Below are 57,251 nucleotides of genomic sequence, written 5' to 3' on the forward strand. Positions count from 1 at the left end.
AGCGCGCGCTGCGGGACTGGTCGATCACCAGGTTCCGCGCCACCGTGAACATCCACCCGCGGACCTCCTCCACCGGCTCGTCGAGAATCCGCGGGGAATTCCACGCCTTGAGCAGAGTCTCCTGGACAATGTCCTCCGACTGGTACGAGTCCCTGGTCAGCGAGAAGACGTAGCGCCACAGCGGCTGAGCGTACCGTTCATGCAGCAGCCGCAGGGTGGCATCGTCGCTGGTAGTCACGCGCCCCTTTCGCGGCCAGGATTTTCGGACCTGATTCTCACTCATGCAAGTTACACGAGCCAGCCGGGTTTTTTGTTCAACCAGGGCCAAAGATCTTCGCGCAGGGCCGGTGTGCGCTCGCAGGGACGCCCGACTCGCGGTGCCGGCCCTGGCTGTTCAGGCTTAGCTGTCCAGGGCCTGCTTGATGGCCTTGCCCAGCGAGGTGGGTGCGCGGCCGATCAGCCGGGCGAGGTCCGAGCCGTGCACCTCAAGGGCGCCGTTGCGGATGCGCAAGTCGGTGTCCACCAAGATCTCGGCATAAACCTGGGGAATTCCGGACTGTTCGTAGATGCCTGCCAGGGTCTGCGGGTCCATGTCCCGGTAGGTGACCTCTTGCCCGGCGGCGGCGCCGAGCGCTCCGGCCAGCTGGCTGAGCGTGAAGGGCTTGTCTCCGCCGAGCTCGTAGATGGTTCCCCCGGCAACCTGCTCGTCCAGCAGGACGGCCGCTGCAGCCTCGGCGAAGTCCGCTCGGGTGGCTGCGCTGATTTTTCCCTCGCCCGCCGCGCCGAGGATGACCCCGCTGTTGAGGTAGCCCATGAGCTGGTCCGTGTAGTTCTCGGTGTACCAGCCGTTGCGCAGCAGGACATAGGGGATCCCGGATGCTGCCAGCAGGTCTTCGGTGGCCACATGTTCGGCGGCCAGTTTCAGCTGGCCGGTGCGCGCATTGGCGATGGATGTGTAGGCGATCAGCGACACATCAACACGCCGGGCGGCATTGACGACGTTCTCATGCTGCGGGATCCGGTGTCCGACATCGCTGCCGGAAATCAGCAGCAGCCGGTCGACGCCTTCGAGGGCCGCGACGAGCGTGTGCGCCGCGTTGTAGTCGGCGGCGCGGGTCTCCACGCCCTTGGCTGCCAGGGCTTCGAGCTTCTGAGGGGATCTGCCGAGCGCGACCAAGCTGTCCGCTGGGGCGCCCCGGGATAACAGTGCATCGATGACGAGGGTGCCGAGTTTTCCGGTGGCTCCGGCGACTGCGATCTTCATGGGGTTCCTCCGTTGGCTTCCGTGGACCCCAGCCTATTCGCAGAGGCCCGGGATCGTAAGGATTCAGCGGGTGAAGCGTTGTCGGTGTGGACCGCAGGGCCGCCCGAATCATGAAGACCTGCAGCCAGGGCCTGAATACAAGGAATTCCTTTCGATTCGATGGGCGTCGCCGCCAGCTGATATTGGCGTCCGGTATGCAAAGGGCGCAGCTGGTACGGAAAATTCTCCACCTGCATCAGCACTCGTCGAGCCAGAAAAACACTGGGGAGAACCGAGCCACTTGTGGTGCCGTTGCAGCAGGAGCTAAAACGGGCTCCCTGAAAGCTGGACTGCGGAATCAGGAGCAGGAGCCCAACCAGCCGTCGTCAAGTGTGCGCTTTGATCGGCGTCACATAACGCCACAAGGCAATTTGTTACGTCAAATATGGCGTGAAACTCGCGGGGTACCACTTTTTCCATGACTTCATGACGTATTCCTTACGTCACGCTTGGTCACATGCGATTCCGTGTTCGACACTGAAATTGTTCAAGAAATTGGACGCCACACCATCCAGAGCGACTGAGAGACCTGGCTCGTTGACGTCGCAGCAACCACCCGATAGCGGGATCGGTGCTAAGGCCAGGACCGATGGAGATTGCTAGATTTCGCAACGGTTCTTCAAGGGGAGTGCTCTGCCTTCCCTCGAATTCGCAACAACCGGATCGTTGAATATCAGGCGTAATCCTCGGCTCAAATACCGAGAGGAACTTACGAATATGCGTACTGCGCACCTGAGTTTGAAAGCGGCGGCACTTGTTGCCGTCCTGGGCCTGACCCTGACCGCATGCGGCGGAAATTCGACTACCGCAGCTCCGGCTGAAGGTGCTCCCGCTGCCGCCGGCGATCCGGTTGAAGGCGGTACCTTTACCTTTGCCGAAGTTACCCCGATTAACAACTGGCAGACGCAGGCGGCGCGCTTCTATGAGAAGGCAAACGTCCTGAACTCGGTCCTGGACCGCCTGACCTACTTCGATGCGGAGTCCGGCAAGCTCGTTGGATGGATCGCTGAGGACTTCAAAGCAAACAACGACCAGACTGAATTCACGTTCACCATTCGTGACGGGGTGACGTTCTCCGATGGATCCGCGCTGGACGCGGAAGCGGTCAAGCTCAACCTTGACGCGCTGGGCCTGGGCATCAAGGACGCGCAGGTCGCTCCGAACGTGGACTTCGGCGCCTATAAGTCGGCGGAGGTCCTCGGCAAGAACCAGGTGAAGGTGACGCTCAAACGTCCAGACGCCAACTTCCTGCGTGCCACCTCGTCCGTCGCAGCAGGCTTGGTTTCCCCGAAGACCTTGAAGCTGGATAACGCAGGACAGTCCGCTATCGCGAAGATCGTGGGCTCTGGCCCGTTCGTCTTCGAATCGGAAAAGCCGGACGAGGAAGTTGTCTTCACCAGCCGAGACGACTACGCGTGGGCACCCGAAACCGCAGAAAACCAGGGCGATGCCTATCTGGACAAACTGGTGATCAAGTACCTACCTGAGGTAGCCAGCCGCGCTGGCGCTGCGCAGTCCGGTCAGGTTGACCTTGTCCGCGGACTGCAGCCGGTGGACGAACAGGTGCTGGCAGCCAACGGGGGCCAAGTCTTCGCCGCGCAGGGTGTCGACCTGACCACCAACCAAGCTGCCGTGCGCATCGGTTCCGGCAAGCTGGAAGACGTCAAGGTTCGCCAGGCTCTCCAGATCGGTATCGATCGCCAGGCAATCAAGGACACCGTGCTGTCCGAGAGCTACGTGGTGGCCGGTTCGGTCCTGAACCACAAGGCCCCGGGCTTCGTCGACTTGTCGTCCGAAATCGCCTATAACCCGGAGAAATCCAAGCAGCTTCTGGAGGAAGCAGGCTGGAAGGTCGGTGCTGACGGAATCCGCGAAAAAGACGGCGAAAAGCTGGAAATCACGGTAGCCACGTCGAACAACTCGGTCGTCATCAAGCCCGCATTCGAGCTGATCGAGCAGCAGTGGCGCGATCTTGGCGTGAAGCTGGTCAACCGCGCAGCGGACAATACCTTCCTGGTCAATGCGCTCGTCGATGACAAGGTCGAGTTCTTCGGTACCCGCCAGTTCGCGCTCGGCGGCCTCGGCCCGGTCTATGCCCCGGCCAATAACACCCAGACCCTGAACGCCGACGAGGAACTCAACAAGCTCTTCGCCAAGGAACAGGCCGCGACCAGCGAAGAAGAGCACCTGGGGCTTGTCGAAGAAGAACAGCGTGCACTGGTGCTGGACAAGGCACTGGCCCTCGTACTGTGGGATGAAGTCCAGGTTTACGGTGCCAGCCAGTCCGCCCACGTCGAGTTCACTTCCGGTACCGCCCCGATCTTCCAGGGTGCCTGGAAGAGCGAAGGCTAGGAGCGCAAACCATGGGCGGATACATTGCCAAACGCGTTGGCCAGGCTCTGCTGGTGATCTGGCTTGCCTACACCGTGGTATTCATCGCAGTGCAGTCGCTTCCCAACGATCCCGTGACGATCTTCCTCAATTCGGACTCTGCGGCAGATCCGGCGACGATCGCGCAGATGAAGGAGTACTACGGCTATGACCAACCGGTTATTGTCCAGTACTTTTCCCAGCTGGTCGGATTGTTGCGCGGGGACTTGGGATACTCACTGTCCAGCGGTTCGGAAGTATCCGCCCGGATCGGCGAGGTTGTCGGTTCAACACTCGTGCTGGCAGGCTCGGCATTCGTGGTCGCGGTGGTCTTCGCTGTGGCGCTCACAGCTGCAGCCAGCCTGGCCCGCGGCCCGAGACTGCGCAATCTCCTGCTGAATCTTCCTCCGCTCATGGTGTCCATTCCGGTCTTCTGGCTGGGCCTGGTGCTGTTGCAACTGCTTGCAGTACAGCTCGGAATCATGTCGTTGTTCCCGGATGACTCGTTCCTCTCACTGGCGGTGCCGATCTTCGTGCTGGCCGTGCATCTGAGTGCACCCATTGCACAGGTGCTCATCAAGAGCGTTCAGGAAGTCGGTACCCAACCATTTGTGGATGTTCTGCGTGCCAAGGGCGCCAGCGAATCCTGGATCTTCTACCGCCACATGCTGAAGAACGCGGCGCCCGCCGCACTGTCCATCGCTGGAATCACCATTGGAACGCTGTTGGCCGGATCGGTGATTACCGAAACAGTCTTCGCCCGCGCAGGACTTGGACAGCTGATCCTGCAATCGGTCACCGTCCAGGACATTCCGCTGGTTCAGGGACTGGTCCTGCTGACCGCAGTCGTGTTCACCTCAGCCAACCTGCTGGTTGACCTCATCCATCCGAAGCTCGATCCGCGCATCATCACCGCCAGCTCCGGTTCGCCCCGCGCGCTTGCGGCCTAGGGAAGGAATAGTCAATGAGTCTCCTGGCAGACAACGTCGATACGGCGGTTGCGACCCTGGCCGCTTCCGAACAGCCGAACTCGCGGATCGCGAGTGCTTCGGCGGCCCGGCGCCGGCTGGCGCAGTGGTGGGTGCTTGTTCCGTTGGCCATCATGCTGTCGTGGGCTTTCCTCCCGGCGCTTTTCACCGGCCATGATCCGATCACCGGCGTCCCTGCAGACAAACTCCTGGCTCCGAGCGCCGAACACCTTTTCGGCACCGACCACCTGGGACGCGACGTCTTCTCCCGAGTCGTGTATGGAACACGGCAGACGCTGCTCACCGCTGGGCTCGCCTGCCTGATCGGCAGCATTGTCGGATCGATTCTCGGGTTGCTCGCCGGAACTGCGGGCAGGTTTGCCGACAGCGTGGCCATGCGCCTGGTGGATGTCATCCTGGCCGTCCCTGCCTTCCTGATCGCACTGATCCTGGTGACTGCGACCGAACCCGGCCCGCTGTCCCTGGGGCTCGGTGTTGGCATCGCCTCCATCGCCGCCTTCGCGCGACTGGTGCGTACCGAGGTGCTCCGTGTTCGTTCACGGGATTTCGTGCAGGCTGCGCTGATGAGCGGTGGCAAGTACTTCACCGTGCTCCGCCGCCACATCATTCCCCACGTGATCGGTCCGGTCCTCTCGCTGCTTGCAGTTGACCTTGGCGCGGCAATCCTGGCCATCTCCGGACTCGGTTTTCTTGGCTTCGGTTCGCCGCCGCCAACCCCGGAATGGGGCCTGCTGATCTCCGAAGGGCGGCAGTACCTATCGGTTGCCTGGTGGCTCACGACCCTGCCTGGCCTGGTCATCGTTGCTGCAGTGATGTTGATGGCCACCCTTGGCCGAACCATCAATAAAGCCTTCCGCTTCTAGCGCCGTACCCGGTTGAAAGGAGAAATCCATGAACGCCCCACAGAATACCGCCAGTCCGGTGATCCGGATTGAAGACCTCACGGTTCAGTACGCGCAGGGAACCATTGCCGCGGACAACATCAATCTCCAGATCCCGCGGGGGCAGATCGTTGCCATCGTTGGAGAATCCGGCTCCGGCAAGTCGACGCTGACCAAAGCCTTGATCGGTTTGCTGCCCCAAGGAACCGAATGCACCGGCAGCATTCGCTTTGGCGGTACCGAAGTGACCACGCTGAACGTGCACGAATGGCGCAAGATCCGCGGGGCCGGAATCGGGCTGGTGCCGCAGGATCCGGGTGCCTCACTGGACCCGGTGAAGACCATCGGTTCCCAGGTGGTCGAGGTTTTCAGGCTGCACCCTAGCCGTTCGGTTCCCAAGAAGCAGTGGCGCTCCAAAGCCATTGAACTGCTGGAAAGCGTGGGCATCGACCGTGCCGAGAGTCGATTGTCGCAGTACCCGCACGAGCTGTCCGGTGGACTGAAACAGCGTGTGCTGATCGCCATCGCGTTCGCCTTGAACCCGCAGCTGCTGATCGCGGACGAGCCGACCAGCGCACTGGATGTCACCGTGCAGCGGACGGTGCTGGAGATCTTTGTGTCGCTGGCTCGCAAAAACGAGACGACCGTGGTGTTCGTGACCCACGATCTAGCCGTAGCCACGGATATCGCCGACCGGGTACTAGTCATGAACTCAGGACGCATCCTCGAAGACCGCAGCGTCGAGGAACTGGTCTCAAAGAGCACCGACCCGTATACCAATGCCCTGCTGGACCAGGCCTACGCCACTGCGAACCAGCAGGAAGCGCGGAGCACCGACGAGCTGGCAATTTCGGTCACGAACCTGGGCAAGGTTTTCGGCAAGGGAAACGCCACCCATGCAGCGGTGTCTTCCGTATCCTTCGACGTCGCACGAGGAACAACATTCTCCTTGGTGGGGGAGTCCGGTTCGGGCAAGTCCACGACCGCGAAAATCATCATGGGCCTGCTCGAAGCTAGTCAAGGCAGCGCACGCGTCAATGGCAACGAGGTCACTGGCCTCGGCGGAAAACAGCGATACGCGCTGTGGCGCGAAGCCCAGCTGGTCTACCAGAACCCGGACTCGGCGTTGGACCCGCGGCAGCAGGTCGGATCGATCATTGCCGAGCCAATGCTCAACTACCGCCTGGGGGACGCGGCCTGGCGGCAGGCTCGCGTTGCCCAGCTCATGGAACAGGTGAATCTGGCAGCGGAACTTGCTTCCAAGCGGCCCGGAGAACTGTCGGGCGGCCAGCGGCAGCGGGTAGCCATTGCCCGGGCGCTGGCCAGCGGCGCAAAGATCCTGGTCCTCGACGAAGCACTCAGCGCCCTTGACGTCCTGACCCAGGAACAAATCCTGGAACTGCTCGACAGGCTGCAGCGCGAGGAAGGTCTCACCTACCTGTTCATCTCCCACGATCTGCACGTGGTTGAACGCATCAGCCACCAGGTTGGCGTGATGCGCGGCGGTGAGCTGGTCGAAGTCGGGCCCGTGGCGCAGGTCTTCTCCGCCCCGCAGCACGAGTACACCCGAACCCTGCTGGCCGCGAACCCCGGCCATGTGCTGCGCGAACTCGCGGATACGCGCCGTTGCTGAATTTCCAAGAACCACATATTCCACTGAATTCCGAAAGAGATACTATGAGCACCGACGCCCTGGAATCGACCCAGATCATTACCGCACCCTACGGCAGCGAAGCCGCCTACCAGCAGCTCTCCGCGCGATTCGCCGACGTCTTCGCCCGCATCGCCGAAGGGGCCCGGGAGCGCGAGCAAAACCGCGTCCTGCCGTTCGAACAGGTCCAGTGGCTGAAGGACGCCGGTTTCACCACGTTGCGCGTACCGGCAAGCCACGGCGGCAGTCCGGTCAACCACGAGCATCTTTTCCGCCTGCTCATCGAGCTGTCGGCCGCCGACTCCAACGTGTCCCACCTGCTGCGCAGCCACTTCTCGTTCGTGGAGACCATTGCCCTGCAGCCGCAGGAATTCCAGGACCGCTGGTTCCCGCGTGTGCTCGCCGGCGAGATCTTCGGCAACGCCGCCACCGAGCGCGGCGGCAACGCGCTGGGCAGCACCAACACCAAACTCATCAAGACCGGGTCCGGGTGGGTGCTGCGCGGCGAGAAGTACTACACCACCGGCTCGATCTTCGCTGACTGGGTAGTTGTCATGGCGAGCACCGACGGTGTTGAGGGACGCCAATACGCGGTGATCGACCGCCATGCCCGGGGCGTTCAGATCCTCGACGACTGGGACGGCTTCGGCCAGCCGCTGACCGGCACCGGCACCGCGATCTTCACCGACGTCGAGGTGGACGAGCAGAACATCATCCAGCGCAAGGTGGCCTCCACCCTGGAGCCCGCGTTCTTCCAGCTGTGCCTGCTTTCGGTGCTGGTCGGCATCGGCAAGGCCGCGCGCAACGAAGCCGCCCACATTGTGGCCACCCGCACCCGCACCTTCAACACCGGCTCCGGCGCTTTGTTCAAGGACGACCCGCAGATCCAGGAACTGGTCGGACGCCTTGCATCCAACGTCTTCGCCGCAGAATCGATCGTGGTCGCTGCCGCCCGTGATCTGGACGCAGCAGTGGACCCGAGCCTCGGACTGGACGAGGAAGCCGCCTTCGTCCGCGCCGAGCTCGCGGTCCAGCAGGCGCACGTGGCCACCCCGAAGCTGATCCTGGACGCCACCAGCGAACTCTTCGACGTCACCGGGGCTTCCGCGGTGTCCACCTCCAAGTCGCTGGACCGCTTCTGGCGCAACGCCCGCACCGTCGCGACCCACAACCCCGTCGCCTTCAAGGCCCGCTCGGTCGGCGACTACTTCATCAACGGAACCATCCCGACGGGGCTTCACTCCATCGGCGAAGCCAAGGGAGCCAAGTAGCCATGGGAACCTTTGAATCACGGCCGCGCTTCCTGCTTTCGGCTTTCCTGATGAATACCTCCAGCCACATCCTCGGCGGCATGTGGCGCCACCCTCAGGCCGAACAGCACCAGTTCAACGAGCTGGGGCTGTGGGTGGACCTGGCCAAGAAGCTGGAGGACGCCAAGTTCGACAGCATGTTCTTCGCCGACGTGGTGGGCCTGTACGGCGACCACGAAGGTGGCTGGGCCTCGCTGGTGCGCAAGGGGCTGCAGGTGCCGAGCCAGGATCCGCTGGTGCTGCTCTCCGCGCTGTCAGCCACCACCAGCGACATCGGACTGGCCATGACCAGCTCGGTGGTGCAGGCGCACCCGTTCCAGTTCGCCCGCCAGGCCTCCACGCTCGACCACCTGTCCAACGGCCGCGTGGCCTGGAACATCGTGACCAGCGTGCTGGAGAACGCGCACCGCAACTTCGGCGGCGACAGCCTGGTTGCGCACGACGACCGCTACGCCTGGGCTGAGGAGTATGTGGAAGCGGCCTACAAGCTCTGGGAAGGCTCCTGGGAGGACGGGGCGCTGCTGGCCGACAAGGAGTCGGGCATCTATGCGGACCCGTCCAAGGTCAACAAGATCAACCACCGAGGCCAGCTGTACTCGATCGACGGACCGCACCTGGCCCTGCCCAGCGCCCAGAGGACCCCGTTCCTGTTCCAGGCTGGATCCTCGCCGCGCGGATCCCAGTTCGCCGCCACGCATGCGGAAGCGACATTCCTGTTCGCTCCGCACCCGGAATACGTCGCCAAGAAGAATGCCCAGTTGATCGGCAATCTCGAAGCCGCCGGCCGCACCCGCGATGACATCAAGGTTTTTGCGGGGCTTTCCTTCGTGGTCGGTTCCACCGAAGCGGAGGCCAAGGCCCTGGAAGCCGAATATGACGAGTACCTGGACCTTGACGCCATCGTTGCCCATATTGGGGGAGGCATCGGTGTCGACCTCGGTGGGCTGGACCTGGACACTCCGCTGGGCGAGGTGAAGACCGAAGGTGCGCAGGGAGTGCTGGAAGCAGTGCTGGCCTCGACCCCGGGCCGCAACCCAACCCTGCGCGACCTGGCGAACTACCGCGCCAAGGCCCAGCAGATCGTCGGCACTCCGGAGCAGATCGTTGACGAGCTGGAGCGATGGCAGGACGCCGGGATCGATGGGCTGAATATCATGAACCACGTGCTGCCCGGATCCTACGACAACTTCATCGAGGGCGTCCTTCCGGAGCTGCGCCGCCGCGGCCTGGCTCAGAGCGAGTACGCACCGGGAAGCCTGCGCCAGAAGGTCTTCAACCGCGGCGACAAGCTCCCGGCGAACCATCCGGCGGCCCGGTACCGCGGCGCCTTCTCCGAATTCTCGGCTGCAAATTCCGAGGCCAGCCTGCAATATCAGGGCTAGGAACAAAGCTTGGCAGGTAGATCCAACTGGGAGGGGATCTACCTGCCATTTCCTTTTCCAAAGACTTTCGCAGAACACGGCGGTATCGTTGCGCATATGGGAACCAACCATGTAAATGATCCGGCAGTCATCCGGCGCCTGCTGACGCATCCCGGGCGGTGGGCTGTTGTCGGGCTGACCAACAATCCGCGACGGGTCGCACCCTCCGTTGCACGCTTTCTCAAGGACGCGTTGGGCATGGAAATTATTCCGGTATCGCTCACGGGGGAGTCAGTTTTCGGCGAGACCGGTTACGAGAAGCTGGAGGAAATCCCGGGAAAAATCGATGTCGTGAACTGCTTTGTCAACTCGCAAAAAGTTGGTGAGATCGTCGACCAGGCAATCGCAGTGGGTGCCCGCGCACTCTGGCTCCAACTAGGGGTGATAGACCAGAGAGCGGCGCAACGAGCAGAGGAAGCCGGCTTGGACGTAGTGATGGATGCCTGTCCGATGATTGAATACCCGGCACTCTGAAATGTGACGTTTTATTACGCGATACTTGTTGATTCAAGTACGTTATTTTCCAAGTACGCCTGTAGGCTGGCGGCAGAATCATACATTCGGGTGGCTGGGGAGCCGAAGAATACTTGGGGATTCGTCTTGACTTGGGGTTTGGACGATCAATTTGATGCGATCTGCGTGCATCATCGATGGTATTTGACGCGTTCCAGCGTCCCATCGAAATTGGGGAAATTCATTGATTGGCCAGCCTGTGGGGGATGGGTCTGCGCGTGCGAAAAAAGCGCGCCGGTCTGAAAAACGGGGGTCGCGCTGGGGTGCGATCCGCCAGAATCAAGCGATGCGAAGTATATGTTCCGCATCGTTGAGCGTTTTACTCGTTGCGTCTTCATTTGCCTTTTCCGCGCCCGCAATCGCTGCTTCCAGCGATTCTGCGACAGCCGGACCCACCGATGCGCAAGAAGCTCCGATGACAGCTGCCTCTGTCGAGGGGTTGCTACCTTCGGCGACTTCTGAGTCGGATGAACCATCTGAAAACGTGCTTGAGCAGGCTGAAGAAAATCCTGAACCCACCGAATCGCCAAGTCCGTCTGCAACCGCGACGGTTCCTGCAGCAAAGCCAACGCCTGAGGCTGAAGCTGATCGCACCAGTTCACCTTCACCCGTCGAGCAGAGCGAGAAAACCGAGACGGCAGACCAGCCAGCGTTGATAGCTTCGGGGCCGGACAGGGTTCCAGGCTCGTACGTCCATTGGGAAGTTGTTGACGAAAAAGGTAAGCCGGTTACGGGCACCACTTTTACCTTCGAACGCCTGGCAAACCGCAAATGGACTGGATCGAGAAACGTCAAGGATTGCGTATCCAGCAGCTGTTCTGTCATCGATCGGGATAGCGAAGCAGGTGAGTACCTCGTCAAATGGATCGACTCCGATGCTCCGGGTTTTAATCCATCCGGAAACACTGTCACCGCAGGCAGCCGTTACCGGGTTAAGCCAACGAACCCGCCCATGGGGTACGAATGGGTTTCCAGCACCGCCGCAGTGGACTCGAATTCGCTGACTTGGACGGGACAGGGCGAAAACCGGACGCTGGATTTCGGTACGTTCGTCGTCAGGAAGTCGTCGTTCGCGCCGGTCTGCGAGGCCGGTTATGTCTATGGTCTCAGCGGCACCGGGCAGATGCAGAGCGTGAGCCCGGAAGGGGTTGTCGGTAACCTTGGCAAACCTGCTGCATCCGTCAGCGATTTCAATGGTTTGGGCATTGGACCGGGCGGTTCGCCTGCTTTCGCCTACGAACGTTCAAATGGGGCGAAATCTGCGGCGGTATACCGCTTCGACTCCATTACGGGAACCTGGGCATCTACCGGTGCCAGCATCAATTCTCAGACGTCAAACCGTGATGTTCAGTTCGTCGCGGGAGCGGTCAACCTTGATACCGGACGCTACCTGATCGGAGGATACACTCCCGCGAACACCAGTCCACGGGTTTTCCGTATCTGGGAATACGATCCTGCGAAGAACACGGTGTCCTACAAGGGGCACATCGCCACCAACTCCGGGCTCACCGATGCCGCAAACGGCGACATGGCTTTCGACGCGAACGGCAACTTGTTTGTCGTCCGCGGTAGCGGAACCACCACCACCATCTACTCCGTCACCGCTGAAAACCTGGCCAATGCCACGACCGGGGGATTGATTCCATCCTCCGTGAGCAAGCAGGTTTCCACGATGGACAACGTCAATGGTGTTGCCTTCGATGCCGATGGCAAGGGATACCTGAGCTCCAGCAACACTGTGCGCAGCTATGACATGCCTGGATGGACCAACCCCAAGGACGTCTCCAAGTCCCTCAATAGCAGCGCGGATCTTGCTTCCTGCGGCTCGCCTCCGACCATCACCATCGAAAAGTTTGTTGAAGGCGGACGCGTTGCCCCGACCGACCAGTTCAACCTGACGCTGCGCCAAGGTGGAACGGCCGGCACGGAAATCGGTACCGCAACGACCACCGGCGACAAGGACGGACTGCAGGGCGAGCGTGTGGGCCCGCTGCCAACCGTTCGCAATGTTGAACTGCATTTCAGCGAATCCGCTGCGGGAACCACCAAACTGGCCGACTACGCCTCCAGCTACCGATGCCTGGTGGATGGGGAACAGAAGGTTCAGGGGAACGGAACGGCTGGCGTGATCACGATTCCTGCCAGCGGACAGGCTGTCGAATGCCGTTTCTACAACTCCCCGCTGATTGCTCAAGTCAACGTGCATAAGCAGATTACGGATTCCAAGGGAGAAAACCCGCTACCTGGGGCGAACTGGAAGGTCGGAGCAATGGCCAACGCCACCGCTGGAACCATCAAGTCTGCACCGACAGCATCCGAGCAGAACACCAACAATGCTGGAACTGCCACCTGGAAGTTCTCCTTCGGAGGCAAGAACGACAAGGCGAACCTCTCGGTCCAGGAACTGATGCAGGACGGCTATAAGTTCAAGGAAGGGATCTGCGAGGTAACCGCGCTTGACGGCACCGTCAAGAAGTCGGAGCTCAGCGGTGCGACTAGCAACCCGAACGTGGCAATTGTTCCGGGCGATGTCGTGGACTGCACCTTCGTGAACTCGCTGAAGCCGGCAAAGGTCACGGTGGGCAAGCAACTTCAGGACGTTGCTGGACAGAATCCAAAGCCAGCCGCGGGGTGGACCGTCGGGGCAACACTCGAGTCGGGCAGCGCCAACGGCGTCTCCATCAGCACGCCGGAGGTCGCGGTCACCGCGGCCAACGGCAAGGTTGAGAAGCCTTGGATCGTCGACTTCCCGACCAAGCCCGGCGCACGGGCCCAGGTGAAGGTGCACGAGACAATGCAGAACGGATACGACTTCGTCGGTGGCACTTGCCTGGTCACCGCAGACAACGGCACGACCCGCGAACAGCCGCTTAACGCGGTGAGCGGCGTGCTTACCGGGCTGGCGCCTGGTGAGTCTGTGGACTGCACGTTCACCAACAAGCCCAAGCCAGGTGTCATCACTTGGGAAAAGGTTGATGCCATGGGATCCGCGTTGCGTGGCTCGGAATGGGAGCTGACCGGCCCGGGAAGCAACAGCGAAGCCTCAATAATCACGGATTGTGTTGCCGCTGATGCAGGCAAATGCAGCGGTCCCGACAAAGATCCAAAGGCCGGAGGCTTCCAGCTCACCGGCCTGCACTGGGGAACTTACACACTGGTTGAAACCAAGGCACCGGCTGGTTTCGTCCTGGACGAAACGACCTACACAATCTCGGTGGGGGCTAAAGCTCCGGCTCGAATTGTGTGGGACCTCGGCCAGATCACCAACGAGCAACGAGAAGGACTGGACCTGCCGCTGACCGGCGGCACCGGAACCCAGACCTTCCTGTTGGGCGGAGGCGCGGTATTGCTGGCGGCTCTCGGGATTGTCGGATGGCGTCGCAAGACGACCGCACCCAAAAACTAACAAATTTTCACAGTTTTACTCATTTTCACTCGCAGCCGCTTGCTGGGGACGCAGCGGCGCAATAGAAAGGACACAGCTGAAATGGCTGAATTCAAGCACACTCGGGGGAAGCGTGTACTGACCGGTATGGGCGTAATGGCCTTGACCGCTGCAGGCCTGTTCGGGGGAGCCGGCGCCGCGATGGCTGACCAGGGTGGCTCTCTGGGCAACATCGACGATTCCCGCCCAGGATCCATCACGATCAACAAGCACAAGCACCAGAATGGCACCGACGCCACGCAGAAGCCGGACGGCAGCGGTGACAAGATCACCACGGACGGCATTGCCGGCGTTGAGTTCACCGCCTACCAGCTGACCGACGTGAACCTGGGCGAAACCAGCGACTGGGACAAGCTTGAGAACCTGAACCTTTCCAACGCCTGCACCTCGATCCCCGGCCACACCCTGGGTGCGCCAATTGTTGCGCCGTTGACCAACAGCTCGGGTGTCACCACCCTGACCGGGCTGAAGCTCGGCGCCTACGTCATCTGCGAGACCGCCGCTCCGGCCGAGGTTGTCGACCGTGCGCAGCCTTTCGTGGTCACCATCCCGACGCCGTTTGAGAACAGTTGGCTCTACGACGTCAACGTCTACCCGAAGAACGGTACGACCGGCATCACCAAGTCCATCGACCCGCAGTCCGACCTTGGCTTGGGCGGCGTCGTGAACTTCCCGGTGACCGTGGACGTACCGAAGACCAAGAGCGGGGAAATCATGACCCGCTTTGAAGTCACCGATACCTTCGACGCGCGACTGGGCCTGAACGGCACCGGCGTGGCCAGCGTCAAGATGGACGGCGCTGCCGTTGATCCGAGCTACTACTCGGTTACGAATGAGGGGCAGACCGTCAAGGTCACTTTCAACGAAGCCGGACGCCAGTGGCTGAAGACCCAGGGCGAGAAAAAGGTCGTCGTGACCTTCTCCGCCGTGGTCAAGGAAGTCGGAAAGATCGAAAACGACGCCGAAGCCTACATCAACACCCCGGGTCACGAAGGCAAGGTCGAATCGAACGACGTCACCACCAACTGGGGCGACCTGGTTGCACTGAAGACCGCCAAGGGAACCAACGCCGCACTGAAGGGTGCAGAGTTCGAGGTCTTCGCCGCCGAAGCGCCCTACGCCGACACCTGCGAAGGCGCCAAGGCCACGGGTGCGGCCCTGAGCGTCAACGGAAAATCCTCCTTCGTCAGCGGAGACAACGGCGTGTTGAGCATTGCCGGCCTGTACGTCAGCGACAGCGTGAACGAAACGAAGGACGCTGCCCAGCGTTGCTACGTGCTGAAGGAAACCAAGGCCCCGGCCGGTTTCGTCACCCCGGTGGGGGACAAGGCGTTCACGCCAGTGGCTGTGAAGATCGGTGCCAATGAGACCGGCATCTACGACGCAACCATCGTCAACAGCCAGCAGGACGTACCTGAACTGCCGCTGACCGGTGCCAACGGCCAGATCCTGATGGTCATCGGCGGCACTGCGGTGCTGCTGGTCGCCGGTGGAATGGTCATCGTGAGCCGCCGCCGGGCAGCCCGCGAAGAAACCAAGTAGCAGCCGCACCTGCGGTTCAGCTCCTGTGATGGCGGGCGGGCGACAGCTCGCCCGCCATCGCGGGTTTAAACTCCCACCCTTCGTCAGGACACATCATGCCCGATACCCCGAACCCCACCCCGGCGAGCACCGCCGTTCGCGCAGATCGCGAAGCCATGGCCGCCCGCCGCTGGCGTCCGGGGTTGCTGACGATCGCCAGTTCCCTGCTTGCAATCATCGGGCTGAGCGTTGTTATTTATCCTTCGGCTGCCAGCTGGCTGACCTCCTACAACCAGTCGCTGCTCATCGAGGAGATGGGCCAAAGCCTGGAACATGCCTCGCCTGGCGTCGACCAGCAGCTGGCCCTGGCCAAGGCCTACAACAATGCGCTGAGCTCCGGCGTGGTTCTCGACGCGAATGCCAATGTGCCGACCGGCAGCGGCATCACGTCCAATGCGGATTTGCGGTATGAAGACATGCTCAGCGCCGGAACCTCGGATGTCATGGCGCGCCTTCGGATCCCCGGAATCGATGTCGACCTGCCGATTTATCACGGAACCAGCGATGAAACGCTCTTGCGCGGCATCGGTCATCTGGAAGGCTCCAGCCTGCCGATCGGCGGCGCCGACACCCACTCGGTGCTCACCGCCCACCGCGGCCTCGCGCAGGCCGAGATGTTCACGAACCTGGACAAGGTCGGCGTCGGAGATCGTTTCACCGTCGAGGTGTTCGGCGAGGTGCTCACCTATGAAGTTCGCGAGACCAAGGTGGTCGACCCGGAAGACACCGACTCCCTGCACGCGGTATCCGGGGAAGATCTCGTCACTCTGGTGACCTGCACGCCGCTGGGGATCAACAGCCAGCGTATCCTCGTCACGGGAGAACGGGTCACGCCGACCCCCATCGAGGACACAGAAGCGGCTGGCGAAGACCCCAGGATCCCGGGATTCCCCTGGTGGGCTGTGATTTACGGTGGCGGGCTGCTGGCAATCGGGGCGTATTTCTGGCGATCCGGATACGGAGACGCCCGACGATCCGCGGCAGCCAAGGCACGCTGATACCGTAGAATCCGAGACGAAACCACAGGCGATCGAACGGGGTGGCCAGCATGGATGATGCAGACATGGAGCGCACGGAAAACATTTGGCGGTCCCTGTGCCTGCAGATGCCCAGTGCCTATGAAGACCATCCCTTCGGACCGGGGGCCACCGTCTTCAAGGTCGCTGGCCGGGATCGGGCCAACGGCAAGCTATTTGCGCTGCTCATGCACTTGCACGGTGAGCTCCTGCTGAACTTGAAATGCGAACCCGCGCTGGCCGACCAGCAACGCAGCGAACACCCGCAGATCACCCCGGGGTATCACATGAACAAGAAGCACTGGAATTCGGTGCGGGTGGGGCTGGACGAGCAAACCATGCGCGAGCTCATCGAGGATTCCTATGATCTGGTCGTCGACGGAATGCCGAACCGGGACAAGGACGTGATTCGCCGTACCTGGTGAACGTCGGCACGGCGCCATCGAAGGCATGGGATTTTGAAGGGGGCGGCTCTCCACCGTATTGGGGGTAGATGGAGAGCCTCACTGCTACACAAATAACTTGGGGGATTATTTGCGCCGCCCCGGCAGCGATGGATGATCGCAAGATTCATCCTAAATACAGTCTTGTCAGGTTGATTTTAGATTTCAATATGATCTCTGTCCTTGGGCTACCTAAGTTTTCCAACATCGCTACCTGCAATTGGCTCAAGAAGGCTATTTCCGGATGCAACACGTCAAGTCTTCAGTAGGATGGATTGCAGGTCAGGCGGTCGACCGAAGCGTGGGGGCGTTTCGGTTCAAGTCTTTCTGCCTAGGGGAAGGGAGTAAGTCGCCGCACGACCGCACTCTTGCGCCGTTCTGGATCTTCCGGCGGGATCTGACGAAACCGGTCACTGCAAGCGCCAGCGCCTGAGTGCACCGGCGCTTCGGATCCCGTGCCGAGGCAATGCGACAACGAGATCGAGCCACGGGCCCGTGGACTGCGGTTTCGCCAAAGGGATAAACAATACACCCGTTTTCCGTCTTGAACCGCCTAAGAATCAATAGACTAGAAGCATGTACTTCATCGTTGTTAAATATCAGGTAAAGCCGGAATTCACCGACAGCTTCATGGACCACGTTGCCGAATTCACCAAGGCCACCCGCGCCGAAGAAGGCAACCTGTGGTTCGACTGGTCGATCAGCGTCGAGGACCCCAACGAGTTCGTGCTCGTCGAGGCATTCCGCGATGACGAAGCCGCCGGGGCCCACGTCAATTCCGCGCATTTCGCAGCCGGGCTGGAGTCCATGCGCCCGCTGCTGGTATCCACCCCGAAGATCGTCTCCCGCAAGGTCGACGGCGAGGACTGGGACACCATGGGCGAACTGGTCATCGACTAATTCACTCATTAATCGTTGAAGGCGCGGACCCCGTTGGGGGTCCGCGCCTTCACTTTACGCAGCTGGCGCGGCGATCAGCCTAGTGGCTGTTCTTGTTCCCGAAGCGGCGTACCAGCAACAGGAGGATGCCCAGCAGGACGATGGCACCGGCCGCCATACCGATCCAGGATGCGCTGAATCCGGTCTGCGCCAGGTCGTCGCGGTCATTCTGATTGCCGTTGTCCGTCGGGGTGGCAGACGCGCTCGGCGTGGCGGAGCCGGTCGACTCGCCCGATGCGTCAGGAGTCTGCGTCGGCGACGGGCTGGCCGTGGGCGAAGCGCTTTCCGATGGAGTCGGGCTGGCCGACGGCTCCGTGGCCACCACGGTGAATATGGTGGAGATGCTTTCGCGTTGCACCAGCGAGATCAGCAACTCGTAGTCGCCGGCCTCGGTGCCCTCGGCAATCGGCAGGGTGAAGCTGGTGGTTCCCTGCGCGTCAGCCGCCGGAATGTCGGTGATCTCCAGCTCGCCGCCGAAGGACGATGCGGTGATCTGCGCGCCTTCCTCCAGCCCGGTAACGGTGACCTCGATGTCTTCGCCGGCTTCGGCTTCGGTCGTGGAAAGCTCGACCTTGGCCCAGTCGGTGCCGGCGATCATCGCGCGTCCCAGCGGCGCTGGATCGACGACGTCGTGCGACTTGAAGTAGTTCACGGTGGCGTCCAGATCGATCTGCCCGGAGTCGGCGTGGTTCGTGCCTTCGGCGAAGGCCGCGAAGTTGTCGCCGCCAGCGGCCAAGAACGCGTTGGCAACCACGTGGAAGGTGGCCTTCTCATCCAGCGGTTCGCCGTTGAAGGTGATGTCCTTGATGTGCTCCCCGCGCGGGGCCTTTTCGACGTAGGTGTAGGACAGGCCATCGGAGATGCCCAGCTGCAGCTTCGAGCGCTCGGAGCCGTTTGGCTGCCACTGCTGTTCCAGAGCTTCGCGGATCTGGGCGCCCGTCAGGTCGAAGGTCTTCAGCGTATTGGCGAATGGCTGAACGTCGGCGGCCGCCTTGTAGCTGACGGTGCCGTCCTTGCCGTACAGTAGGTCGGCGCGCAGGCCGCCGGCGTTCATGAACGCGATCTGCGCCTTGGCGCCGGCGAAGTCCTCATTCGAGGTGGCCCACAAGTGGATGTCCGCCACGGTATTGCCCAGCGTGGACTCCACGCCGCGATCCGATCCCGGTTCCTTGCCGCCGCGCAGGATGTCGGCTGAGATCTGACCGATCTTCTGGTTACCGACCTTCTCGGATTCCGTGATTGCGGTATCGACGATCTGCGTGACGGATTTGTTCGGGGTATAAACCCATTCGCCGGCATCGTCCTTGATGGCCAGCGGCAAGAGCTCGGTCGAGGAGCTGGCCACTTCACCGCTAGCCTCGTCGACCTCAAGTGAGATCTTGCCCAGGGTGGTGCCATACTGGTCCGCCTGGACGACCGGTCGTTCGGTACCCGTGGGACCTGCGATTTCGCAGTTGTACGGCTGGTGGGTATGCCCGGAAACAATGGCGTCCACCTGCTCGCTGGCACCGCGCACCAGCTCGCCGTAGGTGGTTTTCTCTGCGGCGATAGTGCCGCATGAGGTGTTTTCCGAGCCGTTGTGGGACAGCACGACAATGACTGATGCTTCGTCGTTGGTCGTATCGCCGTCGGAAAGCTGCTTGGCTACGCGGTTGACCGCTTCGAGCTCGTTGCCGAACGTAAGGTCTTTGATGCCCGTGGGGGTGACCAGCGACGGGACGTCCGCGGTGACCGTGCCGATGAAGCCGACGTTGACGCCGTTGACCTCGCGAATTGCATATTCCTTCAAAGCAGGCTCGCCGGTGGCCTTGTCATAGACATTGGCACCCAGGGCGAAGTCTGCGCCGTCTTGGCCGGAGGCCTTGGCATAGCTCTGGATGACTCGGCCTTTCAGGTCCTTGAAACCGCGGTCGAACTCGTGGTTGCCCACGGTTGACACGTCGAGACCGCCGGCGCCCAATGCTTCGATGGTTGGCGCGTCCTTCTGCGAGGCCGAAGCGAAGGTCGAAGCGCCGATGTTGTCGCCGGCCGACACAAAGAGCGTGTTCGGGTTCGCGGCCCTCAGCGTATCGACTGCGCCAGCCAAGATTGCCGCACCTGCGGAATCTCGATCTTGGGCAATGCGGCCGTGGAAGTCGTTGATGTCCAAGATATCCAGGGTGAATGTCCCCGGGGCGGCTGGTTCTGCTGCCGGGGCGGCCTGCGCGGCAACGCATCCGGAGGCAATCAAAACTGCAGTAGCCATGGAAGTCAGCGTTAAGTTTTTGATCTGCCTGAACGCAGGCATAGATCCTCCTCAGAGTTAAGCGTGTGACCTCTCTCATGTTTATCCCATGAAGATGAACCTGTCGATGCTTGAACGTAAATTTCACGTATAAAACAGATCTTTGTGGCATCGAGCGACGCCGTACCGGTAGTTGGCGTCGCTTAAAGCGCCGCATGCCCTGCCGGTGGGCAGGGCATGCGATGGGTGAACTTTAGTCCTTTTAGCGTTGGCGCTTGCGGCGTGGATCGCCAGCGGTTGCGGAGGACGAACCGACGATATCGCCGAGAAGCAGCATGGCCGCCGCAATGAACATCAGGGTTGAGGCGACCCAGCAGGTAGTTGCCATTGAGCGCTGGGAGTTGTCCAGCGCGAACACGAAAATGCAGACGCTGGCTAGCAGCAGTACTACGCCGAGCAACCGTGACTTCATTGTGCACCTTTGAACTGTCGATTTTCGCTAAATCATCGCGAAAACAATTCGCTATCAGCTGGAATAACATCAATCATGCCATAACTCCAGCTGTTTGAACATACGTCCAAGGTGGTAATTTACTGTGAAACGCTCAGTCTGAGGGTTGAGAGTAGCGGCCGGTAGGGGTTGCCTAGACGCAGGAAGCCAAGATCTTCTTGATAGCGTCGTGTTCCGCTTGGGTCATCCAAGCGCCGTACTTGGCCTTGACCTGGGTCTGCCGTGATACATATTCACAGCGGAAGTCCTTGTTTGGCGGTAGCCAAGTTGCCGCATCCTTGTCGCCCTTGGAAGCATTGGTGGGACCATCGGAAGCCAGCAGGTTTAGCGGGTCGTTGGCGAATTGGAGGCGCTCGTCTTTGCTCCATTTTTGGGCGCCCTTCTGCCAGGCATCCGACAGCGCAACGATGTGGTCGATCTGCACGGCCGAGCTCGTGGTCTGGCCTCGCTCGAAATTGATCGTCTTGCCGGTGTAAGGATCATCAAATGTTCCGCTCAGCACCACGCATTCGACCCGGGCCGGCTTGTACTCGACATTTTCCAGATCGCGAGCGAGGATATCGTTGCGTGCATCGCAGCCGTTGTTGTCGGTATCCTTCCATCCATTGCTGAACTGCTCGCGGGAATAGCCGGTTTTCGGGGCGCGGCCCTTGATTGCGATATCCTCCAACTGTTCCAGCGATTCGGAGTACTCCGCCTTCTGATCGGCGGACGGAGCCGCCGCCTGGGCACCATTCGTCCCGCTGAAATCCGTGGAAGTCAGTGCGGAGCATGAAGCCAGGCCCAGGGTGGACGCAATAAGGACAACGGATAGTGTGCGGCGCGGCAATCGCATGCGGTGGTACTTCTCCTTGACTAAGCGACAGGGACGGAATCCTCGGTCCCAGCAATCGACCTTATGCTCCAACACCGACGAAATCATGCTTCCTGTTTGGTGTCTGCTTGTGATTCTCTTCTCGGCGGCGGGTCGGCTGCGTTGGGAAAGTTATCAATTTGTCGCCGTAATCCAGTGTGACAAGTATTGTTTTCCTTCGATGGGCGAAATACGGTCGACATAATGCTGTATTTGAACGATTATTGGGATTTTCCTGTGAAGAAGATTTTGTTCCCGTTGCTCACCGGCGTGCTTCTGCTCAGCGCCTGTACGACGCCCGTATCCAAGCTTGAAACCGATGAACAGCAAGGTGGAGGAAACGGAACAGCATGGGATGCCGAGCAACAAGACCACGATGAAGATCCGTACGCGAAGTACTACCAAGAAGGCATTCCGATATTCTCGGAGCTGCAAACGCAGGTTCTGCGACCTGCGCCGATCTTCGGGGATCCGGATTCTCGTGAGAACGCCGATGAACTGCTGATGGGAACGGCCGGTTTCTTCCGCGTAACGACCTACACGGATGAAAACGGCCAGCCAGTATCTGTCAACGAATCGATGTCCATGGGCGCTGACGCGCAAGATGCGGGAACCTACGTTGTGGAATTCGGGTGTTGGGGAGTCGGACTCGCAACTTTGCAGGTATTTCTCGACAGCGAGGCTATGGATCCGGATGTCTTGCCTTCAAACGAGATCCCGTTGAACTGCGGTATCCCCGCGAAAACAACTGAAGGTGTGTTTGAAATTGACCGGGCCGCCCAGGGCTACACCATTTTAGTTTCTGGAGAACCTGAAACGGTCGGCTCTTTCGAGGTCAATCTGTACCGGAGAAATGACGGGTGACTGGATGAGGAAGATGATGCCTCTACTCGGTGCCGCGGTTCTGGCGCTCACGTCCTGCACGACTCCGGTCTCCGAATTGAGCCCGGTAGATCGCGAATTTTCCAACCTGGGATCGGACAACATTCAATACCGGCAGCCCATCGCGGAGCTGTCGTCGGAGGAGAAGCTCGAACAACAAGAGGCCGCGATGACCTTTCCCCCGCTGATGTATCTTGCAGTAGTCGGGTTGCATTCAACGGCCGGGAGCGAAGAAAGCATGGGTTTCTGGCAAGGAGAACTCGACCAACGTGGATATCACGGGCTGGTTGCCTGGGCCGCGGCGGGATTCAAGTACCAACAGGGCGGAACCCTGGCCCCGGACACAACATCTGTTGAGGTGGACTTGCCCGGGCCGTATTTGATCAAATATGCCTGCACCGGAACGGGCCAGGTCGACCTGACTGTCCGGGACGGGGCAACGACATTGCTGGAGCATTCCCACACGTGCACGAAACCCCACAACGTGGCCGAGTTCGAGATCGACCGGAAGCTAATCCAGAGCATGGTCATCGAGCAGGTTCCGCAACCTGAAACCCGAGCTAGCTACGAATACCAAGTGATCCAGTAGCATCCCGAAACTCCCGGAAGAGACTTGTGTTGGGTCGTCCGAGACGGCCTGTGGTACTAATGGGACATAGTGACACGGGGTGCCGCCGAGCGGCTGAGATAAAACCCGTCGAACCTGATCCAGTTAGCACTGGCGAAGGGAATGTCCTGGATACCTCGATGCCACGCATCCATCCCGGGGTCCCGTTCGCCTTGACACATCTTCAAGGAGTTCGAGCACCATGAACGCACGCACAGCAATCGACGCCGCAACGTCGGCAAACTCTTCCCTTCCTCTCAAGGACCAGCTGGTGCTGGTCACCGGCGGAGCGCGCGGACTGGGCGCCGCCATCAGCACCGCTTTTCTGAAGGCCGGGGCGCAGGTCGTGATCAATTACAACAGCTCCTTCCAGGCGGCCGAGGAACTGGCCGATGCCTTCCCCGGGCAGGCGCTGGTCTTGCAGGCCGACGTGCGCGACGCCGACGCGTTGAAGGCGCTGGTTGCCGCGGCGACCGAGCATTTCGGACGACCAGTCACCACCCTGGTCAACAACGCCCTGGTTGACTTCTCCTTCAACGGGGATGCCCGCTCCAAGGCGGACGAGCTGTCCGCCGAAGAACTCACCGCCCAGTTCACCGGCTCCGTGCTCGCACCCGTCGGTGCAATCCAGGCGGCGCTGCCGGGCATGCGCCAGGCCGGCTTCGGGCGCATCATCAACATCGGCACCAACCTGTTCCAGCACCCCGTGGTCCCGTACCACGACTACACCGCCGCCAAGGCGGCGCTGCTGTCGCTGACCCGCACCTTCGCCGACGACCTGGGCCCGGAGGGAATCAACGTCAACATGGTTTCCGGCGGCCTGCTGCGCACCACCGATGCCTCGGCGGCCACCCCGGCGGAGGTCTTCGACCTGATCGCCTCCGGCACCCCGCTGCGCCGGGTGACCTCCCCGGCCGAGCTCGCCGACGCGGTGCTGTTCTTCGCCTCGCCGCTTTCGCGCGGGGTGACCGGGCAGAACCTGATCGTCGACGGCGGACTGGTCAAGGGATGAGCCAGCCGGTGAAGCAGGCCCGTTTCAACCTGTTCATCTACGGCGCCGGACACCACCAGGCGGCCTGGCGTGCGCCGGACTCCCCGGCGGAGCGGCTGGGCGAGACTGCGTACTACGTCGAATTGGCGCAGGTGGCCGAACGGGGCCTGCTGGACGCGGTGTTCCTGGCCGACGGCCAGGCCGTTGCCCCGGAGGCCGCGGCGGCAGGTCCTACCTGGTTCTTCGAACCGTTTACGCTGCTGTCCGCGCTGAGCCAGCACACCAGCCGGATCGGCCTGGTCTGCACGGTGTCCTCCAGCTTCTACACCCCGTTCCATGCCGCCCGCATGCTGGCCAGCCTGGACCGGCTTTCCGGCGGCCGGGCCGGGGCCAATGTGGTCACCAGCATGTGGGACGCCGAGGCCCAGAACCACGGGCGCGAAACCCTGGGCGACCATGCCTACCGCTATGGCCGCGCGGATGAGTTCATCACGGTGCTGCGCCAGCTGTTCGGCTCCCACCCCGCTGCCGCGGTGCAGGCCGACCGCGAGGGGGTATTCACCGACCCGAATCAGCTCTCGCGCATTGACCATGCGGGCGAGCACTTCGGGGTGCGCGGGCCGCTGAACATTCCCGACGGGCCGCAGGGCGCCCCGGTCCTCTTCCAAGCCGGGGCCTCCGCCCAGGGGCGCGAGCTCGCGGCGGCCCATGCCGAGGCGATCTACGCGGTGGCCGCGGACCGGCAGATGGCGCTGGACTACGCGCAGGACGTGCGTTCCCGGGCCGCCGCGGCCGGGCGCGATCCGCAGGCCCTGGCCATCATGCCGGGGCTGGTCGCCTACGTGGGCCGCACCCTGGAGGAGGCCAAGGACAAGCAGCGCCGGCTCAACGACCTGCTGCCCATCGAACAGGCGCTGGCCCAGCTGGCGGTCTTCGTTCAGCAGGACACCCATGCCTGGGAACTGGATGCCCCGGTGCCGCCGTTGCCCTCCGCGGCGGAATTCACCGGCCCAGCCGGACGCTATGCGACGATCCTGCGGCTGATCGAGATCCACCAGCCGACGGTGCGCGAACTACTCGGGCTGCTGGCGGCCGGGGGCGGGCACTGCACCGTGGTGGGTACGCCGGAGATGATCGCGGACGAGATCGAGCTCTGGCTGGATACCGGGGCGGCTGACGGCTTCAACCTGATGCCGCCGAACCTGCCCGACGGCCTGGCCGATTTCGTCGAACTGGTGATCCCGGAGCTGCAGCGGCGCGGGCGGTTCCGCACCGCCTACGAGCACCGCACGCTGCGCGGCCATCTGGGTCTGCCCATGCCGGTCGCCGGGGGAGCGCTGGCCCAAGCCCGCTAGCAGCCGCCGAGATACGCCGACCGCCGTGTCCCTAGATGCTGGTCGCCGAGCCGGAATACAACCGAAGCGCATTGCGTTTCGGTGTATTCCGCCTCGGGCAGGAAACCGCAGGCACGGCGGTCAGCGCATCATCCGTCCTTCGCGCAGCGTCCAATAGGAGGAAATGTGGGTTGAGCGCTTCGACAAATTCCACTGCTCGCAGATGCGGCTGATCGCCTTGACGGTGCTTCGTTCCGCATGCGCCACAACACCCAGGCCACGGCTCGGAACGGTCAGCGTCTGGAACGCATCGGCCAGGACTTCGCTGCGTCCGGCCGGAACACCGTCGCGGGAAAGCCAGCGCAATTCAACCCCTTGAGGATGTTTCACGTCAAACATTCCTTGGTCGTCGGCGATTTCGAGCAACGCCACCCCCTGCGCGTGCTCCGGGAGCGCTTCGAGGATTTTGGAGATGGCGGGGATCCCGGCTTCATCCGCGGCCAGCACATAGTATTCGGCCCCCAGCTGGAGGGAAGTTTTGCTGCGTGCCGGGGAAATGACCAGCGCCGCCCCCGGCTCGACCGTTCCCGCCCAGTGCCCGACCGTTCCGGGGCCGCCGTGGACCACGAAGTCGATGGCCAGTTCGTCGACCACGTGGTCGATCCAGCGGATGGTGTAGGACTTCGAGCGAGGCATCATTTCGCGGGGCAGCCGCTGGCGCAGCTCTCGGAGGTCGTAGGGCGGAACCAGGCCCAGGGCCGGATCTGCCGCATAGACCTTGACGTATTCATCCAGGGCGCCATTGGATCGGTAACTGTCGAGGTTCGGGGCGCTGGCCACGATGCGCACCAGCTGGTCGCTGAGCTTCTGCACCCGGGTCACGGTCAGGACATGCTGGTCGATTTTGTGCCGAGGGGCTTCGACGTGGCTGACCGGCGGGGAGTAGCGGGCCAACGGTTCTTCGTAGGTTTCGGAATACGGCCGCGCCTCCTGCGCCGCGGCGGGTGCTGCCGGGGGCGCCGCGCCGGGAGCTGGGGGAGCGTAGCGCGTCGGGCTGAACGAGGTGCGCAGCGTCTTGTCCAGCACCTTGCGCGCGGCGGTGAGCGCCGCGGCGGCTCCGGCCCGTTCGGCGGCGGCCAGCAGTTCGCCGGTCTGCTGCTCGTCCAGCAGCGACCCGCTGGCGATGCTCTGGTACAGGTGCTCCTTGGCCGTTGCGTGCCCGGCCTGGGCTCCGGCCTTCTCGGCAATCCTGAGCACCTCAAGGGTCAGGCCCTCCTTTGCGGAGATGGACACCTGGGGGCCGTACTTGTTGTATTTGTGCTTCGACATGGTGTGCCTTCCCGCGCTGTTCGGGCTACTGCTCCTAGCCTGAGTATGAGCGAATCGGCCCGGACAGGCAAGGGCGGATCCCACTGACGCAGGAGTCCGGCGGCTGCCGGAAAACACCCGCATTGCGAAGCGGAATCCGATTCCGTCCGATATTCGATTCGGTCGACAATATGCAGGTCAGCTCACTAAAATTAGCCTCATGTCTGATACTTTGCCGCCATGCCCGAACTGTTCCAGCGAGTACACCTACCAGATGGATGCGCTGCTGGTCTGCCCTGAATGCGGCCATGAATGGAACGCGGTCTCCGAGTCCGAAGAAACCGCGGAAGCGGTGATCAAGGACGCCGTTGGAAACATCCTCCAGGACGGGGATACCGTCAGCATCACCAAAACCATGAAGGTCAAGGGCGCGCAGAGCGCGTTGAAGGCCGGAACAAAGGTGCGCAATATCCGTCTGGTGCAGGGCACCGGAGACCACGATATTGCCGCCAAGGTCGACGGGTTCGGCCAGATGGAACTGAAGTCCTCGATCGTGAAGAAGATCTAGACCGGGAAACCCCTGTCGCGGCACGGCCCGCCCCTTCGCTCGAAGGGGCGGGCCGTGCCGCGTGGTGCTGGTTCTTCCGGTGCTGGAGGCCTACTGGCCGGTCAGCGGGGCCGCCGGAGTGGCCAGGCCGATGAGCTCCGCCAGCCGCTCGCGGGTTTGGTTGGCGCCGAATGCCGGCTGCCCAGGCTGCAGCCGCACGCCCTCGGCCAACGGGCCGATCGGCAGCGGATCGAAGCCGAACGCCTCGATGATCCGGCCGGCCTGGTCCACATCCGCGGAACGGTCGCCGGCCAGCGCAATGGCCTTGCGCTGCGCGGCGCCGGCCGGCTGGGCCTCGTCCTCCAGGTCGTGGTAGCCCATGTGGTTGAAGGCCTTGACGAGCCGCGAGCCCGGCAGGAAGTCCTGGATCAGCACGGAAGTGGAAACCCCCGGGGTGTTCAGGTCCTCGCGGATCCCGTCGGTCTCCCACCAGTAGTTCATGGCGTCGATGACCAGCTTGCCCTCCAGCTGCGCGGCCGGGATGTTCCGGTACTTGCCCAGCGGCAGGGCGAGGATGACGATGTCGGCCTGGCCGGCGGCGGTGGCCGGATCCACGGCGACCGCGCCCGGGGTCAGCACCTCGATGGTCAGGGCGATGGCGCCCGGGTCGCCGGATCCGGCGATGAGCACCTTGTAGCCTGCCGCCAGCGCGCGGCGGGCGAGCACGGTGCCGATCTTGCCGGCGCCGAGGATGCCGATGGTCTGCTGCTCCATGTTCTCTGCCTCCTGGCTGGTTAGCTGTTGATCTTGGCGGGCTGCTCGGCGAGCATGTCGCGCACCATCGGGATGACCTTGGTGCCGTAGAGCTCCACGGCCCGCAGGCGGGCGCCGGCGTCCACTGCGCCGCCGGAATAAATCAGGTCGAAGCGTCCGATGTCCAGGCTCCGCAGGGTGGCGGCGATCTTGCGCGCCACGGTTTCCGGCGAGCCGATGTACAGCGACCCCTCCGCGGCCTCGTGCTCGAACTCGCTGCGGCTCATCGGGCTCCAGCCGCGCGAAGCGCCGATCCGGTCGCGCTGCTCCTTGTAGGCGTCGAACATCAGCTCGCGGGCCTGCTCGTCGGTGTCGGCCACGAAGCCGGGGGAGTGCAGGCCCACCGGCAGGGTCTCGTGGCCGAACTGGTCGTTGGCCCGGCGGTACAAATCGACGTACGGGGCGAAGCGCTCCGGGGAGCCGCCGATCACTGCGAGCATCATGCGGAAGCCGTAGTGGGCCGTGCGGATCACCGACTGCGGCGAGCCGCCCACGCCCACCCAGGTCTTCAGGCGCCCTGATTCGGTCTTCGGGAAGACCTCCACGTCCTGCAGCGCGGCCCGCTTGGTGCCGTTCCAGGTCACCGGCTTCTCGTTGAGCAACTCGTGGAACAGGTTGATCTTCTCCTCGAAGAGGACCTCGTAATCGGCCATGTCGTAGCCGAAGAGCGGGAAGGACTCGGTGAACGAACCGCGGCCCAGCATGACCTCGGCGCGCCCGTTGGACAGGGCGTCGACCGTGGCGAAGCGCTGGAAGACGCGCACCGGATCGTCGCTGGACAGCACCGTGACCCCGGAGCTGAGGCGGATGTTCTCGGTGGCGGTCGCGATTCCTGCCAGCACGGTTTCGGGGCTGGAGATGGCGTACTCCGGGCGGTGGTGCTCGCCCACGGCGATCACGTCCACGCCAGCCTGGTCTGCGACCACGGCTTCCTGCACCGTGGCGCGGATGGCCTGGGCCTGCGTTACCAGCTCGCCCGACGGGCCGCTGGGCACGTCGCCGAAGGTGTCGATGCCGAATTCGATGTTCTCGATGGCGTTCATCTGCAGTCCCCGTTTCCGAAATAAGTTGATGCCTCAATCATGCATCAAACTTGTTGACGTGTCAACTACAGTGGGCGTGCACGGCGCGCGGCGGCCCGGAAACGAGCAACGGCGGCCGGGGGAAAATGAGCCCGGGCGGCAACCGGCGCCTGCAACTGAGACAAGAATGCAATGCCTCTGTGCTGGAATGCCATTAACGGGCGCCACTACGGTTAAGGGACTGTTCGTGCAGGCCTAGCAAGGAGGAGATCATGCGACCTCAACGGATGTCCCGACTGCCGATAGCGCTCGGCCTCGGAATGCTTTTCCTGGCCACCGGTTGCAGCGGCGGTGATGGAGATGGCCCGAACAACAGCACCGCCCCTGCGGCGCAAACTCCCAGCTCCGCGGAATCGGATCAGGCGAGCCCGACCGGCAGTTCAGCACCCAGCGCTCCTAGCTCGGCCGCGGCAACGACGGCGGCGTTGACTCTGTTTTATGTTGCGGTGGGCGATGCCGGCCAGTCCGGGCCTGAAATCGGCTGTGGCGACTCGCTGGTCGCTACTCAGACCGGGCCGGAAGAATTCACGAACCAGGTCGAGGCCTCTATGGCGGCGCTGCTCGCCGACGACAACGAGGAACTCGGCGGCTCGGGGCTGCGCAACGCCTTGGCTGCTTCGGATTTGGAGTACGTCACGTCCTTGGTGGACGGGGATGTGGTGACCGTTGAGTTGGAAGGAACCGTCAGTTCCGGAGGTACCTGCGATGACCCGCGGATCATCGAGCAGCTCAAGTACACGGCGATGACCGCGGCTGGTACCGGGGAAGCCGAAATCTTGGTGGAGGGCGAAAAGATCGAAGAAGTGCTCAGCTCCAAGTAGCCGGTTGCGGCTGAGGAATGGCTCGGGGCCGCCCGAGCGTTCCTGGCGCTGTGGGGATTGCGGTTCCGCGGGAGGCGCCGGGCCAGGTTTACGGCGCCTTGCGACAGGTGCTGGACGCATCCGGTACGGGCTTGATGCCCAAAGCTACCGAGTGCCTGGCCCGCGTCTGGCCTCGCGTTCGTGCCCGGCAAGGAAAACGGCGGCCGCTCCCGTAGTGGGAGCGGCCGCCGTTGCGGGCAGTACGGTCGGGTTTAGCCGAAGTACTTGACCATGGTGCCTTCATGGGCTTCACGCAGCTCGTCCACCGAAACGGTGAACTCGCCCTGGACCTCCAGGGCGCCGGACTGCGCGTCGACGACGCCCAGGCGCGCCACGGTGACGCCGCGGGCGCTGGTCATGTCGTTGAAGCGGACCTCTTCACTGCGCGGCACGGCCACGATGGCGCGGGCCTGCGACTCGGAGAACAGCGCGGTGAACGAATCGATGCCGTCGCGGGCCTTGATCTCGTCCAGGGCCACACGGGCGCCGACGCCGTAGCGCAGCACCATTTCCGACAGCGCGGCGGCCAGGCCGCCCTCCGACAGGTCGTGGGCCGAGTCGATCATGCCGTCGCGGCTGGCGTTGATCAGGATCGCGCCCAGCGCCTTCTCCGCGGCCAGGTCGACCTTCGGCGGCAGGCCGCCCAAGTGGCCGCGCAGGTTGGCGAACTCGGAGCCGTCCAGCTCATCGGCGGTGGTGCCGATCAGGTAGATGGCCTGGCCGTCGGCCTCTTCTCGCCAGCCCGACGGGGTGCGGCGGGCGACGTCGTCCAGCTTGCCCAGGGTCGCAACCACCGGGGTCGGGTGGATGGCCTTGTCGCCGGTCTGGTTGTACAGCGAGACGTTGCCGCCGGTGACCGGGACGCCCAGTTCCATGCAGGCATCCGACAGGCCGCGGATGCCCTCGGCCAGCTGCCACATGACGTCCGGATCCTCGGGGGAGCCGTAGTTCAGGCAGTCGGAGACGGCCGCTGGAATGGCGCCGGAGGTGGCGACGTTGCGGTAGGACTCGGCCAGGGCCAGCTGGGCTCCGGCGTACGGGTCCAGGTAGGCGTAGCGGCCGTTGGCGTCGGTGGCGATGGCCACACCCAGGCCGGTTTCCTCGTCGATGCGGACCACGCCGGCGTCATCCGGGGCGGCCAGGGCGGTGTTGCCGCCCACGTAGCGGTCGTACTGGCGGGTGATCCAGGACTTGTCGCACATGTTCGGGCTGGCAATCAGCTCCAGCACGGCGGCCTTGAGCTGGTCGCCGGACTCGGGAAGGTTCTTCCCGGCGTCCGAGGCGCGGAAGGTATCGGCCTGCAGCGCATCCTGCCAGTCCGGGCGGGCGTACGGGCGGTCGTATTCCGGGCCGTCCACCGCAACGGTGCTCGGGTCCACGTCGACGATGACCTCGCCGTTCCAGGTGATGGTCAGGCGGTTGTCGTCGGTGACCTCGCCCAGCCAGGAGTACTCGACGTTCCACTTGGCCATGACGGCTTCGAAGGCTTCCACGTTGTCCGGGGAAACCACGGCCATCATGCGTTCCTGCGACTCGGACATCAGGATCTCGCCCGGGGTCAGGGTGGAGTCGCGCAGCAGCACGTTGGTCAGCTCGACGTTCATGCCGCCGTCGCCGTTGGCCGCCAGCTCGGAGGTGGCGCAGGAGATGCCCGCGGCGCCCAGATCCTGGATGCCCTCGACCAGCGAGGCCTTGAACAGCTCCAGGCAGCACTCAATGAGCACCTTCTCGGCGAACGGGTCGCCGACCTGCACTGCAGGGCGCTTGGAGGGCTTGGTGTCGTCGAAGGACTCCGAGGCCAGCACCGAGGCGCCGCCGATCCCGTCGCCGCCGGTGCGCGCACCGAAGAGCACGACCTTGTTGCCCACGCCGGAGGCGTTGGCCAGGCGCAGGTCCTCATGGCGCAGCGCGCCCACGGCCAGCGCGTTGACCAGCGGGTTGCCCTGGTAGATCGGGTCGAACACGGTTTCGCCGCCGATGTTCGGCAGGCCCAGCGAGTTGCCGTAGCCGCCGATGCCGGAGACCACGCCGTGCACCACGCGCTGCGAGTCCTCGTGGTCGATCGCGCCGAAGCGCAGCGGATCCATCACGGCGATCGGGCGGGCGCCCATCGAGATGATGTCGCGCACGATGCCGCCGATGCCGGTCGCGGCGCCCTGGTAGGGCTCCACGTAGGACGGGGAGTTGTGCGATTCGATCTTGAAGGTCACGGCCCAGCCGTCGCCCAGGTTGGTGACACCGGCGTTTTCGCCCATGCCGACCATCAGGTCCTTCTTCATCTCTTCGGTGACCTTCTGGCCGAACTGGCGCAGGTGGGTCTTGGTGGACTTGTAGGAGCAGTGCTCGGACCACATGACCGAGTACATCGCCAGCTCCGCCGCGGTCGGGCGGCGGCCCAGGATCTTGACGATCTCGGCGAATTCGTTGTCCTTCAGGCCCAGCTCGGCCCACGGCAGCTCGACGTCCGGGGTCGATGCCGCGTTATCGACGGTGTCGATGTTGAATGCTTGAGTCTGCTCGCTCACTTCTTGCCTCCGACGAGGTGGGTCAAAACACTGGTGAAGAACGTCAGGCCGTCGGTGCCGCGGGCATCCGGGCCGAATCCGGCCTCGATGGCGTGCTCCGGGTGCGGCATGAGGCCCACGACGTTGCCCGCCGCATTGCTGATGCCGGCGATCGAGCGGCGCGAGCCGTTCGGGTTCCAGCCCACGTAGGAGAATGCCACGCGGCCTTCGGCCTCGAGCATGTCCAGGGTCTTCTCGTCGGCCACGTACTGGCCGTCCTGGTTCTTCAGCACGATGGTGATCTCCTGGCCGGCGGTGTAGCCGTTGGTCCAGGCGGTCTGGTCGTTCTCCACGCGCAGCACCTGGTCGCGGCAGATGAACTTCAGGTGGTCGTTCTTGATCATCGAACCGGGCAGCAGGTGCGACTCGGTGAGGATCTGGAAGCCGTTGCAGATGCCCAGCACGGGTAGCTTGGCGTCCGAGTTCGCCGCGTCGATGATCTTGTCCATCATCGGGGCGAAGCGGGAGATCGCGCCTGCGCGCAGGTAGTCGCCGTAGGAGAAGCCGCCCGGGATCACCACGGCGTCGACGTCCTGCAGGTCGGTGTCTGCGTGCCACAGGGACACGGCCTGGGCGCCGGCGGCGCGCACTGCACGGGCTGCGTCGCGGTCGTCGAGGGTGCCAGGGAAGGTCACCACGCCGATGCGGGCGCCCGACAGTTCAGCGGTTGGCGTCGAGTAGTCGCCAATCAGAGGAAGTTCGGTGCTCATTAGTCCGCAACGACCTCGACGTTGACAACATCTTCGATGACCGGATTGGACAGCAGGGTCTCGGCGGCCTCGCGGGCCTGGGCCAGGATCTGCTCGGTCACCTCGCCGTCCACGGTGAGTTCAAAGCGCTTGCCCTGACGGACGGCCTCGAAGGAGTTGAAGCCCAGGCGGGGCAGTGCTCCCGCAATGGCCTTACCCTGGGGGTCAAGGATTTCTGGCTTGAGCATGACATCTACAACGATGCGGGGCATCCGGCGTATCTCCTGTGCGCGAAGGGGTTAAATGCCACACGGAGACGTGCCGTCTCACACCAAGGGGATTTGGCGCTCCGCGAGCTTGCCTACCCAGTCTAGCGGGAATGTGACGGGGAAAACCTGCCAGTGCGGGCCCAGAACTGTTTCTCCTAGTTATTAGCCATGTGATTTTAGGCTCATGAAGGGGTTTTCGGGTGCCCCGCGTAAGCTGGACGGATGGAATTCCACGCCTCCAGTCCCTGTCCCTGCCGTGCGCTCGATGCCGAGAAGCCCGCCTACTCGCGGTGCTGCCAGCCGTTCCACGAGCACCGCGCCTCGGGCGAGGTGCTGCCGGACACCGCCGAGCAGCTGATGCGCTCGCGCTACAGCGCCTTCGTGCTGGGGCTCGCCGGGTACCTGCTGCTCTCCTGGCATGAAACCACCCGCCCGGCGGATCTGCAGCTGGACGGGGAACTGCACTGGGAAGGGCTGCAGATCGTGAAGACCCGTTCCGGAGGAGCCCAGGCCTCGCGCGGGGTCGTGGAGTTCATCGCGCACTATGCCCAGGACGGACAGCGCGGAAGCCAGCATGAGGTCAGCACGTTCGTGCGCGAGAACGGGGCCTGGTTCTACCTGGACGCGCTCTAGTAGCGGCTGGCGGCGACGAGCGTGTTCAGCATCTGCGTCTGCTGGCGTTCCTTGGCCAGCTCGAAGGCGTCCGATCCGGTCTGGTCCTTCAGCGCCGGATTCGCGCCGTGGGTCACCAGCAGCCGGGCAATGGTGATGGAGTTCGTGCTTCCCTGGCCCAGCACGATGGTTTCGTGCAGCGCGGTCCAGCCCAGGTCGTTGACGTGGTCGACGGGAATATCGGTCTTGAGCAGCGCCCGCACGGAACCCACCTGCCCGTTTTCCGCGGCCACCGACAGTGCGGTGCCGCCGACCCGGTTGGTGGAGTGGGTGTCGGCGCCGTTGTCCAGGAACTCGGCCAGCGTGCCGACCATGCCCGAGGCGCTGGCCCGCAGGAACGGCGACTCCTGATAGTCGTCCTTGGCGTTCGGGTCCGAACCTGCATCCAGCAGCTGCTTGCAGATGGCGGCATTTCCCGCGATGACCGCGCGCATCAGCGGTGTGCGCCCGGAGGAATCCGCGGCGTCCAGGTCCGCTCCGCCCTTGACTGCCTTGCGCACCGCTTCCGGACTGCCGTCCTCGATCGCGCGATACAGCGCAGAGGTCGCCTTCGAGAAGCTGGCGCTGGTGGTGGGAAGGGCGCTGAGCGTCGCGCCGGCCGCCGCGCCGGAAGACAGCGGAGCAACGCTCGCCGTCGGGGGAGCCGGAGTCTTCGCGGCCTTGCTTCCAGGGGCAGCGGTGGGCTCGGCCGATGCGGTGTTTCCGGTGGATGGCTTCTTCGCTTCGTCCTGCGCCGCTGTCGCCTCCGGGCCTTGGTCGGTGGCGGCGGTGGTCTTCGCTGAGGGCGACGGGCTGGACTGGACGCTTTCGGCCTGCGGCGCCGCGGGCCCGCAGGCGGTGCAGGCGCCGATCGCGGCGGCCAGCGGAATAGCCATCAACACGATGCCACGACGGGTTGTGGTGAGTCCGGTACGAAGTGCCATCGTTCCTTTCGCGGTCCGCAAACCTCATTCGCCGCCGCAGCGCGGCGTTGAACACTGCTCGGTAACTGGTTGATCTGAAATTGAGCTTAGCCCTCGAAGCTGAAAATTTGCGGGCAATCCGCGTCGAGAACACTTGGCGTTCAACCCCAGGGTTCTTCGCTAAAATCGTAGGCACCATGGAATGCCTTTACTTCTCCGCCGATCGCTGCCGCTCCTGCACCCTGATGACGGTGCCCTACGAACTTCAGCTGCAATCGAAGGTGGAGCGCTGCCAGGAGCTGCTCTCCGACTTCGGGCAGCTGGCCTTCCTGCCCGCCCAGCCAAGCCCGGAACAGGGCTTCAGGAACAAGGCCAAGATGGTCATCTCCGGCACCACCGAGCATCCGACCATCGGCATCCTCGACGCCGATGGACACGGCGTCGACCTGCGAAATTGCGGCGTTATCGACCCCGCCCTGCGCGCCATGTTCCCGGTCGTCGAACGCTTCATCCACGAGCTGAAGCTGATCCCCTACGACGTCCCCCGGCGCAAGGGCGAACTGAAGCACGTGATCCTCACGCTCTCGGACACCGGGGCGATCATGGTCCGCTGGGTGCTGCGCACCAAGAAGCACTTCGTGGCCCTGCGCAACTCGCTGCCGCAGTTCGTGGAGAAGATGCCGCCCGGCTCGGTGGTGTCGGTGAATTTCCTGCCCGAGCACAAGGCGGTGCTCGAAGGCTCGGAGGAGATCATCCTCACGCGCCGCACCACACTGCAGTTCGAGCTCAACGGCATCCCCATGCACCTGCGCCCGCAGGGTTTCTTCCAGACCAACACCCACATCGCTGCCGCGCTCTACCGCCAGGCCCGCCAGTGGATCGACGACGTGAACCCGGAAAGCCTCTGGGACCTGTACAGCGGCGTGGGCGGTTTCGCCCTGCACTGCGCCGGCGAAGGCCGCACGGTGCACGGCATCGAGACCAGCGCCGAGGCCGTCGAGGCGGCCAGCACCAGCGCAGCCAGCCTGGGGCTGGACGGCGTCCAATTCATCGTCGGCGACGCCACCGAGTACGCGCTGGGCGCCGGATGGGCGCCGGACGCGGTCATCGTCAATCCGCCGCGCCGCGGCATCTCCGCCGAGCTGGCCGCCTGGCTGAACGCCTCGGACGTGGAGCACCTGATTTACTCCAGCTGCAACGCGCAATCGCTGGCCCGCGACCTCAAGCGCCTGGACAAGTTCACCCCGCAGCTGGCCCGCGTCATGGACATGTTTCCGCAGACCGAGCACTTCGAGGTCATCGTCAAGCTGCAGCGCAGCGCGGCCTGAGGTCCGGCTAGCGGTCCAGGGTCGCGGTGCGCCGGTCCAGGCGCCCCATGATCTCGTCCACCAGATGCGGGTCGACGTTCGGTTCGCGCCGCGCCTTGAGCAGCTCGGCGCGGGCCGCCTGCAGCGCGATGCCCTGGATCGCGTCCGCCTTGGCGATCACGGCACGGATCTGCGTGTACTTCTCGTCGGTGATCGCATCGTGCGGATCCGGATCGGTGGCCAGGATGGTGTGCAGCGAGTTCATGCGCCGGCGCACCGCCTGCTGGTAGTTCTCCGGCAGCTCCTGCAGTTCCACGTTCTTCTTCAGCGCGGCGATGGCCACCGCCTCCGCCCGGCGGGCCAGCGCGCGCCGCGCCCGCTTGGTGTCCTGCTCGTTGCCGCGCAGCCTCAGCACGCGCATCAACGCCGGCAGGCTCAGCCCCGGAATGACCAGCGTCGTCAGCAGCACCGAGCACGCGGCGACCACCACGAAGTTGCGGCCCTCGATCGGGGCGCCGTCGGCGGTGACCTTGGGCAGCGCCAGCGCCAGCGCCAGCGTGGCCAGCCCGCGCATCCCGCACCAGGTGAGCACCAGCGTGTCCTTGGCCGCGGAGATCTTCGGGTTCTTGCGGTTGGGCAGGTAGTAGGAGGCGAACATCCACACGGCGCGCACGCCGATCACGACCACGCAGATCGCGATGATGCCCGGGATGAAGCCCAGCAGGTTGCTGCCCTCCTCCTGGATCACCGAGTTCATCTCGATGCCCATCAGGCCGAAGGCCAGGCCGGTGGCCAGCATCTCCAGCACCTCCCAGAAGGCGTGGCGGGTCAGGCGCTCCTGCGAGTCCTGCGGGCGGTCGCGGCGCACCATCTCCAGTGCGGTCACCACCACCGCGATCACGCCGGAGACATGCACTTCCTCTGCCATCATGTAGACCGCATAGGGCGCCACCAGGGTGGCCGCGCTGCGGGCCGCGAGGTTCGGAACGAAGCGGTTCAGCGCGCCGATCAGCCAGCCCATGGCCAGGCCCAGGACCACCGCGCCGGCCGCGCCCAGCAGGAACTGCGGAATGATGGACAGCCCGACCTCGGACTGGTTCACGGTGGCCTGCACCGCCAGCTGGAAGATCACGATGGCCATGGCGTCATTGAACAGGCCCTCGGTTTCCAGCAGCGAGGTCAGCCGCCGCGGCATCTTCACCTTGGTGGCGATCGCGTCCACCGCCACGGGGTCCGGCGGGGCGACCACCGCGCCGAGCGCCAGTGCCAGCGGCACCGAGGCGATCGGCGCGAAGGCCCAGGCCGCCGTCGCGACCAGTCCCGCAGTGACCACGACCAGGATCACCGCCAGCCGGATCAGCGCCTTCCAGCGGAACCTGAAGACCGACCAGCTGCTGCGCTGCGCCGTGGCGAACAGCAAGGGCGGCAGGAAGATCGGCAGGATCAGCTCCGGATCGATATGCATCTCCGGCATGAAGGGGAGGAAGCCCGCCAGGGTCGCGAAAACGAGCATCAAGATGGGGTAGGGGAGCTTGATCCGCTCACCAATGCCCACGATCAAGATCGTGGCGAACAACAATGCGATGACCAGCAGGAAAAACTCCATAGTCTTCCTATTCTAATTGCTTGACCCGCGGGATCGGGGATATTACCGGTTGCCGAGCGCCCCGTCGCCCAGCAGCGGCGCCGCGGCAGACCAGTCGTCGATGGCGCAGCCGTTGTGCCGGTCGAAGGACGCGCTCACCGCGCGGCCGGCCAGCATCCCGGTGACATCGGCGGTATCCGGACCGCCGTAGATCTCGGTGCAGACCCGGTTCTGGTCCGTCGACGGGGAGAGCGCCGAGGGGTCGGAGGCGAGCAGCACACAGGCCGCCTGCGCGGTGGGCAGCGTGCTGCCCTCGCCGACCTGTTCGCCCTGGCAGCGAAGCCGGTACTCATGGGACACCGTGGTGCCGTCATTGCGGACCACGATCTCCAGGTCCGTCGGGGAAGCCTCCGTTTTCGCCGGGGAACAGCCGGCCAGCGCCGTTCCGGCGGCGAGCGCCACGGCCGCAACCCGCAATCCGGAGACCCTGGCCGTCCGGCGTTTCAGCGTCTGCGCATCATCCATGGGCTCATTCTCCACGCCGGTCGCGGACTTTGCCAGAGCCGCGGCCGCGGGAATCCCGGGCTAACGCTACTCGGGCAGCACCAGCGCATTGGCCACGTCCAGCAGCCGGGCGCGCAGCACGTCGGCCCGCTGCGCGAACTCCTTCTGGAGGCGCACGTACTCGGCCTTGCCTTCGGTCGTTTCGATGCGGATCGGATCGTGGCCCCAGTCGTCCAAGTCATAGGGCGAGGCCTGCATGTCCATGGTGCGGATGTCCCACGCCAGCTCGAAGCAGTCCATCACCAGGTCGCTGGGCACCGCTGGTGTCAGCTTGTACGCCCATTTGTACAGGTCCATGTTCGCGTGCAGGCAGCCGGGCTGTTCCAGGTCGCGCTGGGTTTCGCGGGTGGGCTGCAGCTCGTTGAGCGGCGCGGCCTGCGGGGTGTAGAAGCGGAACGCGTCGAAGTGCGTGCAGCGGATCCGGTGGGACTCGACGACCTCGTCCGTGCCGGCGGGGCCCAACCGCAGCGGCAGGTACTCGTGGCGGATGCCGTTGGCCTCGGACTTGTACGCCATGGCCCACTCATGCAGGCCGAAGCAGGCGAAATTTCCCGGGCGCTGCGCGGTGCCGGAGAGGATGATGCGGGCGAACCTGATGGCCTCGGTGCGGGCCTGGCCGAAGGCCTCGGCGTCGAAGCCCCAGCCGGGTCCACCTTCGGTGTCCACCTGGCGGTAGAACTTCCAGTTCCCGCGTTGCGCGGCCTCGGGGCCGGAGAGCACTACGCCGATCCCGGGATGCCAGCGGTAGAGCTGGCCGGGTTTCTGCGTGTAGTAGGTGAACAGGAAATCCTCGATCGGGTGCTTGCGCCCCGTCATCCGCCGCGCCACGAAGGGTTCGCCGAAGGCGCGGGCGCGGCGCTCGTGCGCGGCCGCCCGGGCCGGCCAATCGGCCGGGGCGAGGACCTCAAGGGTTTGGGGCATGGCTCAATTATCCTGTCTCGCGCGCGGCAACTCCACCTTTGGTACTCCAGTTCACACCTGCGCGGCCGCCGGTTGATGCTGGCGGACAGGGCCCCCGGCGCGCATACTGCAAGGCAGGAAAATCGAAAACCCGGGAGGCCGCACGATGAACGAACCACTATGGGAGCCGCCGCTGGCGGGCACGGAGCAGCAGCACCTGTTCGGCATGCTGGACCGGCTGCGCGCGACCTTCCGCTACAAGGCCGACGGGTTGGGCATCGAGCAGCTGGATTTCCGGCTGGAATCCAGCGAGCTGAGCCTGGGCGGGCTGCTGCAGCACTTGGCCGCCGTCGAGGACGAGAAGTTCACCTGGCTGATCGCCCGGCGCAAGCCCGAAACGCTGCTGGCGCTGAGTGCGGAGGGGGTCGACCAGTTCCAGCTCATCGGCACCGACCCTGCGGCGGCCTACCGGAGGTACGACCAGGCGGTGGCCGCGAGCCGCCGCATCCAGAAAGGGCTGCTGCAACCCGGGGCGCTGGACCAGCCCAGTGCGCTGGAATTCGACGGCAGCCAGGCCAGCGTCCGACGGCTGGTGTGCGACCTCATCGAGGAGTACGGCCGTCATGCAGGCCACGCGGATCTGCTGCGCGAAGCGATCGACGGGCGCGTCGGGGAGGACCCGCCGCGGGACTACCTGCCGCCGTGGTATCCCCGGACCTGAGCATGCAAGAACTTCGGCCCGTGTCCCGCCGTAGGGGCGGAGCACGGGCCGAAGACGAGGGCGGAACGGGGGGACGGTCCGCTGGGCGCTTAGCCCATGGCGATCGCTCCGAACAGCACTCCGGAGACGAGCATGACCAGGCTGATCACCAGCGCACGCCACAGCACCTTCTTGTGGTGGTCGCCCAGGTCCACGCGGGCCAGGGACACCAGCAGCAGGATCGCCGGGACCAGCGGGGACTGCATGTGGACGGGCTGGCCGGTGATGGAAGCGCGGGCCATGTCCACCGCGGGGACTCCGAAGTGCGCGCCGGCCTCGGTGAGCACCGGCAGGATGCCGAAGTAGAACGCGTCGTTGCTCATGAAGAAGGTTGCCGGGATCGAGATCAGGCCGGTGATTACCGCCATGTACTGGCCCAGCGAATCCGGGATGATCGCCACCAGCCACTGGCTCATCGCGTCGACCATGCCGGTGCCGGAAAGCACGCCGGTGAGCACCGCGGCGCCGAGCACCATGGAGACCACCGCGATGATCTCGCTGGAGTGCGAGGAAATCATCTTCACCTGGTCTGAGACCTTCGGGAAGTTGACCACCAGCGCGATGGCGGTGCCGATCATGAACAGGTAGGACAGCGGCAGCACGTCGACAACCAGCAGCACCATGATGGCCACGGTCAGCGCCAGGTTGAAGAAGAACAGCTTCGGGCGCAGGGTCTCGCGGTTCGGGTCCAGCACGGTGCCGTCCAGCGTCGCGGCCTCGGTGCCGTCGCCCTTGGTGGCCACGGCTTCCAGCACGGCGATCGGGGAGCCGCCGGCCGACGCGCCGCCCGGAGTCCTGCGGCCCTTGCCGGAACCGCCTGCGCCGGCGGTGACATTGCCGCCGCCCAAGGAGGTGCCCCAGAGCTCGGGACGTTCGCGCTGCATGCGGCGGCGCTCGGTGATGCCCATCTGCCAGGCGAAGATGCCGATGACCACCAGGGCGATGCCCAGCGACGGGAGCATCGGGACGAACACGTCGGAGGCCTCGACACCCAGCGCCGCGGCGGCGCGGGCCGTCGGGCCGCCCCAGGGGACGATGTTCAAGGTGCCGTTGGTCAAGCCGGCCACGCAGGTGAGCACCACCGGGCTCAGGCCCAGCCGCTGGTAGATCGGCAGCAGCGCGGCAGTCACCACGATGAAGGTGGTGGAGCCGTCGCCGTCCAGCGAGATCACTGCGGTCAGCAGGGCGGTGCCCATGACGACCTTGGCCGGGTCGTTGCCGACCAGTTTCTGGATGCCCGCCACCAGGCGGTCGAAGAGCCCGACGTCGATCATCAGGCCGAAGTACATGATGGCGAACATCAGCAGCGCCGCGGTGCCGGACATGGACTTGATGGCGTCCATGATCATGTCGCCCAGGCCGAACCCGGCGCCGGCGAACAGGCCGAACGCGGTGGGGACGATGATCAGCGCCAGCAGCGGAGTCATGCGTTTGGTCATGATCAGCACCATGAAGGTGATGACCATGAGGAATCCGAGTGCAACAAGCATTGCCCCGACCTCCTTGGATCTGTGGTGCCACATCGGCGTGGCATCCGGTGGAATGAGGAATCACCTTCAAACTACGTGTCGGCGCTCACGTCGCGATGCTTGTGCTGATTACTGCCCCCTTTAGGTCATTGGAATCTTTTTGCTCATAAAACTCACCCGGGTGCGCTCCGGTGGATATGCTTGGTGCCATGCCTTCCTCCCGCACCGGAACCCGACACTTCGCCTCGCGCATCATGCGCTTGCAGTTCCTCGTGGTGGGTTTCCTGATCGTGCTGGTCACCGCGGGCACGCTCTATGCCAGCTACAACCAGGTGTTCAACCGGGCCGAGGACCGCTCGCTGACCATCGCGCGCTCGGTGGCAGTCATGCCTTCGGTGGTCCGGGAGGTCGAGCGCTACGCGGCCCAGGATCGGCTTGACGTCCCGGCCTTGCGGACCGGACCGCTGCAGCAGCTGGCCGAGGCCATCGTGGCTCGCGGCGAAGCCTATTTCGTGGTGGTGACCGAGGACCGCGGGCTGCGGCTGAGCCATCCCAACCCGGCGGAAATCGGGCGCAAGGTATCCACCGAGCCGGTGGCGCTGAGCGGCGTGGAGGATCTCTCGCGCGAGCACGGCACCCTGGGGGAATCGGTCCGCGCCAAGGTCCCGATATATTCCTCTTCCGGCATGGTTATAGGCGAGGTGTCGGTGGGCGTGACCACCGACTCGCTGACCGGGGCGCTGGCGCAGTCCTTCAGCTGGATCGTGCTGTTCGCCCTGCTGGCTGCCGTGCTGGCGGTGCTCGCCGGTCGCTACACGGTGCGCAAGCTCAAGCGGCAGACCCTGGGACTGGAACCCTCGGAGATCGCGCAGCTGGTCCGCGACCAGCAGGCGGTGCTCTACGGAGTGACCGAAGGCGTCATGGGCATCGGCGTGGACCACAGGATCACGGTGCGCAACAAGGCGGCCCGCCAGCTGCTGGGCCTGCCGCACCGCACCGAGCTGAAGGACGTCGTCGGGCGCCACTACGCGTCGGCCGGGCTGGATGCGGCCCTGGTGCGCGCCATCCGCGAGCACGCCAAGGCGCCGCTGCGGCTGAATGCCAACGGGAATTCGCTGATCGCCCGGGTCACCGACGTGAACCGCGACGGCGTGGACCTGGGGCAGGTGGTGCTGATCCACGACGTGACCACCGTGGAGGCACTGGGCACCAAGCTTGACGCGGTGCAGGACATGGCCGATGCGCTGCGCGCCCAGCGCCACGAATTCGCCAACCGCATGCATGCGGTGCTGGGGCTGATCAACCTGGGCAAGATCGAGCAGGCCGAACAGTACCTGCAGGAGGTCATGGAGACCGGGCCGAAGATCGCCCAGGTCCCCGGGCTTGAGGCGGTGCGCGACGCCTACCTGTCCGCCTTCATCTCCGCGAAGGCGGTGCGCGCCCACGAGCAGGGCATCGAGCTGCGCGTCTCGCCGCAGTCGATGCTCTTTGGCCAGATCGCCTCCGCCCATGACGCGCAGGACGCCACCGCGGTGCTCGGCAACCTGCTGGACAACGCCTTCACCGCGGCGCTGCGCGGCGTCGGAGACCCCTGGGTGGAGGTGGACCTGCTCTCCGAGGGAACCACCTTGCACCTGGCCGTGGCGGATTCCGGCCCTGGCATCGCCGCCGGCCTGGACATCTTCGCGCCCGCGGTCTCCACCGGCTCCGCGCAGGGCGAGGAGCACGGCGCCGGGGTGGGGCTGCCGCTGATCCGCCGGCTGGCCCAGTCGCGCAGCGGGGACGTCTGGGTGGCCGACCCCGGAGGCGCCGAGGGCGGAGCCGTGCTCGCCGCCCGGCTGCCCGCGGTACTCGCCGAAACGCAGGCCCCCGCCGAAAACCCACTACCGGAAGGACCTCGCCCATGAGCGGCAAAACCACGGGAAACTATCGGGTGCTGATCGTCGACGACGACTTCCGCGTCGGCGCCCTGCACGCGGACATGGTCAACGCGCTGCCCGGATTCCAGGCGCTGGAACCGGTGCAGGATCCGCGGGTGGTGCCCAAGGTGGTCGCCGCGCAGAAACCGGACCTGGTCCTGCTGGATTTGTACCTGCCGCATGTCAGCGGCCTGGAGCTGCTGCCAGCGCTGGGCGTGGACGCAATCATGATCTCCGCCGCGACCGAACCTGAGAACATCTCCCAGGCAATTTCGTGCGGGGCGCTGTCCTTCATCATCAAGCCCTTCGGCGCCAAGACGCTGTCCTCCAAGCTCAAGGGCTGGGCCCGCTACCGACGTCAGCTGGAGGGCGCGGGGCAGCTGGACCAGCAGGGCATCGACCGGCTCTACAAGACGCTGCAAGGGGCCGATGACGCGCCGGCCGCCGGTGCGAGCGCGGCGCCCACCGAGCAGGCGGTGCTGGCTTGCGTGAAGCAGTCGGCCCGGCCGATGAGCGTCGCCGAGGTGGCCGAGGCCGTGGGCGTCGCGCGGGCCACGGCGCAGCGCTACCTTGCGGCGCTGGTCGCGAACGAGGCGCTGGAGCTGCAGCTGGGCTACGGGACGCGCGGCCGCCCCGAGCACCGCTACCTCTCCCGCTAGGTGGCGTCCCAGAGACGGCGGTAGAAGTCGATCTTCCGCGCGTCGGGCTCGATGCCGTACCCGGCATAGACCTCGGCTTCGACCCCGGCCCCGAAATTCCATTCGGTGCTCCATGCGGCCACCGCCAGGTCGGCCCAGCGGTCGCCCACGCCCAGCTCGCCGAAATCCACGTGCCCGGTGACCTCGTACCCCGGTCCGACCAGGGTGTTCGGCGCGCAGGCATCCCCGTGGCAGACCACCAGGTCCTCCTCGGGCGCTTCGGCCAGGAATGCTGCGCGCAGTTCGTCCCCCAGCCATCCCGCACGGGTTTCCAGATCCCAGCGGAACGGGCAGCGCCCCACCGGCAGCGCTTCGTGCAGCCGGCGCAGCCCCCGGCCCAGTGCGCGGGCCGCCAGCCTCGGTTCGGCCTTGCCGAAATCGGACACCAGATTCCGGCCGGGAAGCGCGGCGGTGACCATGAGCTGGCCGTCGTCGAATTCCTCCAGCGACAGCACCCGCGGCACCGCCAGGTAGTCCGCGGCCCAGCGCAGCCTTTCGGCCTCGATGCGCAGATCGGGTTTATCGGCCGCGGCGCCACCGGCCTCGCCGGAAGCGACCGGGCGCGGGGACCACTTGGCGAAGCGCGGCGAAGGTCCTTCACCGAGCCGGTAGGTCACCCCGCCCTGGCCGTTGAGCCAGACTCCGTGGACCGGCTCGCCGCCGGCCGCCTGGAGCACGCGGGGCGGCACCGCCAGATCCGCGGGCGGGGGAGCTGCCAGGAAAAGGGGTTTGCTCATGCCCCAAGCATGACAGCGCCCCGGAGCGCGCCGCAAAGTCCGGGGTGTTAACGCCGCAGGCGGCCGGGCACCGAAGTGCCGGGCCGCCTGCGGATCAAGTGGAAGGTTCGCCTAGCGGCCGGTGCCGCCGTACACGGTGGCTTCCACCTCGGTGTCCAGGTTGAACGCGGTGTGGATGGCGCGGACCGCGTCGTTGAGCTTGTCAGCATCGGTCACCACGGAGATGCGGATCTCGGAGGTGGAGATCATGTCCACGTTCACGCCGGCCTGGTGCAGGGCCTCGAAGAAGGTGAAGGAGACGCCCGGGTTCGAGCGCATGCCGGCGCCGATCAGCGACAGCTTGCCGACCTCGTCGTTGTGCTCGATGTCCTCGAAGCCGATCTCGCCCTTGGCGGTGTTCAGCGCGTCCAGCACATGCTTGGTCTCGGTCATCGGCAGGGTGAAGGAGATGTCGGTCTTGCCCGAGCCGCGGGTCGAGATGTTCTGCACGATCATGTCGATGTTGGCCTGGGCCGCGGCGATCACGCCGAAGATCTGTGCTGCCTTGCCCGGGATGTCGGGGACGCCGATGACGGTGACCTTCGCCTCGGAATGGTCGTGGGCAACACCGGAGATGATTGGCTGTTCCAAGGGTTCTCCCTCTTGAATCTTGATCTTGTCGTTGGGGTCCGGGAGCACCCAGGTGCCCTCGTTGGTGCTGAAGGAGGAGCGCACATGCAGCGGCACTCCGAAGCGGCGCGCGTATTCCACGCAACGCAGGTGCAGGATCTTGGATCCGCTGGCCGCCATTTCCAGCATTTCCTCGCTGGTGATCTTCTCGATCTTGGTCGCGGACGGGACCACGCGCGGGTCGGCAGTGTAGATGCCGTCAACGTCGGTGTAGATCTCGCAGACGTCGGCGCCGAGCGCTGCGGCCAGCGCCACCGCGGTGGTGTCGGAGCCGCCGCGGCCCATCGTGGTGATGTTCTTGGATTCCTTGCTCATGCCCTGGAAGCCGGCGACGATGGCGATGAAGCCGCGGTCGATGGCGCGGCGCACGCGCTGCGGCGAGACCTCCATGATGCGGGCCTTGCCGTGGGTCGAGTCGGTGATCAGGCCGGCCTGGGAGCCGGTGAAGGAAGCGGCGCGTTCGCCGAACTGGTCGATCGCCATGGCCAGCAGGGACATGGAGATGCGTTCACCTGCGGACAGGAGCATGTCCATCTCGCGGGCGGGAGCCTCGTCGGTCAGCTGGCCGGCAAGGTCCAGCAGGTCGTCGGTGGTGTCGCCCATGGCGGAAACCACCACAACCACCTCGTGGCCCTGGTTCTTGGTGTCAATAATTCGGCGCGCGACGCGTTTGATGCCTTCGGCATCCGATACGGACGAACCGCCAAACTTTTGCACAATTAGGCCCATGGGCACTCACTCCACCTGTTGAAAGCTGTGGCTCGCGCGCCTCCCGAAGCGCCGCCGACACCGTGGTTGGCGGGTACAGGATCATGCCGCGCGAGACATCTACCAGATAAATATTGTGACAGCTTCGCTCGATCATGACCTACTTGTGACGTTAACGGTTGGTCATATTGCCTAGAGAGCGCCGGTGAATGTGCCTAATATCGCGCCTTATTCCTTGGTGCGAGCCAAAATTTGTCGCCAAAAGGACTTCCACTCCGACACCATCTCGGGACTCCCAGCCTTAGTAACATTTACGGCAACGGCGGCTTTTTCGCCCTTGAGACCAATGTCCACCTGGGTCTTGGTGCCGTCGCTGAAGCTCGCGCGCCAATAGCGCCAGCGTTCGCTGGAACTGATCGCGGGGTCCGCGGTCAGCGTCTGCCCGTTGAATTCCGCCAGGCAGGACACCGTCCGCAGCCAGCGCTCCAGGGCGCCGTCCAGCGTCGTCGGAAGCGTCGCGGTGGTCGATCCCTGGAATGTTCCATCCTGGGCCTGACCGGGAACGCGGCGGCCGATTTCCTGTTCGAAGGCTACCGCGACACCCTGGGCCCACCACTGGGGGTTCGCCAGGTCCCGGGGCATGAGCGCGGCGGCCAGCCGGGCAATCTGCTGGTGGGCCAGTTCGGCGGCCGAAGCCTCGTGCAGGGCCTTCGACCATTGGCTCCACGGCCGTCCGGTCGCATTGGCGATTGCCTCGGTGTTGCTGCTTCGTGTTGCCATGCTTGAAATCTAGCCTGAATGCACCGTGCCCTCCAGTTGGGGAAGTGCTATTTCTTGCGGTAGGCGCGCACGATGGAGCGCGCCAGTGCCAGGCCTTCGTTTTCCGGGACATCCAGTGTTCGGGCGAGCAGCTCCACCTGTTCCCCGTAGGGAAGGCAGCCTGCGTCGATCGCGTCAAGCATGCCGACCCATTCGCTCCAGGAGGTTCCCGTGGCGGCTTCGATTTTCGTTTGCGAATCCATAAAACGACGATAGCCGCGGACCCCGACAGTTTGTCGAAGTCCGCGGCAGCCTTGGCGGCGCACACAAGCTAGGGGCAGGCGATGTCCAGGTTCAGGCGGCCGATCAATGAAGTCAGCGCGCCGAGATCCTCATCGCTCCACTGCTCCATCCGCGCCCTGAGATCCATTCGCCAGCTGTGCAGCCACTCGCGCCACCGGGTCACCGCCAGATCGGTGGGCAGCAGCTGCGAGACCCGGCGGTCCTCCGGGTCCACTTCGCGGGTGACCAGGCCGAGTTCCTCGAGCTTGGCGACCATGCGCGAGAGCGCCGCCTTGTCGATCAGCAGCCGGTCGCAGATCTCGGACTGCGAGATGCGCTTGGAGCGCATGATCAGCCCGAGCACCGGCAGCGCGGCCGGGGTCAGCCGGTGCTCCATGCGCGCGGCGACCTCCCGCTTGGTGCGGGAAATCACCGCGACGAAGTCCAGCAGCTGCTGCTCGGCGGCCTCGTAGAGCTCGGCACGCTCGGTGCCCCTGGTTGCGGCGCCGTTGCTCGCGGTTTCCATGGCGTTCCCTACGCCCCGGCGGGGGAGCCGGGCTTCTTCTCGTTGTCGCCTTCATGGATGGCCGGGGCCTCGGTGAGCACGGTGCCTTCGGCGCGCTGCGCCTCGAGGCCTTCGGGGTTTTCCGCGACGGGAGCGGGAACCTGGGCCTGGCCCTCGCCTTCCTGATGGCGTTCAACGGCGGTCTGCGTGCGCAGCTTCTGGTTCGGCAGCAGGCACACTGCCACGACGGTGATCAGCGAGATCGGGGCGGCCACCGCGAACAGCGCCGCGACACCGTCGCCGTAGACGGATTCGAAGATCACGCGCACCGGCTCGGGCAGCGTGGAGATGGTCGGCAGGCTGCCGGAGGCCAGCTGCGCGGAGACCTCTGCGGCCTTGTCGCCCAGTGCGGCCATCGCCTTGGCCAGGTCCGACTGCCGGTCGGCGATCATGTTCGGAATGTTGATCGCCAGCAGGGCGCCGAGCCCGGCGGTGCCGGCGGTGCCGCCCAGGGTGCGGAAGAAGTTCACGGCCGAGGAAGCCACGCCGAGTTCCTTGACGGGAACGGCGTTCTGCACCACCAGGACCATGTTCTGCATGACCAGGCCGACGCCGGCGCCCAGGATGAACATGTACACGCCCACCAGGACGAAGTCGGTGTCGTAGTGGATGGTTCCCAGCAGGAAAAGGCCGATGACCTGCAGGATCGAGCCGGTGACCACGAAGGCCTTCCACTTGCCGAAGCGCGTGATCAGCGCGCCGGCAATGGTGGAGACGACCAGCAGGCCGGCCATCATCGGGAAGGTCATCAAGCCGGCCTGGGTGGCGGTCGCGCCGCGGGCCATGATCATGTACTGGCTGAGGAACACCGAGGTGCCGAACATCGAGACGCCGACGGCCAGCGAAGCGATGACCGCGAAGGTGAAGGTGCGGTTCTTGAACAGCTGCAGGTTCAGCAGCGGTTCGGGGGCCTTGAACTCGGTGAGCACGAACAGCGACAGCAGGACCACTGAACCGCCGGCCATCAGGTAGCTGGTGGAGGAGTTCCAGTCGAACTGCGAACCGCCCATGGACAGCCAGATCAGCAGCAGGGCTACACCCGAGGACAGCAGCATGATGCCCAGGTAGTCGATCGTGACCTTGCGCTTGGCGAAGGCCGGAAGATGCAGGGTGCGCTGGATCAGCAGGATCGCGACCACGGCGAACGGCAGCGCCACGAAGAAGTTCCAGCGCCAGTTGATGGTGTCGGTGATGAAACCGCCGATCAACGGTCCGCCTACGGTGCCCACGGCCATGACGGCGCCGAAAAGGCCCATGTACTTGCCGCGTTCACGCGGGGAGAGGATGTCGGCCATGACGATCTGGCTCAGGGCGCCCATGCCGCCGCCGGCCAAGCCCTGGACGACGCGCATGGCGATCAGGAATTCGGTGTTCTGCGCGAAGCCCGCGGCGGCCGAGGCCAGCACGAACATGGCCAGTGCCAGCTGCAGCAGCAGCTTGCGGTTGCCGAGGTCTGCGAGCTTTCCCCAGATCGGGGTGGAGATGGTGGTCGCCAGCAGCGTGGCGGTGACGACCCAGGTGAAGGCGGTCTGGCCGCCGTCCAGATCGGAAACGATCACTGGGAGGGAACTGGAAACGACGGTGCCAGCCAAGATGGAGACAAACATGCCCATCAGCAGCCCCGTCAGGGCCTGCATGATTTCGCGGTGGCTCATCTTGGGCTGTGCGACCGGTGCGGTTGCGGTCATTAGCGCTCCAAAGAAGAAAGGGAGAAGGTTGATTCCAGTCAACTATAAATGATTAGTTGACGATCATCAACCATGTGTGCGGTGCTCCACAAAAGGGCTGCGTCGGGAATAAAAAACACCCCGCCGGCAGCGCATTGCGCGCGGTCGGCGAGGTGGGATTCTGCGGATACTCCGTGATCAGCGGGTGGCGCTGCGGTGGTCGTCCATTTCCGGAACGACGAATCGCTGCTGGGTTTGCGCATCAACCGGATGGGCGGACGCCGAATCCCCGGCCTCGGGCTTGCCGCGTGCGGGGGCTTCGGTCCGGGGCTCGGGAGCCGGCAACTGCGGTGCAACCTGCGGGGCGGCCGCCCGTCCCGCAACCCGGCGTCCCTCGAAGGCACGCGCCAAGGTGACCTCGTCGGCGTACTCCAAATCGCCGCCCACCGGAAGCCCGGAGGCCAGGCGGGTGATCTTGATGCCCAGCGGAGCCAACGCGCGCACCAGATACACCGCGGTGGCCTCGCCCTCGAGATTCGGGTCGGTGGCCAGGATCAGCTCGGTGATCGAGTCGTCGGCCAGGCGGGTGACCAGCTCGCGGATGTGCAACTGCTCGGGGCCAACCCCGGCCAGCGGATTGATGGATCCGCCCAGCACGTGGTAGCGGCCGCCGAAGGCTCGGGTGCGCTCGATCGCCAGGACGTCCTTGGACTCCTCGACGATGCAGATCATCGAGCCGTCGCGCCGCTCATCGCGGCAGATTGCGCAGGTGTCCTGCTCCGAGATGTTGAAGCAGATCTCGCAGAACTTCACCTTCTCCTTGACCAGCTGGATCGAAGCGGCCAGGCGGGTCATGTCTTCGGCGTCGGCATCGAGGATGTGGAAAGCGATGCGCTGCGCCGATTTCGGGCCGATGCCAGGCAGCCGACCGAGCTCATCGATCAGTTCCTGTACAGCACCTTCGTACACGTGCGCCTTCTTTCGTCGCTTGCAGGATTATGTCTTGCGGGGCCCGAAGGCCAGCTGCGGGGAGCTCTGCGCACCCCGCCAACGTACACACTAGTGTCTCACTCCGACACTCCGTATGGCTGCCGGATCGGTCACAGGCTGCGCTTGATTTCCACGACGTTGCCATTCACGTCGCGCTGCTCGATGACCATGCCGCCGAGCAGCCGCTCGACCGCCGGGACGCCGATCAAGGCGGAGTCCTCCACCTCGATGTCGTCGTCGCTCGGGATGAACTCCGCAGGATCCTCCATCGGCGGCTCCGGAGGCAGCGGGATGCCTCCCCAACCGCTGGCGGACTGCACCGGCCCGGCGGCCGGAGCTGCGTCCTTGGCCTGGTTCATCAGCTGCTGGTAGCGGCTCATGCGCCCGGTGCCGGTGTTCGGCGCCGGGGCCGTCGGAACGCTCGCGGGCGGCGCGACGGGATCCGGGGCGCCCCAGGATGGCGCGGTTTCCCGGGCCGGGGCCTGCGGCTGCTGGACCGGCCGGGACTGCTGCGGCGCGCTGTGCGGTGCCGGGGCGACCGGCGCTGGTGCGGCCTGACGGACCGGAGCCTGCTGGATCGGCGCCTGCTGCTCAGGAGCATGGGGCGGCGCCTGCAACGGAGCCGGGGCCTGCGGTTCGGGGTCGCGGGCGATGGCCGCCGGCTCGAAGGACTCCGTCGTGCTGCCCGGGCGCAGCGGCGTCGAGGATACCGGGCGGTCGATCGTGAAGCCCGGGGGCTCGGCCTGGCGGGCGCTCATCCCGGCGGTCATGCGCGGACGCGGAGCCACCGGAGGGCCGTCGAAAGGACGCGGGGCGCTGCTGCGCTGCGGGGCCGGCTGGACTGGTTGCACCTGCGGAGCACGGTTCGGCTGCGCGGTCGGAGCCGCTGGCTGGGCCGGCGCTTGCGTCGGAGCCGGTGCCGCGTAGGGGTCGCCGAAGGCGCCGTCGTCCGGGAACGGCGGCTCGTCCATGTACGGCTCGTCGTAGGGCGGGGGCACGTCGTCGTAGCTGGACATGTAGCCGTTGTCGCGCGCGGGCGCGGAGGCCGGAGCCGCCGGGGCCGGGGCCTGGCGCGGCGCCGGGGCGGCAGCAGGCTCAGGCCGAGCCGGCGCAGGCTTCGCGGGGCGCGGACCTACCCCAGCGGTGTCAGCCTTGGTGAACTTGGTTGGTGCTGGGGTTGGCGCCGGGATCGGCCGGCGCTCACCTTTTGGGGAACCACCGCCTGCGGGGTTCGAGCCGCCTTCGGTGATGACAACCTCGATCGGCCCTCCGGCCACCTGCGAAAGCACACCGGTGAGCTTCTGCATCATATCCGGCCGGTTTCTCAGATTGACGATCGGGCCGGAATTGCTGAAGGCCAGCGTCAGCGTGCGGCCGTCGAATCCAGCCACCGATCCGTAGTTCGAGACCATGGAGTGCAGCACGCGCGAGCTGGACTGCAGCTGTTCCAGAATCTGGGGCCATGCCTGCTGGAACTTGGCGACCGGAGAACCTCCGCCGGCAGCGGCAGCTGGCTGGTTTCCCTGCGGCTGAGGCTGCTGAGGAGCCTGCTGTTGCTTCTGGTACTGGTTCTGCTGCTGGGCCGCCTGTGCCTGCTGGCGTTGCGCCGCTTCGCGCTCTGCAGCTTCCCGCTGGGCTTGCTCCCGCTGGGCTTGTTCGCGGGCGGCTTGTTCCTGAGCCGCGCGCTGGGCTGCTTCACGCTGGGCTTGCTCCCGCTGGGCCTGCTCGCGGGCGGCCTGTTCCTGAGCCGCGCGCTGCGCTGCTTCGTGCTGCGCCTGTTCGTAGGCGGCGCGCTGCTGAGCCTCGGAGTCCGGCTGGATTGGCGGGACCTGGGCTGCTTGCTGCTGCTGCTGGGGTTGCTGCGGTGCATGGCTCTGCTGCGCCGGGTTCTGCACCTGCTGCTGCGCCTGTTCGTAGGCGGCGCGCTGCTGGGCCTCGGAGTCCGGCTGGATTGGCGGAACCTGGGCTGCTTGCTGCTGCTGCTGGGGTTGCTGCGGCGCGTGGCTCTGCTGGGCGCGGTTTTCGGCCGCGCGGCGCGCGAACTCAGCCATCGCAGGGTTCTGCTTGACGTCGTCGATGGAGACGCCGGTCCCGAAGGACAGGTCCTCGCCGCTGGCCGGATCCGGCACCAGACTGAACGGTGCAACACCGTCGGGGCGCTCGGCGGGAACGCTCGGGCCAGGCTGGATTTCGGTGGTGACCGGGTTGCGGTCTTCCTTCGGCCCCCACGTGGCACCCCAATCGGCATCCGCTCCCGTGTTCAGCGAGGCTGCCGCTCCCGGGTCCAGCGGAGCGTTGATGTCATCCGCGGCCGGGGCAGGAGCCTGGGCCGCCTGCTGCACGGCGGGCTGCGGCTGGGCCGGTGCATGAGACGCCGGGGCTTCCTGCTGCGGCTGGGCCGGCTGGGCCGGCTGGGCATGCTGGACCTGCGGGGCCGGCGCAGGCTGTACCGGAGCCTGCTGCATGGCGGTTTGTTGAACTGGTGCTGGCTGGGCTTCGGCCTGGACCTCGGCCTGGACCTCGGCAGGAGCATCGGGAACGGGCTCTCCGTCGCGACGGGCCTTGGCCGCGGCCAGCGCCTGGCGCACGGCGGCGGCGCCCTGACGCGCGGCCCCCGGGTTCGGTGCCGAGCCCATCGCGATGGCGGCGGCCTCGGAATCGTCGCCATCCAGCGCGGGCAGCGCCCCACCGGTCATCGCATGGCGTTCCAAGCGGTCCAGCCGGGCGGCGAAGGAGCTGTCGGAATTCTGCGAACCGGGAAGCAGCAGGCGCGCCGCCAGCAGCTCCAGGTGCAGGCGCGGGGAGGTTGCGCCGGTCATGTCGGTCAGCGCCTGATTGGTGACATCGGCCCAGCGGGACAGTTCGCCGGCCCCGGCCAGTCCGGCCTGCAGGTGCAGTGCTTCGAGCTGGTCGGCGGGAACGCCGCGCAGGATCTTCTCCAGGCCCTCCGGCATTGCCTTGGCGATGACCAGGTCGCGGAAGCGCTCCAGCAGATCCTCGACGAAACGGCGCGGATCCAAACCGGTCTGGATGATGCGGTCGATCGCGCTGAACAGTCCAGCACCGTCGGATTCGTGCAGCGAGAGCACGACCTCGTCCAACAGCGTGGAGTGGGTGTAGCCCAGCAGCGCGATGGCGGTTTCGTAGTCCAGGATCCCCTCGCGCGCACCGGCCATGAGCTGGTCGAGCACCGACAGGGTATCTCGGACCGAGCCGGCGCCCGCGCGGATGACCAGTGGCAGCACGCCGTCGGCGACCGCGACGTTTTCGCGGTCGCAGAGCACCTTGAGGTATTCCAGCAGCGCTTCGGGCGGTACCAGGCGGAACGGGTAGTGGTGGGTGCGCGAACGAATGGTGCCGATGACCTTGTCTGGTTCGGTCGTCGCGAAGATGAACTTGATGTGCGCCGGCGGCTCTTCGACGATCTTCAGCAGCGCGTTGAAGCCTGCCGAGGTGACCATGTGGGCCTCGTCGATGATGAAGATCTTGTAACGGTCGCGGGCCGGGGCGAAGGTCGCGCGTTCGCGCAGGTCGCGGGCGTCTTCCACGCCGCCGTGGCTGGCCGCGTCGATTTCGATGACATCCAGGGATCCAGGGCCGCCGTTGGCCAGCTCTACGCAGCTCGGGCAGGTGCCGCACGGGATCGGGGTGGGGCCCTGCTCGCAGTTCAGGCAGCGTGCGAGGATGCGGGCCGAGGTGGTCTTGCCGCAACCGCGCGGGCCGGAGAACAGGTATGCGTGATTGACCCGGTTCTTCTCCAGAGCGGTCATCAGCGGAGCGGTCACGTGCTCCTGTCCGATGACATCGGCGAAGGTATCGGGACGATATCTGCGGTAAAGCGCTGTAGTCACGCCGGTTCCCTATCGGTTGCGCGATGCCGGGGGCATCAGCTGTTGGACAATGTTTTCAGGCTTCACGATCCACGGTTCGCGCGGAAGCGCGGCCGGGTCGAATGCCGCCAGGGCTGCCTGCAAATCCTGACCCGGCAAGCCCAATGACTCTAGCAAAAATGCGCGTACTTCGGCTGGACGCACACCTTGTTCGGTGATCTCTTCGAGCGTTACAGCGCCGTCGCGCTTGGCCAGCCGCTGGCCCTTCTCATTCAGCGCCAGCGGAACGTGCGCGTAGGTCGGAATGGTGTAGCCGAGCAACTGGGCGAGATACGCCTGGCGTGGGGCCGACGAGAGCAAGTCGTCGCCGCGGACTACTTGATCGATTCCGCTGGCGGCATCGTCGACGACGACCGCCAAGTTGTATGCGGGTGCTCCGTCATTGCGCACCAGCACGAAATCATCAACCGCGCCGGTGTAGCGGCCGGCGAGCTCGTCCTGAACAGAAAATTCGTTCACTTCGGCGCGCAGGCGCAACGCCGCCGGCCGGTGCAGCGCCTTTTCGGCACGTTCTCCGGCGGTGAGATTCCGGCAGGTGCCCGGGTAGGATCCTGGCGCAGCATGCGGAGCGCTGCCCGCTTCGGCAATATCCTTGCGGGAACAGAAGCATTCGTAGACAAGCCCCTGTGCTTTCAGTTCGTCCACAATGGTTCGGTACACAGGCAACCGGTCGGACTGGCGCACCAGTGTGCCATCGAAGCTCAAACCTAGAGCGTCGAGCTCGGCAAGCTGTTCGGCTTCGGATCCTGCGCGAACACGATCCAAGTCTTCGACGCGCAGGAGAAAATCGCGTCCAGTGGAACGGGCGAAAAGCCAAGCCAGGACTGCGGTGCGCAGATTACCGATGTGGAGGCGCCCTGACGGGCTAGGGGCGAAACGGCCAGCGCCCACTTGGACTCCATTCGGCTTGCGTAAAAAAGTAAAGACCCCTCATGCACCTGCCAGAGCCCATCTACCCTTGCTACCTTCCGGTCCTGGGGGAGTTCAACAGGATGACACCACACGAGGGGTCACCAAAAATACTACCCGAGGAAGGGGTGTGTATAAAAATCGTAAGGCGTGCGCTTGCTCTCACCAGTTGCCCGGAGTAGAAGTGAACGAAAATTTTGATCAGATTCCTCACGCGGTTCGTAACCCCAGCGGCCAACGGGTGGCATTTTGATGACGGGAGAGAAATCTGAGGCAAATTTTTGATCAGAAAATTGGCCAGATGAAGGTTGGTCAAGAGCGACTGGGAGGGTGAAATGCTCTAGCACTCGCGAGGCGCTGAAGGAAAAAATCTGGTCAAAATTTTTAGATCGGCACTGCCTGAGCCACCGTGTTCGCGCAGGACGGGCGAGCTGGCCGAAACAGTGAGGAAGGATTCTGAACAAAAAAATTGATCAGAAACACAACTCAGTCGGGCAGTGGATCTGCTGGCTTGGGACGAAGGCTGAGGCGAACTGAGCAAGAAATTTGATCAGAATTCGTCATGGCGCGGCAACGCTGACCGCTGTTGCTGCTTGAGCCGCAGATAGTCAGAGCCGTTGCGTATTGTGATTGGGGATTTTGTTGGTTAGCCAGGAACACATGGCGAACTAAGCCCTTCAACGTGGGTGCTCGTTTTTCCGGAGGAGCGTTTTTGTCGTCCTACTGGCTGTCGAAAGAACTGGAAGTCTGGATTCCTGATCAAAAAAATTGATCAGATTCACTTCACTGGGCAGTACCACTGCGGAGTCTAGCCAGCTGCAGCTTCCGGAGGGTCGTACCAGCCAAGTACTCTGCGAACGCGATCAGTCATCTCAACTTCGGGAAGGACTGGTGTTTGGCTCTTCTCGAAGTCGAAGTTCTGAACCGTTTTCACGCTTCCCGGAACTTCTAGGCAGACGATTCCATTCGGGGTGCGCCAGCTGACAGAGCCATCTGGACGATAGGTTACTTCCCAACCCAAAGCGTGCTTGAACAGCTGATGCCTTTTGCAAAGTAGCTCGGTGTTCGTACGCGATGTGTGGCCTCCCTGAGCCCAACCGTCGATATGGTCAGCCTCGGACTGTTCGGCCAGCCGATTGCAGCCTGGGAAACGACATTGAACGTCGCGGAAACGTAGAAGATCCTTGAGAGCCTTGCTTGGACGGTACTTTTCCCGGGCGACATCAATCGCGGCGCCGGTCCAGGGATCGGTTAGTACCTTGATGAACGAGGGCGCTTCCTGCGCGATCTTCAATGCAGTGCCAATGGGTATGGGGCCGTAACCTTCCAGCTCGGCAAGGGCTTTCTTGGGATCCGCCAACATTTCCAAGGCAGGAATCGTTACGGCAACGCGGGCTTTCAACGGAGTGCCATTGCTGTCCGGCCATCCATCGATCATTGCATCCCGGAAAATATCGGCTCGGCGTTGACGTTCGGTCCGTTCATCATCCTCATCCACATTCGTTACGGCGAACCAGTTGACGGTGTTGACCATGCTGAAAATATCTTCCGCAGGAAGATACACCTGCAAAGTGGCCATGCCATTTTCGTCCGCCCACCACGTCACGGAGCGGAGCTCACGGGCCTCCTTGTGCCGTTCGTCAAGGGGTTTCGGATGGAGCCGCTCTCGCATGCGGCGAGCTCGTTGAGAGATCGCTGAATCAGTTGCCGTCTTAGCCAGAGGGAGCAACACATGTTCCATCTGCTTGATGTCTTCAGGGTCCAAGTCTTGAGATTGCTTGACTATTTCTCTGGCTGCTTTGGTAGTGATCTCACCGTTGGCCAGGGCCGAAAGGGTATCGACGCATAGATTGCGAAGACCTTCCGCCGTAAACAGCTTGCCTTGAATGTGTGTTTCCGAATC

At 64.3% G+C, this 57,251-nt stretch carries 48 protein-coding genes, 1 other RNA gene, 1 pseudogene and 2 riboswitches (2 of these 52 only partly in view); of the genes and pseudogenes, 23 read left to right on the top strand and 27 right to left on the bottom strand.

Translation table 11 applies throughout. The features are described 5' to 3' along the window. Together JQN66_RS01415 and JQN66_RS01420 are read right to left on the bottom strand one after the other, a co-directional pair. A protein-coding gene (locus JQN66_RS01415; RefSeq protein WP_229777355.1) for a sigma-70 family RNA polymerase sigma factor crosses the window boundary here: on the bottom strand, nt 1–238 show its 5' portion. The gene continues 269 nt to the left of window position 1, outside the view; the window shows 238 of its 507 coding nt (coding positions 1–238); the start codon lies at nt 236–238; its stop codon lies beyond the left edge, outside the window. Between the two features lie 162 nt (nt 239–400). Further along, the gene (locus tag JQN66_RS01420; RefSeq protein WP_188948496.1) at nt 401–1,264 is read right to left on the bottom strand and encodes an SDR family oxidoreductase; all 864 of its coding nucleotides are present in this window, start codon (nt 1,262–1,264) and stop codon (nt 401–403) included. Nucleotides 1,265–1,807: 543 nt separating this feature from the next. Beyond that, nucleotides 1,808–1,899: riboswitch (SAM riboswitch) on the top strand. Nucleotides 1,900–2,020: 121 nt separating this feature from the next. Here JQN66_RS01420 and JQN66_RS01425 point away from each other — a divergent pair. The 12 genes from JQN66_RS01425 to JQN66_RS01480 all read left to right on the top strand — a co-directional run bounded on the left by JQN66_RS01425 (nt 2,021) and on the right by JQN66_RS01480 (nt 17,823). Beyond that, complete coding sequence (locus JQN66_RS01425) at nt 2,021–3,655, top strand: ABC transporter substrate-binding protein (RefSeq protein WP_204676358.1); 1,635 nt, start codon at nt 2,021–2,023, stop codon at nt 3,653–3,655. Nucleotides 3,656–3,666: 11 nt separating this feature from the next. Continuing rightward, a complete protein-coding gene (locus tag JQN66_RS01430) occupies nt 3,667–4,623 on the top strand; it encodes an ABC transporter permease (protein ID WP_204676359.1) in 957 nt (318 codons plus the stop codon). Between the two features lie 14 nt (nt 4,624–4,637). Next, nucleotides 4,638–5,525 (top strand): ABC transporter permease, encoded by an 888-nt coding sequence (locus JQN66_RS01435; protein WP_204676360.1) that lies wholly within the window; start codon nt 4,638–4,640, stop codon nt 5,523–5,525. A gap of 28 nt (nt 5,526–5,553) precedes the next feature. Continuing rightward, nucleotides 5,554–7,176, top strand: coding sequence for an ABC transporter ATP-binding protein (locus JQN66_RS01440; RefSeq protein ID WP_204676361.1), 1,623 nt, complete (start codon nt 5,554–5,556; stop codon nt 7,174–7,176). Between the two features lie 44 nt (nt 7,177–7,220). Next, on the top strand, nt 7,221–8,465 hold the full coding sequence (locus JQN66_RS01445) for an acyl-CoA dehydrogenase family protein (protein ID WP_204676362.1): 1,245 nt from the start codon (nt 7,221–7,223) through the stop codon (nt 8,463–8,465). A 2-nt stretch (nt 8,466–8,467) separates the two neighbouring features. Beyond that, entirely contained in the window at nt 8,468–9,886 is a 1,419-nt protein-coding gene (locus tag JQN66_RS01450) for an NtaA/DmoA family FMN-dependent monooxygenase (protein WP_204676363.1), read from the top strand. Between the two features lie 96 nt (nt 9,887–9,982). After that, complete coding sequence (locus tag JQN66_RS01455) at nt 9,983–10,399, top strand: CoA-binding protein (protein ID WP_204677442.1); 417 nt, start codon at nt 9,983–9,985, stop codon at nt 10,397–10,399. A 454-nt stretch (nt 10,400–10,853) separates the two neighbouring features. Continuing rightward, nucleotides 10,854–13,844, top strand: a complete 2,991-nt coding sequence (locus JQN66_RS01460) for a prealbumin-like fold domain-containing protein (RefSeq protein ID WP_204676364.1) — start codon at nt 10,854–10,856, stop codon at nt 13,842–13,844. An 81-nt stretch (nt 13,845–13,925) separates the two neighbouring features. Beyond that, a complete protein-coding gene (locus tag JQN66_RS01465; protein ID WP_204676365.1) occupies nt 13,926–15,425 on the top strand; it encodes a SpaH/EbpB family LPXTG-anchored major pilin in 1,500 nt (499 codons plus the stop codon). Nucleotides 15,426–15,520: 95 nt separating this feature from the next. Continuing rightward, complete coding sequence (locus JQN66_RS01470; RefSeq protein ID WP_204676366.1) at nt 15,521–16,462, top strand: class C sortase; 942 nt, start codon at nt 15,521–15,523, stop codon at nt 16,460–16,462. A 50-nt stretch (nt 16,463–16,512) separates the two neighbouring features. Continuing rightward, the gene (locus JQN66_RS01475) at nt 16,513–16,905 is read left to right on the top strand and encodes an MmcQ/YjbR family DNA-binding protein (RefSeq protein ID WP_239464099.1); all 393 of its coding nucleotides are present in this window, start codon (nt 16,513–16,515) and stop codon (nt 16,903–16,905) included. Nucleotides 16,906–17,499: 594 nt separating this feature from the next. Then, complete coding sequence (locus JQN66_RS01480; protein WP_047118098.1) at nt 17,500–17,823, top strand: putative quinol monooxygenase; 324 nt, start codon at nt 17,500–17,502, stop codon at nt 17,821–17,823. 79 nt (nt 17,824–17,902) lie between these two features. On the opposite strand, the gene JQN66_RS01485 is transcribed toward JQN66_RS01480, so the two are convergent. The 3 genes from JQN66_RS01485 to JQN66_RS01495 all read right to left on the bottom strand — a co-directional run bounded on the left by JQN66_RS01485 (nt 17,903) and on the right by JQN66_RS01495 (nt 21,432). Next, nucleotides 17,903–20,107 carry a bifunctional metallophosphatase/5'-nucleotidase gene (locus JQN66_RS01485; protein ID WP_239464100.1) on the bottom strand — a complete coding sequence of 735 codons (2,205 nt, stop codon included), beginning with the start codon at nt 20,105–20,107 and terminating at the stop codon, nt 17,903–17,905. A 241-nt stretch (nt 20,108–20,348) separates the two neighbouring features. Then, on the bottom strand, nt 20,349–20,558 hold the full coding sequence (locus JQN66_RS01490; protein WP_188948484.1) for a hypothetical protein: 210 nt from the start codon (nt 20,556–20,558) through the stop codon (nt 20,349–20,351). Between the two features lie 172 nt (nt 20,559–20,730). Continuing rightward, complete coding sequence (locus JQN66_RS01495; RefSeq protein ID WP_188948524.1) at nt 20,731–21,432, bottom strand: HNH endonuclease family protein; 702 nt, start codon at nt 21,430–21,432, stop codon at nt 20,731–20,733. A 222-nt stretch (nt 21,433–21,654) separates the two neighbouring features. Between JQN66_RS01495 and JQN66_RS01500 the strand changes: the two genes are divergently transcribed. From JQN66_RS01500 to JQN66_RS01515, 4 genes are all read left to right on the top strand, one after another. Further along, nucleotides 21,655–22,314 carry a hypothetical protein gene (locus tag JQN66_RS01500; RefSeq protein ID WP_204676368.1) on the top strand — a complete coding sequence of 220 codons (660 nt, stop codon included), beginning with the start codon at nt 21,655–21,657 and terminating at the stop codon, nt 22,312–22,314. 4 nt (nt 22,315–22,318) lie between these two features. Further along, nucleotides 22,319–22,921, top strand: coding sequence for a hypothetical protein (locus tag JQN66_RS01505; protein WP_204676369.1), 603 nt, complete (start codon nt 22,319–22,321; stop codon nt 22,919–22,921). 65 nt (nt 22,922–22,986) lie between these two features. Continuing rightward, nucleotides 22,987–23,080, top strand: a riboswitch (TPP riboswitch). A 61-nt stretch (nt 23,081–23,141) separates the two neighbouring features. Beyond that, on the top strand, nt 23,142–23,951 hold the full coding sequence (locus JQN66_RS01510; protein ID WP_204676370.1) for a 3-oxoacyl-ACP reductase: 810 nt from the start codon (nt 23,142–23,144) through the stop codon (nt 23,949–23,951). Continuing rightward, nucleotides 23,948–25,285 carry an NtaA/DmoA family FMN-dependent monooxygenase gene (locus JQN66_RS01515; protein WP_204676371.1) on the top strand — a complete coding sequence of 446 codons (1,338 nt, stop codon included), beginning with the start codon at nt 23,948–23,950 and terminating at the stop codon, nt 25,283–25,285. Before JQN66_RS01510 ends, JQN66_RS01515 begins: the two co-directional genes overlap by 4 nt. 120 nt (nt 25,286–25,405) lie before the next feature. Here JQN66_RS01515 and JQN66_RS01520 read toward each other — a convergent pair whose 3' ends face one another. Then, a complete protein-coding gene (locus JQN66_RS01520; RefSeq protein WP_204676372.1) occupies nt 25,406–26,593 on the bottom strand; it encodes a siderophore-interacting protein in 1,188 nt (395 codons plus the stop codon). 199 nt (nt 26,594–26,792) lie between these two features. Between JQN66_RS01520 and JQN66_RS01525 the strand changes: the two genes are divergently transcribed. Further along, on the top strand, nt 26,793–27,140 hold the full coding sequence (locus JQN66_RS01525) for a zinc ribbon domain-containing protein YjdM (RefSeq protein WP_188948478.1): 348 nt from the start codon (nt 26,793–26,795) through the stop codon (nt 27,138–27,140). Between the two features lie 90 nt (nt 27,141–27,230). On the opposite strand, the gene JQN66_RS01530 is transcribed toward JQN66_RS01525, so the two are convergent. Both JQN66_RS01530 and JQN66_RS01535 read right to left on the bottom strand, forming a co-directional pair. Next, complete coding sequence (locus tag JQN66_RS01530) at nt 27,231–27,893, bottom strand: NADPH-dependent F420 reductase (protein ID WP_204676373.1); 663 nt, start codon at nt 27,891–27,893, stop codon at nt 27,231–27,233. Between the two features lie 20 nt (nt 27,894–27,913). Next, complete coding sequence (locus JQN66_RS01535; RefSeq protein WP_204676374.1) at nt 27,914–28,975, bottom strand: LLM class flavin-dependent oxidoreductase; 1,062 nt, start codon at nt 28,973–28,975, stop codon at nt 27,914–27,916. A gap of 251 nt (nt 28,976–29,226) precedes the next feature. Between JQN66_RS01535 and JQN66_RS01540 the strand changes: the two genes are divergently transcribed. Beyond that, the gene (locus JQN66_RS01540) at nt 29,227–29,835 is read left to right on the top strand and encodes a GerMN domain-containing protein (protein ID WP_239464101.1); all 609 of its coding nucleotides are present in this window, start codon (nt 29,227–29,229) and stop codon (nt 29,833–29,835) included. Between the two features lie 251 nt (nt 29,836–30,086). Here the strand turns inward: JQN66_RS01540 and purL are convergent, their stop codons facing one another. From purL to purS, 3 genes are read right to left on the bottom strand one after another with little or no spacing between them, the layout of a single operon-like run. Then, nucleotides 30,087–32,399, bottom strand: a complete 2,313-nt coding sequence (gene purL, locus JQN66_RS01545; protein ID WP_204676375.1) for a phosphoribosylformylglycinamidine synthase subunit PurL — start codon at nt 32,397–32,399, stop codon at nt 30,087–30,089. Further along, nucleotides 32,396–33,148 (bottom strand): phosphoribosylformylglycinamidine synthase subunit PurQ, encoded by a 753-nt coding sequence (gene purQ / locus JQN66_RS01550; RefSeq protein WP_188948474.1) that lies wholly within the window; start codon nt 33,146–33,148, stop codon nt 32,396–32,398. Before purQ ends, purL begins: the two co-directional genes overlap by 4 nt. Further along, nucleotides 33,148–33,399 carry a phosphoribosylformylglycinamidine synthase subunit PurS gene (gene purS / locus JQN66_RS01555; RefSeq protein WP_188948473.1) on the bottom strand — a complete coding sequence of 84 codons (252 nt, stop codon included), beginning with the start codon at nt 33,397–33,399 and terminating at the stop codon, nt 33,148–33,150. Before purS ends, purQ begins: the two co-directional genes overlap by 1 nt. A gap of 219 nt (nt 33,400–33,618) precedes the next feature. Between purS and JQN66_RS01560 the strand changes: the two genes are divergently transcribed. Next, nucleotides 33,619–34,029: a YchJ family protein gene (locus tag JQN66_RS01560; protein WP_204676376.1), complete on the top strand. Its 411-nt coding sequence runs from the start codon at nt 33,619–33,621 to the stop codon at nt 34,027–34,029. Here the strand turns inward: JQN66_RS01560 and JQN66_RS01565 are convergent. Further along, nucleotides 34,026–34,991 (bottom strand): ankyrin repeat domain-containing protein, encoded by a 966-nt coding sequence (locus tag JQN66_RS01565; RefSeq protein ID WP_204676377.1) that lies wholly within the window; start codon nt 34,989–34,991, stop codon nt 34,026–34,028. The genes JQN66_RS01560 and JQN66_RS01565 overlap by 4 nt on opposite strands. A 176-nt stretch (nt 34,992–35,167) precedes the next feature. On the opposite strand from JQN66_RS01565, the gene JQN66_RS01570 reads away from it, so the two are divergent. Beyond that, the gene (locus JQN66_RS01570) at nt 35,168–36,298 is read left to right on the top strand and encodes a methyltransferase domain-containing protein (RefSeq protein WP_204676378.1); all 1,131 of its coding nucleotides are present in this window, start codon (nt 35,168–35,170) and stop codon (nt 36,296–36,298) included. Nucleotides 36,299–36,305: 7 nt separating this feature from the next. On the opposite strand, the gene JQN66_RS01575 is transcribed toward JQN66_RS01570, so the two are convergent. The 3 genes from JQN66_RS01575 to JQN66_RS01585 form a co-directional block, all read right to left on the bottom strand. After that, nucleotides 36,306–37,883, bottom strand: coding sequence for a cation:proton antiporter (locus JQN66_RS01575; protein WP_204676379.1), 1,578 nt, complete (start codon nt 37,881–37,883; stop codon nt 36,306–36,308). 42 nt (nt 37,884–37,925) lie between these two features. Then, nucleotides 37,926–38,387, bottom strand: a complete 462-nt coding sequence (locus JQN66_RS01580) for a hypothetical protein (RefSeq protein ID WP_204676380.1) — start codon at nt 38,385–38,387, stop codon at nt 37,926–37,928. Between the two features lie 66 nt (nt 38,388–38,453). After that, nucleotides 38,454–39,347: a 3-methyladenine DNA glycosylase gene (locus tag JQN66_RS01585; protein ID WP_204676381.1), complete on the bottom strand. Its 894-nt coding sequence runs from the start codon at nt 39,345–39,347 to the stop codon at nt 38,454–38,456. 145 nt (nt 39,348–39,492) lie between these two features. Here JQN66_RS01585 and JQN66_RS01590 point away from each other — a divergent pair, with 145 nt between their 5' ends. Further along, nucleotides 39,493–40,047 (top strand): mycothiol transferase, encoded by a 555-nt coding sequence (locus tag JQN66_RS01590; protein ID WP_204676382.1) that lies wholly within the window; start codon nt 39,493–39,495, stop codon nt 40,045–40,047. 89 nt (nt 40,048–40,136) lie between these two features. Here the strand turns inward: JQN66_RS01590 and JQN66_RS01595 are convergent, their stop codons facing one another. Beyond that, nucleotides 40,137–41,576 (bottom strand): CitMHS family transporter, encoded by a 1,440-nt coding sequence (locus tag JQN66_RS01595; RefSeq protein WP_204676383.1) that lies wholly within the window; start codon nt 41,574–41,576, stop codon nt 40,137–40,139. Nucleotides 41,577–41,764: 188 nt separating this feature from the next. Between JQN66_RS01595 and JQN66_RS01600 the strand changes: the two genes are divergently transcribed. Both JQN66_RS01600 and JQN66_RS01605 read left to right on the top strand, forming a co-directional pair. After that, entirely contained in the window at nt 41,765–43,462 is a 1,698-nt protein-coding gene (locus JQN66_RS01600) for a sensor histidine kinase (protein WP_204676384.1), read from the top strand. Beyond that, nucleotides 43,459–44,133 (top strand): response regulator, encoded by a 675-nt coding sequence (locus JQN66_RS01605; protein WP_204676385.1) that lies wholly within the window; start codon nt 43,459–43,461, stop codon nt 44,131–44,133. Before JQN66_RS01600 ends, JQN66_RS01605 begins: the two co-directional genes overlap by 4 nt. On the opposite strand, the gene JQN66_RS01610 is transcribed toward JQN66_RS01605, so the two are convergent. From JQN66_RS01610 to JQN66_RS01660, 11 genes and pseudogenes are all read right to left on the bottom strand, one after another. Then, nucleotides 44,130–44,909 carry an aminoglycoside 3'-phosphotransferase gene (locus JQN66_RS01610; protein ID WP_204676386.1) on the bottom strand — a complete coding sequence of 260 codons (780 nt, stop codon included), beginning with the start codon at nt 44,907–44,909 and terminating at the stop codon, nt 44,130–44,132. The two genes, JQN66_RS01605 and JQN66_RS01610, sit on opposite strands and share 4 nt — an antisense overlap. A 111-nt stretch (nt 44,910–45,020) precedes the next feature. Then, complete coding sequence (locus JQN66_RS01615; RefSeq protein WP_188948461.1) at nt 45,021–46,307, bottom strand: aspartate kinase; 1,287 nt, start codon at nt 46,305–46,307, stop codon at nt 45,021–45,023. Nucleotides 46,308–46,514: 207 nt separating this feature from the next. Further along, nucleotides 46,515–47,066, bottom strand: coding sequence for a hypothetical protein (locus JQN66_RS01620; RefSeq protein WP_204676387.1), 552 nt, complete (start codon nt 47,064–47,066; stop codon nt 46,515–46,517). Between the two features lie 47 nt (nt 47,067–47,113). Continuing rightward, nucleotides 47,114–47,308, bottom strand: a complete 195-nt coding sequence (locus JQN66_RS01625; protein ID WP_204676388.1) for a hypothetical protein — start codon at nt 47,306–47,308, stop codon at nt 47,114–47,116. A 68-nt stretch (nt 47,309–47,376) separates the two neighbouring features. Continuing rightward, on the bottom strand, nt 47,377–47,853 hold the full coding sequence (locus JQN66_RS01630) for a MarR family winged helix-turn-helix transcriptional regulator (protein WP_204676389.1): 477 nt from the start codon (nt 47,851–47,853) through the stop codon (nt 47,377–47,379). 8 nt (nt 47,854–47,861) lie between these two features. Next, nucleotides 47,862–49,580 carry a DHA2 family efflux MFS transporter permease subunit gene (locus tag JQN66_RS01635; RefSeq protein WP_204676390.1) on the bottom strand — a complete coding sequence of 573 codons (1,719 nt, stop codon included), beginning with the start codon at nt 49,578–49,580 and terminating at the stop codon, nt 47,862–47,864. Nucleotides 49,581–49,937: 357 nt separating this feature from the next. Continuing rightward, nucleotides 49,938–50,528 (bottom strand): annotated as a pseudogene (recR, locus tag JQN66_RS01640) (recombination mediator RecR); the annotation flags it as partial. 131 nt (nt 50,529–50,659) lie between these two features. Next, on the bottom strand, nt 50,660–54,400 hold the full coding sequence (locus tag JQN66_RS01645; protein WP_204676391.1) for a DNA polymerase III subunit gamma and tau: 3,741 nt from the start codon (nt 54,398–54,400) through the stop codon (nt 50,660–50,662). Nucleotides 54,401–54,409: 9 nt separating this feature from the next. Next, entirely contained in the window at nt 54,410–55,330 is a 921-nt protein-coding gene (gluQRS, locus tag JQN66_RS01650; protein WP_204676392.1) for a tRNA glutamyl-Q(34) synthetase GluQRS, read from the bottom strand. Nucleotides 55,331–55,357: 27 nt separating this feature from the next. Then, nucleotides 55,358–55,454, bottom strand: an RNA gene (ffs, locus tag JQN66_RS01655) — signal recognition particle sRNA small type. Between the two features lie 702 nt (nt 55,455–56,156). After that, nucleotides 56,157–57,251: the 3' portion of an HNH endonuclease signature motif containing protein gene (locus tag JQN66_RS01660; protein WP_204676393.1), read on the bottom strand. 438 nt of this gene lie beyond the right edge of the window; the window shows 1,095 of its 1,533 coding nt (coding positions 439–1,533); its start codon lies beyond the right edge, outside the window; its stop codon occupies nt 56,157–56,159.

Origin of the sequence: Glutamicibacter protophormiae (genome assembly GCF_016894325.1) — a bacterium.
Lineage (GTDB): Bacteria > Actinomycetota > Actinomycetes > Actinomycetales > Micrococcaceae > Glutamicibacter > Glutamicibacter protophormiae.

Bases quoted from the DNA above. Each gene is read 5' to 3' on its own strand.
- JQN66_RS01420 (WP_188948496.1), bottom strand. From the start codon at position 1,264: ATGAAGATCGCAGTCGCCGGAGCCACCGGAAAACTCGGCACCCTCGTC.
- JQN66_RS01425 (WP_204676358.1), top strand. From the start codon at position 2,021: ATGCGTACTGCGCACCTGAGTTTGAAAGCGGCGGCACTTGTTGCCGTC.
- JQN66_RS01430 (WP_204676359.1), top strand. From the start codon at position 3,667: ATGGGCGGATACATTGCCAAACGCGTTGGCCAGGCTCTGCTGGTGATC.
- JQN66_RS01435 (WP_204676360.1), top strand. From the start codon at position 4,638: ATGAGTCTCCTGGCAGACAACGTCGATACGGCGGTTGCGACCCTGGCC.
- JQN66_RS01440 (WP_204676361.1), top strand. From the start codon at position 5,554: ATGAACGCCCCACAGAATACCGCCAGTCCGGTGATCCGGATTGAAGAC.
- JQN66_RS01445 (WP_204676362.1), top strand. From the start codon at position 7,221: ATGAGCACCGACGCCCTGGAATCGACCCAGATCATTACCGCACCCTAC.
- JQN66_RS01450 (WP_204676363.1), top strand. From the start codon at position 8,468: ATGGGAACCTTTGAATCACGGCCGCGCTTCCTGCTTTCGGCTTTCCTG.
- JQN66_RS01455 (WP_204677442.1), top strand. From the start codon at position 9,983: ATGGGAACCAACCATGTAAATGATCCGGCAGTCATCCGGCGCCTGCTG.
- JQN66_RS01460 (WP_204676364.1), top strand. From the start codon at position 10,854: ATGACAGCTGCCTCTGTCGAGGGGTTGCTACCTTCGGCGACTTCTGAG.
- JQN66_RS01465 (WP_204676365.1), top strand. From the start codon at position 13,926: ATGGCTGAATTCAAGCACACTCGGGGGAAGCGTGTACTGACCGGTATG.
- JQN66_RS01470 (WP_204676366.1), top strand. From the start codon at position 15,521: ATGCCCGATACCCCGAACCCCACCCCGGCGAGCACCGCCGTTCGCGCA.
- JQN66_RS01475 (WP_239464099.1), top strand. From the start codon at position 16,513: ATGGATGATGCAGACATGGAGCGCACGGAAAACATTTGGCGGTCCCTG.
- JQN66_RS01480 (WP_047118098.1), top strand. From the start codon at position 17,500: ATGTACTTCATCGTTGTTAAATATCAGGTAAAGCCGGAATTCACCGAC.
- JQN66_RS01485 (WP_239464100.1), bottom strand. From the start codon at position 20,107: ATGGCTACTGCAGTTTTGATTGCCTCCGGATGCGTTGCCGCGCAGGCC.
- JQN66_RS01490 (WP_188948484.1), bottom strand. From the start codon at position 20,558: ATGAAGTCACGGTTGCTCGGCGTAGTACTGCTGCTAGCCAGCGTCTGC.
- JQN66_RS01495 (WP_188948524.1), bottom strand. From the start codon at position 21,432: ATGCGATTGCCGCGCCGCACACTATCCGTTGTCCTTATTGCGTCCACC.
- JQN66_RS01500 (WP_204676368.1), top strand. From the start codon at position 21,655: ATGCTGTATTTGAACGATTATTGGGATTTTCCTGTGAAGAAGATTTTG.
- JQN66_RS01505 (WP_204676369.1), top strand. From the start codon at position 22,319: ATGAGGAAGATGATGCCTCTACTCGGTGCCGCGGTTCTGGCGCTCACG.
- JQN66_RS01510 (WP_204676370.1), top strand. From the start codon at position 23,142: ATGAACGCACGCACAGCAATCGACGCCGCAACGTCGGCAAACTCTTCC.
- JQN66_RS01515 (WP_204676371.1), top strand. From the start codon at position 23,948: ATGAGCCAGCCGGTGAAGCAGGCCCGTTTCAACCTGTTCATCTACGGC.
- JQN66_RS01520 (WP_204676372.1), bottom strand. From the start codon at position 26,593: ATGTCGAAGCACAAATACAACAAGTACGGCCCCCAGGTGTCCATCTCC.
- JQN66_RS01525 (WP_188948478.1), top strand. From the start codon at position 26,793: ATGTCTGATACTTTGCCGCCATGCCCGAACTGTTCCAGCGAGTACACC.
- JQN66_RS01530 (WP_204676373.1), bottom strand. From the start codon at position 27,893: ATGGAGCAGCAGACCATCGGCATCCTCGGCGCCGGCAAGATCGGCACC.
- JQN66_RS01535 (WP_204676374.1), bottom strand. From the start codon at position 28,975: ATGAACGCCATCGAGAACATCGAATTCGGCATCGACACCTTCGGCGAC.
- JQN66_RS01540 (WP_239464101.1), top strand. From the start codon at position 29,227: ATGCGACCTCAACGGATGTCCCGACTGCCGATAGCGCTCGGCCTCGGA.
- purQ (WP_188948474.1), bottom strand. From the start codon at position 33,148: ATGAGCACCGAACTTCCTCTGATTGGCGACTACTCGACGCCAACCGCT.
- purS (WP_188948473.1), bottom strand. From the start codon at position 33,399: ATGCCCCGCATCGTTGTAGATGTCATGCTCAAGCCAGAAATCCTTGAC.
- JQN66_RS01560 (WP_204676376.1), top strand. From the start codon at position 33,619: ATGGAATTCCACGCCTCCAGTCCCTGTCCCTGCCGTGCGCTCGATGCC.
- JQN66_RS01565 (WP_204676377.1), bottom strand. From the start codon at position 34,991: ATGGCACTTCGTACCGGACTCACCACAACCCGTCGTGGCATCGTGTTG.
- JQN66_RS01570 (WP_204676378.1), top strand. From the start codon at position 35,168: ATGGAATGCCTTTACTTCTCCGCCGATCGCTGCCGCTCCTGCACCCTG.
- JQN66_RS01575 (WP_204676379.1), bottom strand. From the start codon at position 37,883: ATGGAGTTTTTCCTGCTGGTCATCGCATTGTTGTTCGCCACGATCTTG.
- JQN66_RS01580 (WP_204676380.1), bottom strand. From the start codon at position 38,387: ATGGATGATGCGCAGACGCTGAAACGCCGGACGGCCAGGGTCTCCGGA.
- JQN66_RS01585 (WP_204676381.1), bottom strand. From the start codon at position 39,347: ATGCCCCAAACCCTTGAGGTCCTCGCCCCGGCCGATTGGCCGGCCCGG.
- JQN66_RS01590 (WP_204676382.1), top strand. From the start codon at position 39,493: ATGAACGAACCACTATGGGAGCCGCCGCTGGCGGGCACGGAGCAGCAG.
- JQN66_RS01595 (WP_204676383.1), bottom strand. From the start codon at position 41,576: ATGCTTGTTGCACTCGGATTCCTCATGGTCATCACCTTCATGGTGCTG.
- JQN66_RS01600 (WP_204676384.1), top strand. From the start codon at position 41,765: ATGCCTTCCTCCCGCACCGGAACCCGACACTTCGCCTCGCGCATCATG.
- JQN66_RS01605 (WP_204676385.1), top strand. From the start codon at position 43,459: ATGAGCGGCAAAACCACGGGAAACTATCGGGTGCTGATCGTCGACGAC.
- JQN66_RS01610 (WP_204676386.1), bottom strand. From the start codon at position 44,909: ATGAGCAAACCCCTTTTCCTGGCAGCTCCCCCGCCCGCGGATCTGGCG.
- JQN66_RS01615 (WP_188948461.1), bottom strand. From the start codon at position 46,307: ATGGGCCTAATTGTGCAAAAGTTTGGCGGTTCGTCCGTATCGGATGCC.
- JQN66_RS01620 (WP_204676387.1), bottom strand. From the start codon at position 47,066: ATGGCAACACGAAGCAGCAACACCGAGGCAATCGCCAATGCGACCGGA.
- JQN66_RS01625 (WP_204676388.1), bottom strand. From the start codon at position 47,308: ATGGATTCGCAAACGAAAATCGAAGCCGCCACGGGAACCTCCTGGAGC.
- JQN66_RS01630 (WP_204676389.1), bottom strand. From the start codon at position 47,853: ATGGAAACCGCGAGCAACGGCGCCGCAACCAGGGGCACCGAGCGTGCC.
- JQN66_RS01635 (WP_204676390.1), bottom strand. From the start codon at position 49,580: ATGACCGCAACCGCACCGGTCGCACAGCCCAAGATGAGCCACCGCGAA.